General features: G+C 59.6%; 55 protein-coding genes, 4 tRNA genes and 1 rRNA gene (1 of these 60 cut by a window edge). 25 read left to right on the forward strand and 35 right to left on the reverse strand.

All coding sequences use genetic code 11. The features are described 5' to 3' along the window. Positions 1-191: 191 nt before the first annotated feature. The 3 genes from rrf (at position 192) to BM267_RS14020 (ending at position 1,393) form a co-directional block, all read left to right on the forward strand. Positions 192-307, forward strand: a 5S ribosomal RNA gene (gene rrf / locus BM267_RS14010). Positions 308-490: 183 nt separating this feature from the next. Beyond that, positions 491-961 (forward strand): hypothetical protein, encoded by a 471-nt coding sequence (locus BM267_RS14015; protein WP_407920286.1) that lies wholly within the window; start codon positions 491-493, stop codon positions 959-961. Positions 962-1,066: 105 nt separating this feature from the next. Then, complete coding sequence (locus tag BM267_RS14020) at positions 1,067-1,393, forward strand: four-helix bundle copper-binding protein (protein WP_074781228.1); 327 nt, start codon at positions 1,067-1,069, stop codon at positions 1,391-1,393. Between the two features lie 6 nt (positions 1,394-1,399). On the opposite strand, the gene cls is transcribed toward BM267_RS14020, so the two are convergent. From cls to BM267_RS14050, 6 genes are all read right to left on the reverse strand, one after another. Next, positions 1,400-2,848, reverse strand: coding sequence for a cardiolipin synthase (cls, locus tag BM267_RS14025; RefSeq protein ID WP_051610900.1), 1,449 nt, complete (start codon positions 2,846-2,848; stop codon positions 1,400-1,402). Next, the gene (locus tag BM267_RS14030) at positions 2,845-3,177 is read right to left on the reverse strand and encodes a TusE/DsrC/DsvC family sulfur relay protein (RefSeq protein ID WP_036989979.1); all 333 of its coding nucleotides are present in this window, start codon (positions 3,175-3,177) and stop codon (positions 2,845-2,847) included. The genes cls and BM267_RS14030 overlap by 4 nt, the downstream gene beginning before the upstream one ends. Further along, on the reverse strand, positions 3,174-3,473 hold the full coding sequence (tusB, locus tag BM267_RS14035) for a sulfurtransferase complex subunit TusB (RefSeq protein ID WP_036989978.1): 300 nt from the start codon (positions 3,471-3,473) through the stop codon (positions 3,174-3,176). The genes BM267_RS14030 and tusB overlap by 4 nt, the downstream gene beginning before the upstream one ends. A gap of 20 nt (positions 3,474-3,493) precedes the next feature. Further along, on the reverse strand, positions 3,494-3,847 hold the full coding sequence (gene tusC / locus BM267_RS14040) for a sulfurtransferase complex subunit TusC (RefSeq protein WP_074781141.1): 354 nt from the start codon (positions 3,845-3,847) through the stop codon (positions 3,494-3,496). A 1-nt stretch (position 3,848) separates the two neighbouring features. Further along, entirely contained in the window at positions 3,849-4,238 is a 390-nt protein-coding gene (tusD, locus tag BM267_RS14045) for a sulfurtransferase complex subunit TusD (RefSeq protein WP_036990383.1), read from the reverse strand. Positions 4,239-4,310: 72 nt separating this feature from the next. Beyond that, positions 4,311-4,973, reverse strand: a complete 663-nt coding sequence (locus BM267_RS14050; RefSeq protein WP_036989975.1) for a Bax inhibitor-1/YccA family protein — start codon at positions 4,971-4,973, stop codon at positions 4,311-4,313. Positions 4,974-5,133: 160 nt separating this feature from the next. Between BM267_RS14050 and BM267_RS14055 the strand changes: the two genes are divergently transcribed. Beyond that, positions 5,134-5,223 (forward strand) — tRNA-Ser (locus BM267_RS14055). Positions 5,224-5,340: 117 nt separating this feature from the next. On the opposite strand, the gene BM267_RS14060 is transcribed toward BM267_RS14055, so the two are convergent. Genes BM267_RS14060 through BM267_RS16905 form a run of 3 tightly spaced genes read right to left on the reverse strand, consistent with a single transcriptional unit; the run spans position 5,341 to position 7,067 of the window. After that, positions 5,341-5,706, reverse strand: coding sequence for a response regulator (locus tag BM267_RS14060; RefSeq protein WP_074781143.1), 366 nt, complete (start codon positions 5,704-5,706; stop codon positions 5,341-5,343). Between the two features lie 58 nt (positions 5,707-5,764). Continuing rightward, the gene (locus BM267_RS14065; RefSeq protein WP_143063083.1) at positions 5,765-6,331 is read right to left on the reverse strand and encodes a hypothetical protein; all 567 of its coding nucleotides are present in this window, start codon (positions 6,329-6,331) and stop codon (positions 5,765-5,767) included. Next, entirely contained in the window at positions 6,291-7,067 is a 777-nt protein-coding gene (locus BM267_RS16905; protein ID WP_074781147.1) for a methyl-accepting chemotaxis protein, read from the reverse strand. The genes BM267_RS14065 and BM267_RS16905 overlap by 41 nt, the downstream gene beginning before the upstream one ends. A gap of 190 nt (positions 7,068-7,257) precedes the next feature. Between BM267_RS16905 and BM267_RS14075 the strand changes: the two genes are divergently transcribed. From BM267_RS14075 to BM267_RS14100, 6 genes are all read left to right on the forward strand, one after another. Beyond that, positions 7,258-9,324: an ATP-binding protein gene (locus BM267_RS14075; protein ID WP_074781149.1), complete on the forward strand. Its 2,067-nt coding sequence runs from the start codon at positions 7,258-7,260 to the stop codon at positions 9,322-9,324. A 184-nt stretch (positions 9,325-9,508) separates the two neighbouring features. Further along, complete coding sequence (locus tag BM267_RS14080) at positions 9,509-9,700, forward strand: hypothetical protein (RefSeq protein ID WP_074781151.1); 192 nt, start codon at positions 9,509-9,511, stop codon at positions 9,698-9,700. A 106-nt stretch (positions 9,701-9,806) separates the two neighbouring features. Continuing rightward, entirely contained in the window at positions 9,807-10,511 is a 705-nt protein-coding gene (locus BM267_RS14085; RefSeq protein WP_074781152.1) for a PDC sensor domain-containing protein, read from the forward strand. Continuing rightward, a complete protein-coding gene (locus tag BM267_RS14090; RefSeq protein ID WP_143063084.1) occupies positions 10,454-12,796 on the forward strand; it encodes a diguanylate cyclase in 2,343 nt (780 codons plus the stop codon). The genes BM267_RS14085 and BM267_RS14090 overlap by 58 nt, the downstream gene beginning before the upstream one ends. 111 nt (positions 12,797-12,907) lie before the next feature. Further along, the gene (locus tag BM267_RS14095) at positions 12,908-13,174 is read left to right on the forward strand and encodes a DUF4212 domain-containing protein (RefSeq protein WP_036989967.1); all 267 of its coding nucleotides are present in this window, start codon (positions 12,908-12,910) and stop codon (positions 13,172-13,174) included. 18 nt (positions 13,175-13,192) lie between these two features. Then, on the forward strand, positions 13,193-14,962 hold the full coding sequence (locus tag BM267_RS14100; RefSeq protein ID WP_074781156.1) for a sodium:solute symporter family protein: 1,770 nt from the start codon (positions 13,193-13,195) through the stop codon (positions 14,960-14,962). Positions 14,963-15,033: 71 nt separating this feature from the next. Here the strand turns inward: BM267_RS14100 and BM267_RS14105 are convergent, their stop codons facing one another. From BM267_RS14105 to BM267_RS14115, 3 genes are all read right to left on the reverse strand, one after another. Continuing rightward, positions 15,034-16,308, reverse strand: coding sequence for an OmpP1/FadL family transporter (locus BM267_RS14105; protein WP_074781229.1), 1,275 nt, complete (start codon positions 16,306-16,308; stop codon positions 15,034-15,036). A 194-nt stretch (positions 16,309-16,502) separates the two neighbouring features. After that, on the reverse strand, positions 16,503-17,219 hold the full coding sequence (locus BM267_RS14110; protein ID WP_083392531.1) for a 3'-5' exonuclease: 717 nt from the start codon (positions 17,217-17,219) through the stop codon (positions 16,503-16,505). Beyond that, positions 17,216-19,150, reverse strand: coding sequence for a putative nucleotidyltransferase substrate binding domain-containing protein (locus tag BM267_RS14115; RefSeq protein ID WP_074781158.1), 1,935 nt, complete (start codon positions 19,148-19,150; stop codon positions 17,216-17,218). Before BM267_RS14115 ends, BM267_RS14110 begins: the two co-directional genes overlap by 4 nt. A 119-nt stretch (positions 19,151-19,269) precedes the next feature. Between BM267_RS14115 and BM267_RS14120 the strand changes: the two genes are divergently transcribed. From BM267_RS14120 to BM267_RS14145, 6 genes are all read left to right on the forward strand, one after another. After that, positions 19,270-21,195 carry an acetate--CoA ligase gene (locus BM267_RS14120; protein ID WP_074781160.1) on the forward strand — a complete coding sequence of 642 codons (1,926 nt, stop codon included), beginning with the start codon at positions 19,270-19,272 and terminating at the stop codon, positions 21,193-21,195. Positions 21,196-21,279: 84 nt separating this feature from the next. After that, the gene (gene uvrY / locus BM267_RS14125; protein WP_036989962.1) at positions 21,280-21,930 is read left to right on the forward strand and encodes a UvrY/SirA/GacA family response regulator transcription factor; all 651 of its coding nucleotides are present in this window, start codon (positions 21,280-21,282) and stop codon (positions 21,928-21,930) included. Continuing rightward, a complete protein-coding gene (gene uvrC, locus BM267_RS14130; RefSeq protein WP_036989960.1) occupies positions 21,927-23,756 on the forward strand; it encodes an excinuclease ABC subunit UvrC in 1,830 nt (609 codons plus the stop codon). Before uvrY ends, uvrC begins: the two co-directional genes overlap by 4 nt. A 31-nt stretch (positions 23,757-23,787) precedes the next feature. Next, entirely contained in the window at positions 23,788-24,360 is a 573-nt protein-coding gene (gene pgsA / locus BM267_RS14135) for a CDP-diacylglycerol--glycerol-3-phosphate 3-phosphatidyltransferase (protein ID WP_036989959.1), read from the forward strand. A 62-nt stretch (positions 24,361-24,422) separates the two neighbouring features. Beyond that, positions 24,423-24,498: transfer RNA gene (locus tag BM267_RS14140), tRNA-Gly, on the forward strand. Between the two features lie 42 nt (positions 24,499-24,540). Beyond that, positions 24,541-24,614: transfer RNA gene (locus tag BM267_RS14145), tRNA-Cys, on the forward strand. 110 nt (positions 24,615-24,724) lie between these two features. On the opposite strand, the gene BM267_RS14150 is transcribed toward BM267_RS14145, so the two are convergent. The 3 genes from BM267_RS14150 to BM267_RS14160 form a co-directional block, all read right to left on the reverse strand. Then, positions 24,725-25,420 carry an RES family NAD+ phosphorylase gene (locus BM267_RS14150; RefSeq protein WP_074781162.1) on the reverse strand — a complete coding sequence of 232 codons (696 nt, stop codon included), beginning with the start codon at positions 25,418-25,420 and terminating at the stop codon, positions 24,725-24,727. Further along, on the reverse strand, positions 25,414-25,815 hold the full coding sequence (locus BM267_RS14155) for an antitoxin Xre-like helix-turn-helix domain-containing protein (protein ID WP_074781164.1): 402 nt from the start codon (positions 25,813-25,815) through the stop codon (positions 25,414-25,416). Before BM267_RS14155 ends, BM267_RS14150 begins: the two co-directional genes overlap by 7 nt. Positions 25,816-25,905: 90 nt before the next feature. Continuing rightward, the gene (locus BM267_RS14160) at positions 25,906-26,289 is read right to left on the reverse strand and encodes a hypothetical protein (RefSeq protein WP_074781166.1); all 384 of its coding nucleotides are present in this window, start codon (positions 26,287-26,289) and stop codon (positions 25,906-25,908) included. Between the two features lie 648 nt (positions 26,290-26,937). Between BM267_RS14160 and BM267_RS14165 the strand changes: the two genes are divergently transcribed. After that, positions 26,938-27,024 (forward strand) — tRNA-Leu (locus BM267_RS14165). 136 nt (positions 27,025-27,160) lie between these two features. On the opposite strand, the gene BM267_RS14170 is transcribed toward BM267_RS14165, so the two are convergent. After that, entirely contained in the window at positions 27,161-29,062 is a 1,902-nt protein-coding gene (locus BM267_RS14170) for a DUF7844 domain-containing protein (RefSeq protein ID WP_074781231.1), read from the reverse strand. A 103-nt stretch (positions 29,063-29,165) separates the two neighbouring features. Continuing rightward, positions 29,166-29,480, reverse strand: coding sequence for a DUF2388 domain-containing protein (locus tag BM267_RS14175; RefSeq protein ID WP_036989857.1), 315 nt, complete (start codon positions 29,478-29,480; stop codon positions 29,166-29,168). Between BM267_RS14175 and BM267_RS16940 the strand changes: the two genes are divergently transcribed. Then, positions 29,479-29,604, forward strand: coding sequence for a hypothetical protein (locus BM267_RS16940; protein ID WP_268873972.1), 126 nt, complete (start codon positions 29,479-29,481; stop codon positions 29,602-29,604). The genes BM267_RS14175 and BM267_RS16940 overlap by 2 nt on opposite strands. A gap of 26 nt (positions 29,605-29,630) precedes the next feature. Here BM267_RS16940 and nuoN read toward each other — a convergent pair whose 3' ends face one another. From nuoN to BM267_RS14240, 13 genes are read right to left on the reverse strand one after another with little or no spacing between them, the layout of a single operon-like run. After that, a complete protein-coding gene (nuoN, locus tag BM267_RS14180) occupies positions 29,631-31,088 on the reverse strand; it encodes an NADH-quinone oxidoreductase subunit NuoN (protein WP_036989855.1) in 1,458 nt (485 codons plus the stop codon). 22 nt (positions 31,089-31,110) lie between these two features. Then, a complete protein-coding gene (gene nuoM / locus BM267_RS14185) occupies positions 31,111-32,640 on the reverse strand; it encodes an NADH-quinone oxidoreductase subunit M (RefSeq protein WP_074781168.1) in 1,530 nt (509 codons plus the stop codon). A gap of 31 nt (positions 32,641-32,671) precedes the next feature. Continuing rightward, the gene (gene nuoL / locus BM267_RS14190; RefSeq protein ID WP_074781170.1) at positions 32,672-34,525 is read right to left on the reverse strand and encodes an NADH-quinone oxidoreductase subunit L; all 1,854 of its coding nucleotides are present in this window, start codon (positions 34,523-34,525) and stop codon (positions 32,672-32,674) included. After that, on the reverse strand, positions 34,522-34,830 hold the full coding sequence (gene nuoK / locus BM267_RS14195) for an NADH-quinone oxidoreductase subunit NuoK (RefSeq protein ID WP_036989851.1): 309 nt from the start codon (positions 34,828-34,830) through the stop codon (positions 34,522-34,524). The genes nuoL and nuoK overlap by 4 nt, the downstream gene beginning before the upstream one ends. Next, complete coding sequence (nuoJ, locus tag BM267_RS14200) at positions 34,827-35,333, reverse strand: NADH-quinone oxidoreductase subunit J (protein WP_036989850.1); 507 nt, start codon at positions 35,331-35,333, stop codon at positions 34,827-34,829. Before nuoJ ends, nuoK begins: the two co-directional genes overlap by 4 nt. Positions 35,334-35,352: 19 nt before the next feature. After that, the gene (gene nuoI / locus BM267_RS14205) at positions 35,353-35,901 is read right to left on the reverse strand and encodes an NADH-quinone oxidoreductase subunit NuoI (RefSeq protein ID WP_036989849.1); all 549 of its coding nucleotides are present in this window, start codon (positions 35,899-35,901) and stop codon (positions 35,353-35,355) included. Between the two features lie 10 nt (positions 35,902-35,911). After that, positions 35,912-36,901: an NADH-quinone oxidoreductase subunit NuoH gene (gene nuoH, locus BM267_RS14210; protein WP_036989848.1), complete on the reverse strand. Its 990-nt coding sequence runs from the start codon at positions 36,899-36,901 to the stop codon at positions 35,912-35,914. Then, positions 36,898-39,627, reverse strand: coding sequence for an NADH-quinone oxidoreductase subunit NuoG (nuoG, locus tag BM267_RS14215; protein ID WP_074781171.1), 2,730 nt, complete (start codon positions 39,625-39,627; stop codon positions 36,898-36,900). Before nuoG ends, nuoH begins: the two co-directional genes overlap by 4 nt. 57 nt (positions 39,628-39,684) lie before the next feature. After that, the gene (nuoF, locus tag BM267_RS14220; RefSeq protein ID WP_074781173.1) at positions 39,685-41,037 is read right to left on the reverse strand and encodes an NADH-quinone oxidoreductase subunit NuoF; all 1,353 of its coding nucleotides are present in this window, start codon (positions 41,035-41,037) and stop codon (positions 39,685-39,687) included. Continuing rightward, positions 41,034-41,528: an NADH-quinone oxidoreductase subunit NuoE gene (gene nuoE / locus BM267_RS14225; RefSeq protein ID WP_074781175.1), complete on the reverse strand. Its 495-nt coding sequence runs from the start codon at positions 41,526-41,528 to the stop codon at positions 41,034-41,036. Before nuoE ends, nuoF begins: the two co-directional genes overlap by 4 nt. 2 nt (positions 41,529-41,530) lie before the next feature. Continuing rightward, entirely contained in the window at positions 41,531-43,315 is a 1,785-nt protein-coding gene (nuoC, locus tag BM267_RS14230) for an NADH-quinone oxidoreductase subunit C/D (protein ID WP_074781177.1), read from the reverse strand. 55 nt (positions 43,316-43,370) lie between these two features. Beyond that, a complete protein-coding gene (locus tag BM267_RS14235; RefSeq protein WP_036989843.1) occupies positions 43,371-44,048 on the reverse strand; it encodes an NADH-quinone oxidoreductase subunit B in 678 nt (225 codons plus the stop codon). Between the two features lie 10 nt (positions 44,049-44,058). Continuing rightward, positions 44,059-44,469 carry an NADH-quinone oxidoreductase subunit A gene (locus BM267_RS14240; RefSeq protein ID WP_036989842.1) on the reverse strand — a complete coding sequence of 137 codons (411 nt, stop codon included), beginning with the start codon at positions 44,467-44,469 and terminating at the stop codon, positions 44,059-44,061. A 216-nt stretch (positions 44,470-44,685) separates the two neighbouring features. Here BM267_RS14240 and BM267_RS14245 point away from each other — a divergent pair, with 216 nt between their 5' ends. Next, positions 44,686-45,129, forward strand: a complete 444-nt coding sequence (locus BM267_RS14245; protein ID WP_074781178.1) for a hemerythrin domain-containing protein — start codon at positions 44,686-44,688, stop codon at positions 45,127-45,129. Between the two features lie 134 nt (positions 45,130-45,263). Continuing rightward, complete coding sequence (gorA, locus tag BM267_RS14250; protein WP_036989840.1) at positions 45,264-46,628, forward strand: glutathione-disulfide reductase; 1,365 nt, start codon at positions 45,264-45,266, stop codon at positions 46,626-46,628. A gap of 24 nt (positions 46,629-46,652) precedes the next feature. Here gorA and BM267_RS14255 read toward each other — a convergent pair whose 3' ends face one another. Next, complete coding sequence (locus BM267_RS14255; RefSeq protein WP_074781179.1) at positions 46,653-47,138, reverse strand: copper chaperone PCu(A)C; 486 nt, start codon at positions 47,136-47,138, stop codon at positions 46,653-46,655. A 214-nt stretch (positions 47,139-47,352) separates the two neighbouring features. Between BM267_RS14255 and BM267_RS14260 the strand changes: the two genes are divergently transcribed. Further along, complete coding sequence (locus BM267_RS14260) at positions 47,353-47,685, forward strand: PilZ domain-containing protein (protein WP_051610865.1); 333 nt, start codon at positions 47,353-47,355, stop codon at positions 47,683-47,685. Positions 47,686-47,700: 15 nt separating this feature from the next. Here BM267_RS14260 and BM267_RS14265 read toward each other — a convergent pair whose 3' ends face one another. The 4 genes from BM267_RS14265 to BM267_RS14280 all read right to left on the reverse strand — a co-directional run bounded on the left by BM267_RS14265 (position 47,701) and on the right by BM267_RS14280 (position 52,707). After that, positions 47,701-48,801 (reverse strand): DUF1513 domain-containing protein, encoded by a 1,101-nt coding sequence (locus BM267_RS14265; RefSeq protein WP_074781180.1) that lies wholly within the window; start codon positions 48,799-48,801, stop codon positions 47,701-47,703. A 1-nt stretch (position 48,802) separates the two neighbouring features. After that, positions 48,803-49,846, reverse strand: a complete 1,044-nt coding sequence (locus tag BM267_RS14270) for an imelysin family protein (protein WP_074781181.1) — start codon at positions 49,844-49,846, stop codon at positions 48,803-48,805. A 10-nt stretch (positions 49,847-49,856) separates the two neighbouring features. Beyond that, the gene (locus BM267_RS14275) at positions 49,857-51,257 is read right to left on the reverse strand and encodes a di-heme oxidoreductase family protein (RefSeq protein WP_083392532.1); all 1,401 of its coding nucleotides are present in this window, start codon (positions 51,255-51,257) and stop codon (positions 49,857-49,859) included. 85 nt (positions 51,258-51,342) lie between these two features. After that, positions 51,343-52,707: an imelysin family protein gene (locus BM267_RS14280; protein ID WP_074781182.1), complete on the reverse strand. Its 1,365-nt coding sequence runs from the start codon at positions 52,705-52,707 to the stop codon at positions 51,343-51,345. 393 nt (positions 52,708-53,100) lie between these two features. On the opposite strand from BM267_RS14280, the gene BM267_RS14285 reads away from it, so the two are divergent. The 4 genes from BM267_RS14285 to exaC form a co-directional block, all read left to right on the forward strand. Next, a complete protein-coding gene (locus BM267_RS14285; RefSeq protein WP_036989835.1) occupies positions 53,101-53,316 on the forward strand; it encodes a dodecin in 216 nt (71 codons plus the stop codon). Positions 53,317-53,498: 182 nt separating this feature from the next. Next, a complete protein-coding gene (locus BM267_RS14290) occupies positions 53,499-54,959 on the forward strand; it encodes an NAD-dependent succinate-semialdehyde dehydrogenase (protein ID WP_036989834.1) in 1,461 nt (486 codons plus the stop codon). A gap of 2 nt (positions 54,960-54,961) precedes the next feature. Further along, on the forward strand, positions 54,962-55,828 hold the full coding sequence (locus BM267_RS14295) for a D-hexose-6-phosphate mutarotase (protein ID WP_177173411.1): 867 nt from the start codon (positions 54,962-54,964) through the stop codon (positions 55,826-55,828). Between the two features lie 145 nt (positions 55,829-55,973). Next, a protein-coding gene (gene exaC / locus BM267_RS14300) for an acetaldehyde dehydrogenase ExaC (protein WP_074781183.1) crosses the window boundary here: on the forward strand, positions 55,974-56,842 show its 5' portion. Its footprint extends 652 nt past the window's final position; only the first 869 of its 1,521 coding nucleotides appear in the window; the start codon lies at positions 55,974-55,976; its stop codon lies beyond the right edge, outside the window.

The raw sequence follows: 56,842 nt of genomic DNA on the forward strand, positions 1-56,842 counted from the left end.
TGAGCTAACCAGTACTAATTGCCCGTGTGGCTTGACCATATAACGCCCAAACAATTTGGGCCATGGCCTGACACATTGATTGAACGACAAGCTGGAACGGCACGAGATTACAGTGACCTCCTTGTTAAGCGACTATCACTTTTCCCACCCTTTCGTTGTGTGGACTCAACACCCACCCGACAACCGAATTGCTTGACGACCATAGAGCATTGGAACCACCTGATCCCATTCCGAACTCAGCAGTGAAACGATGCATCGCCGATGGTAGTGTGGGGACTCCCCATGTGAGAGTAGGTCATCGTCAAGCTTCAAATAAGAAACCCCGCCAGCTGGCGGGGTTTTTTTTTGGCCCGAAATCGTCATCTTGCCGTTCGCCTTTTGCGTTGAACTTGCTCCCCAGCTTCTATTCAAACCTGAGAGATCGGTTATGGGAGAAAGCTCGATGATTATCACGTCTTGTACTCCGCCACCAATGATGGAAGGGCTGGATATGAAGATGTTTGTCTCGCCGAAGGACCGTCTGGATTTCTACCGCAAAGAGATTCACCATGAGGCGAACAATTTATCTGCTCGGACCAACGCCTATCTGACTGCCCAATCGTTTCTCGTAATTGCTTATGCCTCGTCGATGGCCAATACGAATCCGGAATGGGGGCCGATATTTACTTTGATAATCCCTCCGATGTTAGCGCTCTTTGGTGTGTTGAGCTCAATGAGTGCTTGGCCGGGGATTCAGGCGGCCTGCGATATTATTAACCACTGGCATCGGAAGCAGACGGATCTTTTGAGCTGCCAGCCAGAAATAGGTCCGGCTTATGACGACGCCCCGCTTTTTTCGAGCTGGGAATCTTCCTACCAGGGACAAAGCAAGGCGCTGATATTCTCCAAGCGAACGCCCTGGCTATTCTCGGCTTTTTGGCTGTTCCTAGGCCTCTTCGCACTGATTATTCAACTTCTGTGAATCTTACGTTGCGATTAGCCTGCCTGATTGTCTGAACAAGCTTAGGGCAGGATAGTCTCTATGGAGTGTCCCGACTTAAATTATGTTCACGTGGAGGTTTACCCCATGAATACAGAATTCGAGGCGTGTATCCGAGCTTGCAACAAGTGTGCGGTCGCATGCGAAACCTGTGCGTCAGCCTGCCTTCAGGAAAACAACGTGGCAATGATGGCTGACTGCATACGTCTGGATAGAGATTGCGCCGATGCATGCCGTATGGCGGCGGCGCTCATGGCGCGCGAAAGTGTTTATGCCGGAGCATTCTGCAATCTGTGTGCGAAAATTTGCGATGATTGCGCAAAAGAGTGCGCCAAACATGATGCAGAACACTGCCAGGACTGCGCTGCGCTGTGCCATGAGTGCGCCGAAGAGTGTCGTCGCATGGCTGCATGAGACGTTCTACAGCAAGGGGCTCATAAAGAACATCAGCCGCTCCAGGGCTCTGGGGGCTTTGCCACGCAAGGCCCAGCGCTCGGGCTGCAGACGTTCGCTGGATATCTCATAACGGCGTAGCAGCGCCCCGATGGAAGTACAGCTATCCGGGGTGAAGAGAGCAACGGTCAGTTCGAAGTTGAGCTGAAAGCTGCGGATATCCAGGTTGACGCTGCCGACCAGTGCCAGCTTCTCATCCATCAACATCGCTTTGGTGTGCAATAGCCCGCCGTCAAACAGCAGGATTTGCACGCCAGCTTCGAGCAGGACGTCAAAATAGGAGCGGCTGGCCCAGCCTACCATCAGAGAGTCGTTCTTGCGCGGCAGCAGCAACTTGACTTCCACACCCCGGTTCGCCGCTTGGCACAATGCTTCCAGTACTGCTTCCGACGGCACGAAATAGGGGGTGCTGATGATGATGCTCTTATTGGCGCGGTAGATGCTCGCCAATACTGTCTGGTTGATCAGGTTACCCAAGCCGGGGCCGGAGGGGATGATCGTCAACCACTGGCTTGGCAAGCCAGCCCTGTCGGCGAGGGAGGGGAAACAACGCTCTCCGGTTTCGACTTCCCAGTCCCAGGCGAATACTTTTGCCAATCCCGCAGCCGCCTCGCCATCCAAACGCAGCATCATGTCAATCCATTGGCCTACTTGCGCTTCCTGCTTGAAATGAGCGGGATCGGCCATGTTCATCGATCCGGTGTAGGCAATCAGGTCATCGATCACGATTAACTTACGATGCAGCCGTAAATCTATCCGCTGGGCCAGAGCGCGGAGCAGGCGAACCGGTAATGCTGGAACCACTTTGATGCCCGCCTGCACCATGGCCGTACGCCAGACAGAACGGAAAAAGCCGCGGCTGCCGGCATGATCGATAAGCAGCTTCACCTCGACACCACGCAGGCTGGCGGCGATCAGCTCCCGGGCTACGTCATCGACCAGCCCGCCCGGATGCCAGATATAGGTTTCCAATACAATGCATTGCTGCGCGTTACGAATATCCTGGATCACACGTGCGAATATGTCTTCGGGGGTGTCGAGAATCTCCAGACCTTCGTAACTGAGCGCGCCGATGCCCACCTGCGTCGTCATCAGGCGGTTGATCGCCAAGCTCAGATCCCCGCCGGGGAGGGGAGAGCTACTGTCCTGAAATTGGGTGGTGAGGTTGGTCAGGTAAGGTTCGACCATGGCGGTGGAGCGAGCCGCACGTTGCCGGCCGAGATTGAGCTCACCAATCAGGAGATACAGCGCTGCGCCGAGAAAAGGCAGGATATAGATGACGAGCAGCCAGGCAAGGGTGACGCTGACCGGACGGCGCTGGGCGATGATGCGAATAGTGACGGAGGCAGTGAGCAGCCAGTAGAACCCCGCCAGAGCCCAGCCGAGGATGCTGTGCAGATAGGAGGTGTCGATCAAAGGCAATTATCCGGTTTTGGCAGTCCAGCCAGCTTGCTGGCTAGTCGGGCGGGGCTGCCCGGGAACAGTGATAATAGATAGAGACTGCTTCCCTTGTCCTTGCCCAGCTCCTGAGCAATGTACTTGACCAGCGGGCGCATGGCGGGGGAGAGCTGGTATTGAGCGTAAAACCGACGCAGAGCATGGATCACTTCGAAGTGAGCTGCTGTCATCTCCAGACCTTCCTGCTCCGCCAAGGCTTGGGCAACATCATCGGACCAGTCTGCGAGATCAACCAGGAACCCGTCCTTGTCGAGCGCCACTTCTCGCCCGTCCACCAACAGGCTCACCAACTCACCACCTTGGCATGCTCCGTACACAAAGCCACCATCATCTGATAGTCGATCACCTCGATGCGGCTGGAAATATCATCCAGAGCGACGCCCCGGCCCAGCAGGTCGCTCTCCAATGTATACAGGCTTACGCTTGCGGGTAGGTATTCCAGTGCATTGCGGCCGGACGTGCCAGGTAACAGCGTATAGACCGCATCTTCAATCAACAATAAGCTCTGGTCGGCATTGATCGCCCGCAGACAACTGGCGAACCGGGAATCGGCATGCGGCGAGTGACGGAGTATGTGCAGCATGGGGGCATCCTATGGACAGGTCAGAGCGTCAGGATCTGATCGTAATGTTCAATTAGCGTGGCAATCTCAGCATTGTTCACAACACGCGCTTCCAACAGGCATTGGCTGGCCTGCAGGCCTCGCTCCCCGAGCGAATGCTGACACACCAGGACATCCTCCACGCCAAATAGCGGTAGGGCTTGCAGGTTCGCGGCCAGCGATTTCTGGCCTATCTGGGCGGCGTCTTGGCCCCGCATCAATTGAAAGACCCCATCGTCCATGAACAGAATACCGCAAGGCACATCAAAAGCGGCTGCGGCAAGCGCCACATCCAGGGCCTCACGGGCGGCGTGCCGAGTGGGGGCATGGCGACTGATGATCAACAGGCTTTTCATGTCAGGTTCCAAAGGTCACGGCTCGATCGGCACTCTGCAGAGCATCTACCCATTGCCCAAGCCCTGATAGTTCCCAGGGGGCAGCGGTATTGGCCGCGGGGCGCTCCCAGCGCTGTGCTTCAGCCTTATCGAGCACGCCACGCCTGAGGGCGGCCGCAATGCAGACGACGGCGTCCAATCGATGCTCGGTAATGAATTGACGCCACTCGGCTGTAATATCCTGCTCATCCTGCGGCTGGACGCCAAGCAGCGAGGCGAGATGAACCGCCTCGCGATAGAAGAATAAATGGCTGATCTGGTGTCCGGAAGACAAAACGGCCCGCGCAAATTCGAGTGCGCTTCGAGCCGCCGGGTCTTGCGGGCCAGCTAACAGGGCAATGGCAAATTTCATGAATCCGACCCAGTGAAAACAAAGAAGGCCCGCCAACTGGCGAGCCTCCGGAGTATAACCAAAACCGCTGAATCAGTCGTTGCTGAAAATGCCCAGCAACTGCAGCAGGCTCAGGAACAGATTGTAGATCGATACGAACAGGGTGATGGTCGCCATGATGTAGTTGTCTTCACCACCATGGATGATGGCGCTGGTCTGGTACAGAATGACCGCGGACGAAAACAGCACAAAGCCCGCAGAAATAGCCAGCTGAAGCCCGCTGATCTGAATGAAGAAGCTGGCGACCACAGCGCACAGCAGGACGACGAAGCCGGCCATGATGAAGCCAGACAGGAAGCTGAAGTCCTTGCGGCTCAGGATCGCATACGCGGACAGACCGAAAAACACCAGCGCTGTCATGCCCAGAGCCATGGTGACCAACTGGCCGCCGTTGGGCAACGACAGGTAGGCATTGAGGATAGGGCCGAGGGTATATCCCAGGAAACCGGTAAAGACGAAGGTGCTGATCAAGCCCCAACCGGAATTGCGCAACTTGGCCGTCAGGAACAGCAGGCCATAAAAGCCGACCAGGGTAATAATCAGACCCGGGTGGGGCAGATTGAGACTCATGGAAGTGAAGGCGACCAGAGCACTGAATGCCAGGGTCATGGCGAGCAGCGAGTAGGTGTTGCGGAACAGCTTGCTGACCTCTACCTCACTTACCCCTGTATGTTGCAGTGTGTTGCGCTGTTGCATTTGCATGGTTCATTGGCTCCAGTGGTTGCAGTACGGACATCCTTCTTCGTGATCATACCCGTTCATATCGACCTGGCAACACCGGCAGGTTCTAAAAACGTTACCTGATGCGTCTTTTTCCATTGACTGCCTACGAGTTTCCGGTAGTATTGCCCGCCGTGGAGGGATGGCAGAGCGGTTGAATGCACCGGTCTTGAAAACCGGCGAAGGTGAAAGCCTTCCCAGGGTTCGAATCCCTGTCCCTCCGCCACATTATGCCCTCAAAGCCCCGCACTCCGGGGCTTTGTTGTTTTTGTGATCTTCTGTACCTCTAATCATCACCGCTTGACCGTTTCCCATCTTTTAAGGGGATACCCAGCTCTTGATATCAGGCTGATGCCAGCTTGCGGATTGCGCCAATGGTGCTCGGCCCATTGAAGGGTTTCACGATCCAACCCTTGACGCCAGCAGCCTTGCCACGCTCCTTCATTTTGGGACAGCTTTCGGTAGTCAACATGATGATGGGCGCTGAGCTGCGCAGTTCACTGCGGGATTTTTCGGCCATGGTCAGACCATCCATATTAGGCATGTTGACGTCGCAGATCACCAGGCGGATATCCTGATGGCGCTTCAACTGCTCCAGCCCTTCACGGCCATCCTGAGCAGTGACCACCTGCAAACCGTTTTGTTGGAGGAAGCCCGCAACATCGTTGCGCACGGTGGCTGAATCATCGACAACCAGAACAAGTGACATGACATTCTCCTGTGAATGCGCTGAATGAATCCAGGTACTGCTTTTGGCCGGTGATGGCCTAGAATAATTCGAGTTCGCCCAGTGCCTGGGGCTCGGGCGTGTTCAACTCCAGTGACGACAGGCTCCATGTTTCACCGACCTGCAGCGGCACCATACAGGCATGCAGGACTATGCCATTGGCATCGACACAGCGTACCGCCAGTGCCGGAGCGCCGTCTTCCTGCAAATAGGCCACGCATCCTAACGGCAGGGCACTGGGGGTCGACATACCCAGTTCGGGGATGCTCTGGCTCAGTTGGCGTTTGAAGGTGCCACACAGGTTATTGGCCAATTCTTGAAGGTGGTCATCGTCCATCGAGGTGGTGGCCTCGGTGTTGTCCGCCGATAGACAGATCAGGCTCCGAAAGTTGTAACCGCTCAAGGTCAACATGATCAGTCGGGCGTCCTCACAGTGCTGCTGGGACATCCAGTCGTCGGTGGATACCGGATGCACGCCACTCAGGCTGGTGACGCAGCCCGATACACTGGTGCTGAGCAGGGTGAGTAGCTGTTCGCTGGTCTGTGCGCTGATCATGGGAATGTACTCAAGCGGCCAGGGAAGATGGTTGCTGCCGCGACTGCTCACTCAGGCGCTCCAGGTTCTGTCGAATATCCTGTATTGCGGTATGTATCATGCGGCTGGCCGCCTGGATATCCTGGAAGGTACCGGTGGTGATCACCGCATTTTGCAGCAGGCGCTGGCGATAACCGTCATTCAGCGCCTCAGAGCGATGCGCCAGTATCCGAACCTCATCGGCAACAATTGCAAACCCGCGCCCATTCTCACCGGCCCGTGCTGCCTCAATGCTGGCATTCAGAGCCAGCAGAATGGTCTGTTTGACGATACCGGTGAACTCCTGGCTTTCACTCTGCATGGCCTGGTTGTGTGCCATGAGTTCATCCAGGCGACCATTCCAGCGATCAAAGGCGTGCACAATCTGCCCGAGCCGATCAATATCGTCACCCAGATCAAGCCACTGCCGATTGAGCTGCTGCGCCTGCTGATACTGCTCCTGCACGGCCTGATAGCGACCGTCCTGCAAGCCATGAGCGTTATCTCGTTCCTTACGAAGGGCTGACAGTTGCTGGTCGTGATCGTGCTGTTGAGCATCAATCTGCTGCAACAGTTGCTGCTCCCGGGTCTTCAGGGACTGCAATTGCGCTGTCTGCTCATGATTGCTGGCCGCCAACGTTGTCAGCTCTGTCAGTACGGTGCGTTGCTTATCCGTCAGGACGATCAAACACCGACGCTGCTGGTAGTAATACCAACCCACCCCAGCCAACAACACGGTCTGCAACAGCAGCAGGGTTACGAGAAACACAGCCGGCACCTCATTGAAATGATCAGGAAGTTTGACAGGCCGTCATGCTAAACAGCGGGTGATGTCACTTTGATGACCGCAAGGGCAAATGATGGCTTATGGCCAATAGGGCGAGCTCCATCAGCCTGTCACGTAGCGGAAATGTAGTGGTATTACTATGCCATCAAATACATGACCTGGTAGCCTGGAAATGACGCCCAATACCGCCGCACTGAGCAGTCCCCACAGCCTGGATAGCAAGACGTCGGGCATGACTGAAAACACTACTGAAGAACGCCGCTTCTATACTCCCGAGGATCGACTGCACCAGCTGCGGGATTACGGTACAGCATCGATCCACCGGGCGCTGGAAACCATTCGTCCGGTGTCCATCGAGAGTGACATGCTGCAGGTGCTGGAAGTGTTTCGTGGCCATCAGCAAGAACACTTTTTTCCTGTTCTTGACTTGGCCGGTACCCCGCTGGGGCTGATCCGCGAGCGGAGTCTGAAGAGCTATGTCTATTCCCGTTACGGTATGGCACTACTGTCCAACCGCGGGCAGCCTCGTCAACTGGACAGTTTCCTGACGTCCTGCCCGAGTGCGGAGATCGACGCCACTATCGAGCAGGTACTGCAGGCCGCCCATGCTGTGCCCGGCACAGAAGGGGTGCTGATTACCGCAGGCGGTCGTTATATTGGTTTCATTCGTGCGTCTGCGCTGGTGGAGATGGCCCACGAGCAGCAGATGGAGATCATTCGTCAGCATAATACCGAGCTGGATCAGAAAAACCGCGAGATCCAGGCTGTCTTGCAAAACATGCGACAGGGGATCTGTACCATTCTGCCGGACTTGACCCTGCACACCGACTTCTCCGCGCATCTGTCCAGTATTCTGGAGCAGGAGGAGCTGGCAGGGGCTGCGCTGATGGATACATTATTCAAGCACAGCGAACTCGGCCCGGACGCCCTGCAGCAGATCGAGGCAGCGTTAATGGCTGTGCTCGAACAGGATGCCTTCATGTTCGACTGCAACGCCCATCTGCTGCCGACAGAAGTCACGGTCACGCTTGCCGGTCAGCGCAAGATTCTCGAGCTGCATTGGAACCCGATGCTGAATGAGCAGGACGAAGTCAGCCGGCTGATGCTGGTCGTACGCGACCTCAGCCGCATGCGCGAACTGCAACAGCAGGCCGATCAACAGCAGCATGAATTGCAGATCCTGAGTGAAATCCTCGCTGCTGGTGAATCACGTTTCACCGCTTTCATGGATGCCAGTGAACAGCAACTGGCTGTTTGCCGACAGTTGCTCGACAGCACTCAGGACGTGATTGCTGATGAGGCCCAGACCATCCTGTACCGCCAACTGCACACCATCAAAGGGAATGCCCGGACTCTGGGGCTGATGGCTGTGACCGACAGCCTGCATGATGCCGAGCAGGTTCTACAGGCCAGCCGTGATTCGGGGGCTGACGTGTCAGTCAGCGCACTGCAACAAGCCTTGCATCAGGTCAGCCATGACTTCAGCCAGTACCACTTGCTCTATACCAGCCGCCTGCAAGGATTTGGCCGCGACCGGGATACGCAGATCGTCAGCAATACTCTATGGCAGCAACTGGAACAACTGGCCAGCCAGCGTCGAGACAGCGAGCTACTGGCGCTACTGCAACAGGCCAGCGGCAGCAACCTCAACGCCATGCTGAGCGCGTTGGGGGAGAGCTTGAGCGGAATTGCCAATGAGCTGGACAAGCCTGCGCCGCAGTTGATCATCGGCCCGGCACTGGCTGATTGTCATCTGAGTAACAAACAAGCCCAACGGCTGAGTGACGCAATGGTGCATATACTGCGTAACTGTCTCGATCATGGTATTGAGCCGGCCGCCGAGCGCCTGGCAATGGGCAAGCCTGGCGCTGGTACTGTTCATGTCGATGGGGGCACAGACGGAAAGTACATCACCTTGCGTGTCAGCGACGATGGACGCGGCCTGGCTTTGCAACGCCTACGTAGCAAAGCTATCGGGGCAGGGCTGTTGCGAGACGATGAAGTAGTCAGCGACGACGAGATTGCTGAGCTTATGTTCCACTCCGGCCTGAGCACCGCGGGGCAAGTGTCCATGGTGTCCGGCCGTGGCGTGGGTATGGATGCAGTACGCAGTGGCCTGGCCGAGATCGGAGGTAGTATCGACTTGGTTTGGGCCGGGGCGGGCAACGACGTTGGCTACCGGCCTTTCAGCCTGGTCATTTGTTTGCCTGAAGCGTGCGGGGGTCTCCCCGTCGCGTAGCCCATGGCTTGGCAGCCCTCCGCCACTTTTCCCCTCCCAAAGCTCCGTTGATCGGGGCTTTGTTGTTTTTGATGGTCCCGTTCCGATACTCCTTCAGCCATTTTCCTGCAAACTAATCTGCACTTACCTCATGACGTCCGGTCAAACCCAACGCACTATTTTCAATCATGAGAAGGAGTCCTTTATGCGACTGACGTACTTGTTGGTTCCTGCCTTTGCTTTGATGCTGGCTGGCTGTGGTCCAGATGACAATGATCGTACCAATGAAGAAAATGCCATGCCGCCATCGGCTGAGCCGCAAAGCAATATGGGGCAGCCTGCGGATGACGGGATGAACAGCACAGCACCTGCGACCGGAACAGACACTACTCAATAAAGGGTAGGCATCTCCGGAGCAACCGCTCCGGAGGCTCTGCTGATGCCTGCTGCTTAAGAGCGCGAATAGCACCTATACTGTAAGCTGTTTGCGGCAGGAAGCATAAATGGGCGAAATCGGTAGAGTTGAAAGCGAGCCGGCTATGGCACGACCATCAGGCCCGCTCTGGATTGCAGTCTCGGTTCTGGTGCTCATTCTCATGGCGTACTGTTGGCTGCTGATTGAGAACCAACGATCGCAGCTGGCTTATGCCGAGCAGCAGTTGGAGTTGCGGGCAGAGCAGACCTCCGAAGCACTGGCGATGCAGATCCACGTGTTGATGGCTGGCCTGGACTACCTGGGTGATAGCCTGGTCGCGCAATATCTTGATGGCCTGGATCAGTTTGATGCGGCGGTCAGAACCGCCATCGATACCTATGAAGATGGCACCATCCTTCAGGTATCGGTGGCTGACTCTACCGGAGAGATTATTTACAGCACTCTGGCACCCTCAGGAGGAAACGCACAGACGCCGATCTCGATCGCCAACCGGGAGCATTTTCGCGTACATGCCGAAGGGCGTGCGCCAGCATCGGGGCTGTATATCAGTGATCCGGTGCTTGGGCGTTTATCAGGCAAATGGTCCATTCAGTTCGCACAGCCGTTGCGGAGTGAAGGTGTATTTGCCGGTGTTTTGGTGGTATCGGTATCGCCTACCTTTATTTCTCGCTATTTCCAGAAAGTCTTCCCCATACTGGCAGTGACGTTGCGCTGTTGTTTAATGAGCGCAGCTATTATCTGGCTCGCTCAACCCGGCAGGACGAGATCATAGGGAACCAGGTATCCGGTGCGTTGCAGGCCAGCATGGCCACGGGGGCGGGTGGTGGCAAATACCGCTTGGCTCCCGCCTGGGATGGTATCAATCGTGATTATGCCTGGCGCTGGGTCGATGACTATCCGCTCGCGATCAGCGTCGGCCTGGATCGAGAGACGGCGCTGTCACCGGTTACTGACCGTTTCACCAAGAGCCGGTTCTGGACTGCGGTCAGCACGCTGGCAATTCTCCTGGCGGCGCTATCAATCGCCGTGCTGATGGGGCGACTGCGTTTCGAACAGCGGAATCTGGCTTGGAACGAGGAGCGTTTGAGCCGGTTGTTAGCCCAAGTGCCCGGCGCGGTTTATCAATTCCGTCGATGGCCTGATGGCACGTCCGAGATGGTGTATATCAGCCAGGGTATCGAGACTTTGATTGGACTCTCGCCCGCACAGGTAATCAAGGATCTGCCTGAGATATTCGACATCATCCACCCGGAAGACCGGCCCGAGGCGATTGCTCTTATTGCCGAGTCGGCTGCACAACTGACCCCTTGGGACATCAAGTTCAGACTGTTATTCCCCAATGGCGAAATCCGCTGGGTTGCTGGTTATGCCAACCCGCAGCCGGACGTCGCCGGCAGCGTTCTCTGGCATGGCTATATTCACGATATAAGCCGCCAGCATGCGATCAATGACAGATTGCGCGACAGCACGGCGCGGCTGCGCCTGACCATCGATGCGGTACATGACGGGCTCTGGGAATGGCATCTGGTGGATGACACCCTGTATTTCGATGAGCGTTGCATGCGGATGCTGGGGCATGAGCACGATGACCGCGCAACGACTTTCGCGCATTGGTACGAACAGGTGCACCCTAACGACAGAGCTTCTCTGGATAAGGTGATCAATGAGGTTTCCAGGGGAGAAATGTTCCGTCTGGAGTTGCGTCTTCGTACAGCCACCGGCGATTGGTTGTGGACTGAAATCCGGGGCAGGGCGGTGGAGGACGAGAAAGGCAAGCGGGTACTCGGCACGCAGAGCGATATCAGCCAGCGAGTGACAGAAGCCCAGCTGCGTAACGCCTTGCTGGATAATAACGCCGCGGCCATTTTGCTCGTGGGGCCGGATCACCGGATACGCCTGGCCAACCGCCGGGCGAAGGAGCTATTTGCCGGTGGGCGCCCACTAAAACGTATTCCTTTCCGTCAGCTACAGGGCGGTGAAGAAGGTGCTGACGACTTGTTGGAACAGGTTGAACTGCTGCGTCAGAACAAAGGCGCAGTAGAGGCGGAGCATCCCTTCCCTGATGCCAATGGCCAGCTTCATTGGTTCAGCATCCACGGCACGCTGCTTGATGCTGAGCGGCCCGATGGAGACATTATCTGGACTCTCATCGACATCACCGAGCGTCGACAGATGGAAATCGCGCTTTCCGCCGCTCGCGTCCGCCTGATCGAGGTAATCAAGCATTTCCCCGGCGGCGTATTGCTGGAAAATGCCGATGGCAAAATTCTGGTCGTCAACCAGGCTCTCTGTGATCTGTTTGGTCTGGAGATGCCGCCCGACTCGCTCACCGGTACCGAACGAGGCCGCTTTTACCAGTTGCTCGATCTGCAGTCGGAAGCGGCTCCGCCTGAGGAGAGACGCGAGGGTAATCGACGCATCAGCGAGCTGATCATGGCGGATGGGCGCACACTGCAGATCAATCAGATCCCCATCCGGATCAAGGATACCGATGCCGGAAAACTCTGGATCGTCACAGACATAACCGAGCGGCGGGAGCATGAGCGCAATCTGGAGCGGCTGGCGGCAACCGATCCCTTGACCGGGTTGGCAAACCGGCGAGCGTTTCTGCAAGGTATGGAGCGGGAACTTCGTCGCGCTGGGCAGGGGCTTGCTGATGGCGCGCTGCTGGTTCTGGATCTGGATCATTTCAAGAGTATCAATGATACCTACGGTCACGCGGCAGGGGACAAGGTGCTGATACATCTGGCGCAACTGATGCGCAGTATGCTGCGGCAGAACGATATCGCGGGCCGCCTGGGTGGAGAGGAGTTCGCCGTGTTGTTGCCCGATGCCGGGCATGAGCGTGCCCTGGCTATCGCGGAGCGCCTGCGCCTGGCTATCGAGCGCAGCGCCATTGAGCATGAAGGCAGCATTATTGTTGCCACTGCGAGTATCGGCCTGGCGTCGCTGCAGGGTGAGGTGGATGAGATCTTTACGCTGGCGGATGAAGCGCTGTACCGGGCAAAAAATGAAGGTCGCAATCGCACGGTGTATGCCGCTAACCCGGATGGCTGACCACCCAGCCTCGACGATATTTCTCCTGTTTATACCAAAGTCTTAGTCTCGTTCTGCTCATCCTAATGCTAGTTTTAAGCTGCAATATAAAAACAACAATAGGAGACAGTCATGTCTTTATCCAAAGAAGACGCAGCCCGAGCCTACTGGAAGGAGAACCTGCGGTTGATGATCACCTTGTTGGTCATCTGGTTCGTCGTATCTTTCTGCGCAGGCATTCTGTTCGTAGATGCACTCAATCAAATCCAGTTTTTTGGTTTTCCACTTGGTTTCTGGTTTGCCCAGCAAGGCGCCATCTATGGCTTCCTGGTGCTGATCCTGATCTACGTGTTGAAGATGAACAAACTTGATCGCAAGTACGACCTCCACGAAGAATAACAATCAGGAGCCTTGCATATGGAAACCCAAACGCTGATTTATCTTATGGTGGGGGCGACTTTTTCGCTGTATATAGCCATCGCGATCTGGACCCGCGCTGGCAGTACCAGCGAGTATTACGTCGCCAGCAAAGGCGTTCATCCCATCGCCAACGGCATGGCAACCGGGGCTGACTGGATGTCGGCGGCCTCTTTCATCTCCATGGCGGGTATCATCTCGTTCACCGGTTACGACGGTAGTGTGTATCTGATGGGCTGGACGGGTGGTTACGTGCTGCTGGCGATGTGTCTCGCCCCCTATCTGCGCAAGTTCGGCCGGTATACGGTGCCGGAGTTCGTCGGTACTCGTTATTACTCGCAAACGGCACGGGTGGTAGCGGTGATTTGTGTGATCTTCATCTCCTTCACCTATGTGGCGGGTCAGATGCGCGGGGTAGGTATTGTCTTCTCCCGTTATCTGGAGATCGATATCAACATGGGCGTCATCATCGGCATGGCCATCGTGTTCTTCTACTCCGTGCTGGGCGGGATGAAGGGCATTACCTATACGCAGGTGGCGCAGTACTGCGTGATGATCTTTGCCTATATGGTCCCGGCTATCTACATTTCCATCCTGATCACGGGCAACCCCATTCCGCAGTTCGGTTTTGGTGACACCGTGACCGGCACCGATACCTCGGTGCTGGATCGTCTTAATGGTCTTGGTGCAGAGCTAGGTTTTACTTCTTACACCGACGGCACCAAGTCCACCATCGACGTGTTCGCCATCACCATGGCCTTGATGGTAGGTACAGCGGGTCTGCCCCATGTGATTGTCCGGTTCTTCACCACACCAACGGTTCGTGATGCCCGTAAATCAGCAGGTTACGCTCTGTTGTTCATCGCAATTCTGTACACCACTGCTCCTGCCGTAGCTGCCTTTGCCCGCATCAACCTGCTGACCAACGTGCCTGGCGTGGCTTATGAAGAGGCTCCGCAATGGATCAAGACGTGGGAGAACGCCGGACTGATTGCGTGGCAGGACAAGAACGGTGACGGTGTCATTCAGTACGGTGCAGGTGCTCCTTTTGCTGGCGCTCCGCAGTTTACCAATGAGCGTGGTGCGAACGGGGAGCGGCTGATAAGCAACGCCCCGACCGAAGCGGAAACTGAACTGTATGTGGACCGTGACATCATGGTTCTGGCCAATCCCGAGATTGCCAACCTGCCAGGCTGGGTGGTGGCCCTGATTGCCGCTGGTGGTCTGGCCGCGGCGCTGTCTACTGCGGCAGGTCTATTGCTGGTTATTTCGACTTCCATCTCGCATGACCTGCTCAAGAGTAATTTCAAGAAGGATATCAGCGAGAAGGGCGAGCTATTGGCAGCGCGCGTTGCGGCGGGGGTCGCGGTGATCGTCGCCGGCCTGTTCGGGATTTACCCACCAGCCTTCGTGGCGCAGGTGGTGGCTTTTGCCTTCGGTCTGGCGGCGGCGTCCTTCTTCCCGGTCATTGTGATGGGCATCTTCTCCAAGAGGATGAACAAGGAAGGTGCGATTGCCGGTATGGCGGTGGGTCTGGTCTTTACCTTCAGTTATATCGTGTTCTTCAAATTCATCAGTCCTGAGCTGGATACCGCTGAACACTGGTGGTTCGGTATCTCGCCAGAAGGGATCGGTACCTTGGGAATGATCTTCAACTTCATCGCGTCTGTCGCTGTAGCCTCGGTTACCAAGGCGCCGCCGGAGGAGATTCAGCACCTGATCGAAGATATCCGTGTGCCCCGTGGAGCAGGAGGTGCCATCGCTCACTGATGTAATCTGAGCTGGAAGAAAAAGGCCCCGGTTGGAAGCAACCGGGGCCTTTTCTTTTACCGCCTGAAGGATCAGAAGCGGTGGGTTACCTGCACACCGGCGCCGTGGGCGCTGTTGCGATATTCGGCGGCGTACTGGGTGCCTGTTGCGTGGTTGGTCTGGTTTACCCGTCCTTTGCTTTCGCGCAGGTAGGCGTAAGCGAAGTCCAGGGTCCAGTCTTGGTCGATATTCCAGCCTGCGCCCAGCGATACGATCTTACGGTTGCTCACCGGAATGCGCACGGTGCGATCAGCGTTGCTGGTGGGGGACTCGTCAAGAGTGAAGCCGCTGCGCAGTACCCAAGATGGGTTGAGCTGATAGGCAACACCGATGGCATAGGACCAGGTGTCGTCCCAGTTCAGGTCTTCACTTACTTCGGAAAAGCCCGGTAGAGGCTGCTTGAGCTCCGCTACGATGCTATCCAGCTGGCTCCAGCGGGTCCAGGTGGCACCGGCATACAGAGTCCATTTGTCGTTGGCCTTGTAAGTGACCGACGTGTCAGCCGACTCGGGCGAGGTGAAATCCAGAGTGGCCTTGTGGCTGCCATTGGCCGGCATGGGCGCAACCGGAGGGAAGCCGGTGTTACGGATCCGTCCTTCCAGTTCGTATTCCACCTTGGAGTGATAGGTGAAGCCCCAGGCCAGGCGGTCGGTTATATCTACCAGAATACCCGCATTGAAGCCGTAGCCGATATCATCACCCTTGATGTTTACCTCAGCGGGGGAGCCAAGGACCGCGATGGGGTTGCTGGTCAGCTTGCCGTCGATCTTGTTGATGGTTGGGCCGAAACCGACGGCTACGCGATCATTGATACGGTAGCTGAGTGTCGGCTGCAGTGTCATCACCTGCACTTTGCTGTAGAGACCGAGATCCCGGCCCTGAGAAGTGCTTTCATAATCGCTGATCACACCGAACGGGACATAGAGGCCAAGGCCGAAATGCCACTTGTCGTTGAGGGGGCGAACATAATAGGCGAACGGAACAGCTGCCTCGGGCGCGATATCACCCTTGTTGGTGCCCTGGACAAGATTCGTACCAGTGGCAGGGTTTGGACTGGCAGCGTCGATATCGGTGCTGGCTTTGATTGCCGCAAAACCACCACTGATCTCGGCGCGATCCAGGCGCGACATACCCGCCGGATTACCAAACACGGTACTGGCATCCTGGGCGGAGGAGGAGCGGCCAGCGAAACCGGTACCCATGCCGCTGACGCTTTGCTCGTTGATGGCCAACCCGTTGGCCATCAACTGGCAGGAGGCACTGGCTACGGCTACGGCCAGGGTGGTTTTGAACCAAGCGTGTTTGATCATCGGGTACTCCTGTTGACTTTGTTGGAGGCGCGGAAACTAGCAGGAAAGAAACCGTATCGCTATGGGTTATGTCCTGAATTTCCGATAATTCACGTTAAAAAACGTAAACGGCCATTGAATTGGCTAGAGACTGATCAGTCACGCCGCATCCGTGTGGCTTATGGTGTTGTGCCGCAGACCGAGGGGGTGAATTAGAAGCCGCTGGAGCGCACCAGATTGAGCCGCCGCCAGAGCACCAGTCGATTGTTCAGTTCTGCCAGTGTAGCAGTGCCCTGAGTGGCGGCTCGGTGCAACAAGATCAGCAGGATCTCAGCGCTGATCTGAGCGTCGGCGGCGGCATTGTGGCGCTCGCTGTTGACTAATCGGAAGTGCTGCTGCCAATCGTCCAGCGTCGAGCACTTCCGGGCTGCTTCGGGAAACAACATGGGCGCCAGTTCGGCCACATCCAGAAAGCGATGCTGTAGACGGTAATCCAGGTCCTGGCGCAGGCCGCGGCTGAGCATGCGCTGATCGAAACCCGCATGGAAAGCCACAAAGACGCAGCGGCCTGCGAATTCCAGCAGGCCGAGCAGCGCTTCCTCGGCGGGGCAACCGGCATGGACCTCGCTGGGCGCGATCTCATGCAGCAAGGTAGCCTGGCTGGCGCGATGGGCTGGACGTAGCAGTGTGCATTCGAATTGGTCAGCCATCTGCAAGGTGTTGCCGATAATCGCCACGGCGCCAATGGAAAGGATTTCATCGCGTTGCAGGTCGAGCCCGCTGGTTTCCAGATCCAGTACCACCAGTCGCGCTTGATCAATCGGTGTGCTGTCGATGGGCTGGGGTGCGGGCAAGGCAGACCGGCGAGCCGTCATCGCCGGTGTGAGACCAGTTGAACGACCACGCAAGAGCAGACTGCGCAGCTTCATAGCTGGTATCTCAAGGCCAGGCTGGACTGCAGGCGTTGGGCCTGACGGAAGGATTCGCGGAGGATGCGGCGGTCCAGATGATTCAGGGTGTCGGGTACGAGGCGGTTGCTGAGCGGCTGTCGCTCACGCTCCTGACGCTGGTGCTGCTGCATTCGGATAAGCTGGATGAACTCATAGGCCTCGGTATAGGCATCGGCATCCAGGGCCGCGATCGCCTCTTGCTGCTTGAGCAATTGTAACCGGCGGATTGTACTTGTCTCGCTGATACCCTGGGCCAGGGCCAGCACTCGGGCAGCGTCGACAAAAGGTGTCAACCCTTGGATCTTCAGGTCCAGGGTGTCCTTCTCACGGCCACTGCGGGAGGTGACGAAGTCGCGGAACAGACCGATCGGCGGGCGGTGGGCGAGGGCGTTGCGGGCCATCAGATGCTGGAAAGTGCTATTGCGTGCGACCATGTCCAGTACGCTGCCGAACAGCGCCTGGGCACCCGCCGGCTCGCCCCAGATCACGCGAAAATCAAAGAAGATGGACGACGCCAGCAGGTTCTCCGGCGTGGCCGACTGGATGCAGCGGGTAAAGCGGGCCTGCCATTCGGCACGGGACAGGCAGAGCTCGGGATTACTCGCCATGATGTTGCCCTTGCACAGGGTGAACCCGCATTCGGCCAGCGCCTGGTTGATCTGCTGTGCCAGTGGTAACAGTTGTTGACGGTAGGCCGCGGCCTGGTCGGCATTCTCCGCTTCGAACAGCATGCCGTTGTCCTGGTCGGTCATCAGCGTCTGCTCGCGTCGGGCCTCGCTGCCGAAGCATAACCAGGTGAAGGGAACGCCGGGGTCGCCATGCTGGCGCAGGCACAACTCGATGACCCGGCATACGCTGTGGTCGTTGAGCAGCGTGATAATGTGGGTGACCTGGCCAGCAGATGCGCCATAGGCCAGCATGCTGTCGACCAGATGACGAATGTCCCGGCGCAGCGCTACCAGACTGGCAATGCTTTCGGCCTGGCTGATGGCACGTGCCAGGTGCACCAGGTCTACCCGCTGCAGGGCAAACAGGTCACGCTCGGATACCACGCCCACCAATCGCCCCCGGTCCACCACGCACAAGTGGGCAATATGTTCTCGGGTCATGCTGATGGCGGCATCGAAGGCGCTGGCGGTTGAAGGCAGGTAGCAGGGCGACGGCGTCATTACCTCAACGATGGGGCGCTGCAGATCGGTCTCGCCGTGTGCAACGATACGGCGCAGATCGCGCAGGGTGAAAATACCCTCTGGCGCGGCCTGCGCATCGGTGATGACGATACTGCCCACGCTGGCTTCATGCATCATTCTGACGGCGGTGCCGATTGGCGTGACGGGAGAGCAACTGACCGGCTTGCGGATGGCAATCTGGGCCAGAAGGGTGTCCAGTGAATAATGGGCGCCGAGCGTTTCCGCCGCCTGGCGTTGCACCTGCAGATTGACCTGTTGCAACAGGCTGCTGACGCCGCGCAGGGCAAAATCACGGAACACCGGAGATATGCCGACCAACTCACTGAAATCGACGCGGGGCAATAGCAGGCAGAAGGTATCCTGCCCGGCTATATGCTCGGTACGGGTGGCCCGATCGCCAATGAGAGCGGCCAGGGGAAAGCATTCACCGATACTGATCTCGAAGGTAGTGTCTGGCGTGTCCTGCCCGGCGATCCGCCGTTCGCCGCGCACTTGCCCCTGTTTGACGATATAGAAATGCTGCACCGGCCCGTCGCTGGGGCGGATGATGGCATCCCCTGCGGCATAGAAGCGCAACTGGCAATGCTCCACCAGCCAGGCCAGATGATGGGTCTCCATCTGATCGAATGGCGGGTAGCCGAGCAGGAAGGTCATGATGCCGTGAATATTCTGCTTCACGGCGGTCCTGCCCATCTGATCGAGCGAGTCGTCTCTGCTCATCTGCGCCTCTCTCCGAAAGGGATAGTTCACCTTGGTTGCCGCGTGCAGCCCATCCGACGTAAGTCTAGTTTCGTTTTCAGCAGGATGGTCTAGGTTGATATGACAATAAGGAGACGATCATGTCCGCACCCCCTGATTATGTCCTCGCCCGGCAACGCGCGATCCGTGATCCCGAGCTGTTCTGGGCCGATCATGCCGCCAGGCTGAGATGGCACACCCCTCCAAACATCACCTGCCAGCCAAGCGACGTCAGCCCCGGCCTGGTCGAATGGTTTCCCGATGGCAAGCTGAACACTGCCTGGCTGGCATTGGATGCGCACATCGAAGACGGCCGGGGAGAGCAGGTGGCCATTATTCATGACTCGCCGGTGACCGGTACCAAGACGCATATCAGCTATGCCGAACTGCACCGACAGGTAGCGCTCTGTGCGGGTATGTTGCGCAGCCTGCAGGTGAAACAGGGCGACCGGGTCATCATCTACATGCCCATGGTGCCAGAAGCGGTCATCGCCATGCTGGCCTGTGCGCGTATCGGGGCCGTACATTGCGTGGTCTTCGGCGGGTTCGCGGCCAACGAGCTGGCGGTACGCATCAATGATGCCCAAGCCGACATCATCCTCACGGCCTCCTGCGGTATCGAGGTTGACCGTGTGGTGGAATACAAGCCATTGGTGGACCAGGCGATTGCCCGGGCAAATCATCCGGTCCGCCATTGCGTGGTGCTGCAACGACCCCAGGCGGTTGTCGGGTTGCAACCCGGGCGAGACCTGGATTGGCGTCAGCAGTTGGCAGCGGCAGTCCCGGCTGATGCCGTGCCGGTCGCGGCAACGGACCCGCTGTACATCCTCTATACCTCTGGGACCACCGGCAAGCCCAAGGGCGTGGTGCGCGACCACGGCGGCCATGCCGTGGCGATGCGTTACAGCATGGAGGCGGTCTATGGCATGCAGCCGGGAGAGGTATTCTGGGCGGCATCGGATGTCGGCTGGGTGGTCGGTCATTCCTATATCGTCTACGGGCCGTTGTTGACCGGTTGCACCACCGTCATGTTCGAAGGCAAACCGGTACGCACACCGGATGCGGGCGCGGTGTGGCGCGTGTGTGCCGAGCATGGCGTCAAGGCGCTATTCACTGCGCCCACCGCCTTCCGGGCCATCCGCAAGGAGGACCCCCGTGCCGAGCTGGCCGGTCGGTATGACCTGAGTCAACTGGAGCGGCTGTACCTGGCGGGAGAGCGCCTTGATCCGCCTACCTGGGAATGGTTGCACGAACATATCCGGCGGCCAGTACTGGATCACTGGTGGCAGACGGAAACCGGCTGGGCGGTCGCTGCCAACCCGGCGGGTTACGGTCTTGCCGAAACCCGTCCCGGCTCGGCGACTTTCCCGATGCCCGGTTACCAGTTGGCGATCCTCGATGACCAGGGGCAACCGGTCGCGTCGGGCGAGCAGGGCAACATCGTTATCCGCCTGCCGTTACCTCCGGGCTGCCTCACTTCCATCTGGGGTAGCCCGGAGCGCTTGCAGACCGGATACCTGAGCGAGTTTCCCGGCTACTACCAGACGGGTGATGCCGGCTATATCGATGCCGATGGCTATCTTTTCGTCATGGGCCGTACCGATGACATCGTCAACGTGGCCGGCCACCGGCTGTCCACCGGGGAGATGGAAGAAGTGCTGGGTTCGCATCCAGCGGTGGCCGAATGTGCGGTCATCAGTGTGCCTGATGCAATCAAGGGAGAGTTGCCGGTCGGACTGGTAGTGCTGAAGAACGATGTCACCATCGAGGCAGTCCGATTGAGTGCGGAGCTGGCGGCACTGCTACGCGAGGAGATCGGAGCACTGGCGTGCTATCAGCGCACCCTGGTGGTCAGTCGGCTACCGAAAACCCGCTCGGGCAAGATCCTCCGGCGAGTTCTGCGACAAATGGTGCGGGGCGAGGAATGGACGGCGCCGTCTACCATCGATGACCCCGGCTGCCTGGATGAACTGGCGCTATTGTTGCAGACGCCGGAGGGGGCGGAGGTCGTTGGCGTTTCACAATAATCACCAATTTGCTATCGTGGCGCGGTTGCGGGATATTGCGGCATTTAGAAGCTACACCCGCTGTGCTCATGAAAGGGGTAAACGGTGATCAAGGTATTGGTGGTGGACGATCATGATCTGGTGCGCATGGGAATCACCCGAATGCTCGGTGACGTGCCCGGACTGTCCATTGTGGGAGAGGCGGACAGCGGCGAAACGGCCATCACCCAGGCACGAGCGTTGAAGCCGGATGTCGTTCTGATGGATGTACGCATGCCGGGAATCGGCGGCCTGGAAGCCACCCGCAAGCTGCTGCAGCATGATCGCAGCATCAAGGTTATCGCCGTTACCGCCTGTGACGAAGAGCCTTTCCCGACTCGTCTGATGCAGGCTGGAGCTGCCGGTTACGTCACCAAGGGGGCCGCCCTGGAAGAGATGGTCAACGCCATTCGCAAGGTGGTGGCCGGCCAACGCCATATCAGTCCCGATATTGCCCAGCTGCTGCTGGCGCGGATGTACGAACCGGGCAATGTGGGGCCCTTCGATGCGCTGTCGGAGCGGGAGATGCAGATTGCGCTGATGATTGTCGGCTGTGAAAAGGTGCAAGGCATTTCCGACAAGCTTCACCTCAGTCCCAAGACCGTGAACACCTACCGTTACCGTATATTCGAAAAGCTCGGCATCACCAGTGATGTGGAGCTGACGTTGCTGGCAGTGCGTCATGGCATGATCGACGCCACATTCAGCCAGGCATGAAGCCGGAAGGATTCGATGCCGCGGCCTTCCTGTCAGCGGTAACCGGCAAGCCGGGGGTCTACCGGATGTTCGATGCCGACGGCGAGTTGCTGTACGTTGGCAAGGCGAACAACCTGAAGAAACGCCTGTCCAGTTACTTCCGCCAGACCGGGCTGAGCCCCAAGACCGCGGCGCTGGTAGCGCGTATCCGGCACATCGACACCACCGTCACGGCCAACGAAACCGAGGCGCTGTTGCTTGAGCAGAGCCTGATCAAGGTTTCGCGCCCGCCGTACAACATTCTGTTACGCGACGATAAATCCTACCCCTATGTCTATCTTTCCAGTCTGGACGCCTATCCACGGCTCGGACTGCATCGGGGGACCAAAAAGGCCAAGGGACGCTATTTTGGCCCCTATCCCAGCGCGGGTGCGATCCGCGAGAGCCTGAGCCTGCTGCAGAAGACCTTCAAAGTGCGTCAGTGCGAGGAAAGCTATTTCCGCAACCGTACCCGGCCCTGTCTGCAATACCAGATCAAGCGCTGCAAGGCGCCCTGTGTTGGCTTCGTCAGCGAGGAGGAGTACGCCGAGGACGTGCGGCATTCGGTCATGTTTCTGGAAGGGCGCAGCAATGCTCTGACGGATGAATTGACCCAGGCCATGGAGAGCGCTGCACAGAATCTCGACTTCGAGCGGGCCGCCGAGCTGCGTGATCAGATCGGCCAACTGCGGCGGGTGCAGGATCAGCAGAACATCGATACCGAATATGGCAACGTGGACGTCATTGCCGCCGCCGTGACGCCGGGCGGCGCCTGTGTTCACGTCATCATGGTCAGGCAGGGCAGGGTATTGGGCAGTCGCAACCACTTCCCGCGGGTGCCAATCGAACAGACCCCCGGTGAAGTTCTCGCGGCTTTCCTGCCGCAATACTATCTGGGCACCGGCGAAAGGGAGCTGCCGAAGGAAATCATCCTCAACGCAGTCCCTGAGGATCTGCCCGTTATCGCCGATGCGCTGGCGCAGGCACGGGGCCGGGCGGTCAACTTCACTCACCGGGTGCGGGGCACGCGCAGCCGCTGGCAGAGCATGGCGGTTACCAATGCCGAACAGGCGCTGACCTCCATGCTCGGCAACCGGCAGAATGTACAGGCGCGTTTCGAGGCGCTGCAGGAAGCGCTCGGGCTGGATGAGATTCCCACCCGCCTGGAGTGCTACGACATCAGCCACACCAGTGGCGAATCGACCGTGGCGTCCTGCGTCGTATTCGGTCCCGAAGGGCCTTTGAAAAGCGACTATCGGCGCTACAACATCGAGGGCGTAACCGCAGGTGATGACTATGCAGCCATGCAGCAGGCATTGATGCGGCGGTTCGCCAAATTGCGCGATGGTGAAGGCAAGATGCCGGATATTCTCCTGGTTGACGGTGGCAAGGGTCAGATGAACATGGCTCGCGAAGTGCTCCAGGAGTTGGCCATTCATGACTTGACCCTGCTTGGCGTGGCCAAGGGCGTTACCCGCAAGGCCGGCATGGAGACTCTGTACCTGAACGACCCGCACAATGAACTGGTGCTGCCCGGCCACTCACCGGCGCTGCACCTGATTCAGCATATTCGCGACGAGGCGCACCGCTTCGCCATTACCGGCCACCGCCAGCGCCGCGGCAAGACCCGAAACACCTCCACCCTCGAAGGAATCGCCGGGGTGGGTCCGAAACGACGCAGAGAGCTGCTGAAACACTTCGGCGGCTTGCAGGAGCTGACTCGCGCCAGCGCCGTGGAGATCGCCAAGGCGCCCGGCATCAGCAAAAAACTGGCAGAACAGATATATACTGCCCTGCATAGCGACTAGAATGCTGTCCAAACCCGTTCGCAGAGACGTTATGAACATTCCGAATATTCTTACCTTGATGCGGGTTGGCCTGATCCCCGTATTTATCCTGCTGTATTACCTGCCGTTCCACTGGAGTTATCTGGCTGCCGCAGTGATTTTCACTCTGGCCAGTATTACCGACTGGCTGGATGGCTATCTGGCGCGCAAATGGGAGCAGAGTACCCCTTTCGGTGCTTTTCTCGACCCGGTGGCAGACAAACTCATGGTTGCCGTGGCACTGGTATTGCTGGTGCAGAGTCACAGCAATTTCTGGGTAACGGCGCCGGCGGTGGTCATCATCGGCCGTGAGATCGTCATCTCCGCCTTGCGTGAGTGGATGGCCGAGCTTGGCGCACGGTCGCAGGTAGCCGTCTCCAACCTGGGTAAATACAAGACCACCGCCCAGATGATCGCCCTGGTTGTGCTGCTGGCCAACCCGGCCTTGCCAATGACTGCCTGGGTCGTTCTCGGGTATGTGCTGCTGATGATTTCTGCCGCGCTGACGCTGTGGTCCATGGTGGCCTATCTGCGCGCGGCCTGGCCGCACCTGCGCCCCGATGCTGGCGAAAAAAACGACAGATAAACTTTTTTGAATCAATGACTTGACAGGGCGTCGGAGAAAGATAGAATAGGCGCCGTTCCAGAGCGGGAATAGCTCAGTTGGTAGAGCACGACCTTGCCAAGGTCGGGGTCGCGAGTTCGAGTCTCGTTTCCCGCTCCATATTCAGTTGTGTTGCAGTAGCAGCACAGCAGCCCCCTTCGAGGCCGGGTGGCAGAGTGGTCATGCAGCGGATTGCAAATCCGTGAACGCCGGTTCGATTCCGACCTCGGCCTCCAGTATTAAAGCCCCGCAGATTCTACGTCTGCGGGGCTTTTTGCTTTCTGTCTTTCTGCGAACCGTTTCCGCAGCATTCTCAAAAATACCGCGATGCGAGTCCGCTCCGCCTTTAGACCGAGGCGATCTTGTTCACGCTGGAAATCGCCTTGCCGTCCCAAATCATTTCGTAGTGGGTGGCTTGCACGATGGAGTGCACCGGTCTCGGAGTCAGCAGTCCCCAGCAAGTATTGCCCGGGCTGCGGACTGAGTGATATTTCAGGCCCGGTATCCCCGCGTGCTTCAGGCTGGCGCCAGCGACATGCGCGGCCGCATAGCTGTCGGGGTCGTAGATCGGATGGTCAGGCGTGATACCGGTCAGGTCGCGCAAACCGGTCTGGTCGAATTGGCAGCACAGCCCGCGCAGCAGGATGCGGTCGAAGGCGAGGCCTTTCACGCCGCTCCAATAGCTCTGCTGGTGATATTGCACCTCCGCCAGGGCCGTAGTGATCGAGTCCCCCAGATAGAGGACGCCGAAGCTACCATCACTGAAGCGCGAGCCGGCAGGATTGATATGAGTGAAGGGCGCTACCGCATAGGAACAGCCGGGGATGCCGAAGGGGATATCGGTGCGGCGCATGAACTCAAGTCGCCCGGCCTCGTTCAACAAGCGCGGGTTGGTTCGCGCCTGGAGCTCATGCAGCGCCTCGAATTCTTCAGGATCAGCTACATCGTCGAACAGGGCGATGGGTGGATACTTGGAGTTGACCAGGCGGTAGCCGGTTGCGGTGCCAGGAGCGACCTCGGGCAGGTCGACCCAGTTCACCACATTGCCCCCCGCAGCCCGTCGATTCGGCGAAACGTTTCGTAAAGTGATGCAAAGCTGCCGTCAGCCATGACACTCAGCGGCTGGCGGCCGTTGAAAAAGGCATTGTCGTTGGGCAGCTTGAGGAAGCCATACACGTTGTCGGGGTTGTCGAAGATCAGCCGCAACGTCCCATGGATATTGAGCACATAACTGATTCGGTCGAGCTGATCATTATCCAGGGCAATGGTCCCGTTACCGGCTTTGGCCCGGGCCAGGGTGCTGCCGGAAACACGCAGAATCCGCGACATCTGCTCCCGTGAAGCACCCCAGCGCTCCATGATCGTTACCGCTGTGCGCAAGCCCACGGTGCTCTGGTGTTTCTCGGCGCTGATTTTCTGAATATCTGCTAATGACATTTTATCTACCCGCTTGCTATCCAGTGGTTGTCTGGAGAATGCAATTATAGAATAGCATGTCTGCAGATGTTGCGACAGGCTCAATGGTGATCAGCGCGCAACCCTGCCGTATTCATCCTCAAGCAGTTTTGTAATCAGCTCGGAGGTAGTAACTCCTCTGGAGGCAGCAACGGTATGCAGCATCTCACGTGCCAGTGCGGTTACCTCGGTTCGTACCATTCGCGTAGAAGGTGCCCCCTTGCGAGTCGGAAGGGCTGCTTCCCGTGCTCGCCTGGCGGAAAGCGCTTTTTGCAAGCGTGTACGGGATTCCGAATCCAATTGCTGGTCAACCAATTGCTGCACCTGCTCCGCAGTATCCAGCAGCTCAATCAGCTGATAACGCAGAGACAACCGACCACCCTGTATCTGGCCCAATAGCCACTGCCGAGTCCAATGGACTTCCTTGCGACTTCTCAATTGAAATTGCTTCTTCATCGTCTCTCGCCTTGTTCTACGTTGTGGAATTCTACGGAGTAGAATTCAGAAGTGTAACCCGTGAACAGCGATTTTGCTGAAGGGGCGAACAAGGGGGCGTCTGATCAATAGGTGTTAAGCGCTGGCCGTATCAAGCTTTCCAGGCGCTATTGCGGCGGGACGAAAATGGCGTGAGTCATCTCGGGAAGGGACAGCATTTCTGTCAAAGCGGCTCACTTCGATCAGGTATATCCGGCTCATCTGGCCCCGGCACTGTTCCTGGCGGCTGCGCCCTGGGCTTCGGCACCATATCAGGAGCCTCCTCCGGAGCTTGCTGCGGCACATCATCCGGTCCCGGCGGCTCTGTCGGGGCGCGTTCTGGAGGCGTACCCGGGTTCGGCCCCTGGCCTGGACGCTGCCCTGGTACCGGCTGCTGTTCTTGCGGAAGATCAAGCGGATCAATACTCATGACTAACCTCCTGAGGACCTTGAATGGCTCTCTTGATTGGAGGTGGCATTGAGCTGATGGTTCAGCTTGTCGGTCGGCCCCGAGTCTCGAAGAAAGTCCTTGTTACGGCGATATGATCTGTGTAACATTCTGAATCTCTTGGAGTTATGGCTGGATCAAGATCCATCTTGCAGGTCATGTTCAAACCCAAGTGCCAGCCAGCCCGGATGGCGAAACTGGTAGACGCAAGGGACTTAAAATCCCTCGATGGCAACATCGTGCCGGTTCGATTCCGGCTCCGGGCACCAATAACCATGGGTTACAGGCATAGGCCTCGTTATCTCGTTGGTCCGCAACATAGCAACTGCTGCGCAATTTCTCCTGATAGCTCAATCACTCAGCGCGCCTGGTATTACTGGGTGGGTGCATTGTCGCTGAGTGTAATCACGGCAACTGAATCCCACCGGACTCCTCATGCAATCGTCGCAATTGCTGCGCCAGCAGGCTGATATTGCCGTTCGTGGCGTCCAGCTGCTGACGTTGTTGTGGATTGATCAGCGATAGCAGGCGCTGCTCGACGTCATCGGCTGTGGTCAACAGTGCCTGTTGTCTGGCACCAGCAAGTTCGATGAAGCGTTGGGATTCCTGCGGTTGCGGCAAGCCGTAGCCTTCGTCCAATAATTCCCCAGGACGGCTCAGAAAGCTGCTGGCGCTCAGCAGTCCTTGCACCAACTGGGCGGTTTCGGTGAGTGCTGGTGGGGCATCCGAAGACAGGAATCGTTGCTTGAGATCCTGCTGAATCAACAGCATCTGGCGGCGCCGAATAGCTTCTTCCAGTACCAGCAGGGCGGCGGTGGAGCGGGTGTCCGCTGCGGCGAACCAGGCCTGCCGCTGATCTGCGGGGTTGGCCAGCCAGTCTTCAATACGCTCGATAGGTATCCGCAATCGACTGCGAATGACCTCAAACATCTGCTGGTAACGCTCCCGATAGGAATCGAAATAGTAACCCTGGCGCAGCGCCGCCTGACGGTCCTGCAATGGCCGCAGATCCGCCAGCCCACGAGCGTTGAGCACTTCCAGCAAGCCAGCGGGTGTCAGGCTGTCAATATCCTGCAATTGGGGTAGCGCACTGCCGCTGCGCAACAATTTCAGGGTTTCGACAGCGCAGTTGTTGCTGATGAAATAATAGGTGCCGTCATAACTCCAGTGCAGGGTCGCGGCCTGCAGGGCGAGCTGGCGGCGCGCCTGTTCATCCATTCGCAGCGGTATCGAACTGAGGCCGCGCAGTTCCAGTCGGGTATATTCATCGACCACCTTCTGCAGCGGCAGCATGAACAGCCGCGAAGGGTAGTTGCCGATCAGTCCGTCCCAGCTGGACAATTGCAGGTCATCGACAAAGGCGCGGAAGGACAGCACCAGGTGGTGATCCAGATCGAGCAAACAATCCGGGCCGGGCGGGCGGCCTGGCGCGCAGACCACCAGCCGCAGCATGCTGTGCCCCCAGCGGCTGGCCCATTGCTCGTTGGGCTCGGCCAGCAGATAGTGGACCGCATAGATGCGTTCGGGGTCCAGCGAGCCCAGGGCCGGACGCTGTGCGTCCAGTCCGGCATACAGGTAGGGGACTTCGCCGGGGCAATCTGCCGCTGGCGGTGCCCAGTCGAAGTGATCTCTGAAATACGCATGCAGAGCCGGGCGCCGGCAAGCGTATTGCGGATCGAGCAGGAAGTATTCGAGATTGACCGCCAGGTATTCTGCCGGGCTGTGCAGCTCATAATTGTCCGGGCTGCGGTAGGACTGGTGATTATCAGATTCTCGTATACCTCGGCGACCCGCCTGTTGCGCCCAGCCGGCCAGATCGAGAAAGCGCGGGTCGTCGCTCAGGGTAAAGCGGCGTTCGGTCTGGCCGCGACATTCCGCAGGCAAGCCGGCCTTGCCCTGGGCTTGGTAACGGTTGCGGCAGTGGCGCAGCAGAGAACGCTGTTCCGCTTGCCAGGAGCGACCGCGATCATACAGGTGAGCAATCTCGTGAATCAGCGTGGCGAGCAGTTCCTGGCGCAAGGTGCCGTGCTGGCGCCCGTCGGGGAAACGGTCCTCGTGCCCGGCGCTGAGGTCCGTCAGCCAATGCCGGTTCAGCTCCAGCGTGCCGCCAGGCGTGGCGCGCCCGAATACCGATTCCTGCAGGTCACGCCAGCGCACCGGCACGGTCCGGTCCAGTTGCTCAACCAGCGAGGGGGGGAGCGCCGCGGTGGCCTCCGCGAGCAGCGTCTGGCTGACCTGCACTTGGGCCGGGGTGAGCTGGCTCTGGTCCAGGTCCAGCTGCAACCCCGCCGTGGCGATAGGGCTCATCAGCAAGGCGCCGACCAACAGCAGCTGACCTGCGATGGAGTACGCCTTACCCAAGCTGGCTAACCGCTGCCGTTATCGAGCGGGCATTGATCTCAGGCATGCATCACAGCGCGAGAATCGCCTCGGCCAGTTGCAGGTCAGTCGCTTCCAGATCGGGGTGGGACTGGCGGATATGCAGTAGAGCGGCCTCCAGACGTGCACTGCGCAGCTGGCCATCGCTACCGACGAAGCTGGCTGCGTCCTCACGGGCTTCCAGTACCACCTTGTTGTTGCCGGTAGTGGCATCGCTGGTCGCGTCAATGGTATTGACCAGGGAGCCGGCGATGGCGTCTGTGGTGCCGATGAAGCTGCTGCCGTGAGCAGCACCAGCGAGAGCCAGGAGGCCGGTGGTAGCGATGACCAGAGAAAGACGTTGCATGTCGATTATCCTTTTCAGTACTTCGGAAGTAGAGCGTCGTATCACTGCCGAGGCAGCGGATGAAGCAAGTATTGACCGTGCTGCGGATAAAATCGATCCGAAGGATCAACAAAAGTTCCGTTGATCCGGGACTTTGTCCCGGTCGACCTATCAAAGTCCCGCTAGTGTGGCCTGTTCAACCAGCCCCAGCAATGGTTGCGGATACACGCCGAGAATGAACACCAGCAAGGCAATCAGCAGCAGCATGATACCGCCGGCCTGCTGGCCCCAGTTCAGTGGTGCGTCGTGGCGTCGAATGCCTGGCTCCACCAGATACAGGGTGACCATGACCCGCAGATAATAGTAAAGACCGATGGCGCTACCGATGACCAGCGCGCCGAGCAGCCACCAGAGGCTCGATTGGACCCCGGCCGCAATGATATAGAACTTGCCAATGAAGCCGGCGGTGAGCGGAATCCCTGCCAGCGACAGCATCATCACGGTCAATACCGCGGTCAGGTACGGGCGGCGCCAGAACAGGCCGCGGTACTCGTACAAGGCATCGGCGTCGCGCCCCTTGAACGGCGTGGACATCAGCGTGACCACACCGAAAGCGCCCAGGGTGGTCAGTACATAGGTGGCCAGGTATACGCCGATCGCCTCGGTCGCGAGGCCGTCGCTGGCGATCAGGGCGATCACCAGATAGCCGAAGTGGGCAATGGATGAGTAACCCAGCAGACGCTTGAGATTGCTCTGCATCAGTGCCAGCAGGTTGCCAAACAGGATCGAGGCGATGGCAATCACGGTCAGCAGTTCATTCAGCCAGCCCCCGCTGGTTGCCGGCGACACCTGATACAGGCGCAGCAAGACGGCGAATACGGCGACCTTCGCAGCGGTGGCGAGAAACGCCGAAACCGGCGCGGGAGCGCCCTCGTAGACATCCGGGGTCCATAGGTGGAAGGGTACCAGCGACAGCTTGAAGGCCAGCCCGATGAGCATCATGGCGAAACCGATCTGCAGGATCGGTGTCACGGCCACAGCGCCGAGAGCAGGGAAGGCCAGACTGCCGGATTCAGCGTACGCGAGCGCCATGCCGAACAGCAGGAAGGCCGAACCGGCCGCTGACAGCACCATGTATTTGATACCCGCTTCCAGCGAGCGCTTGTTGAAGAACGCGTAGGCGACCATGCCGTAGACCGGCACTGACAGCAGTTCCAGGCCGATAAACAGCGTGGCCAGATGCGAGGCGCCGACCATAACCAGTCCGCCGGTCGCGGACAACAGCATCAACAGGTACATTTCCTCCCGGTTGCCGGGAAAGCCCTCGCCGGTATTGGTCTTGCCCAAATAGGCATGGACCAGGGTGGCGCAGGCCAGGGTAGCAATCAGAATGATGCCCATATACAGCAGCGCAAAGCGATCCACCTGCATCAGCGCGGTGACTTCCAGGGGCACGACCTGCAACGCCGGGATCAGTGACAGCAGCGCCAGGTTGAGGCCCAGCGCAGTCAGTACGAAGATCAGATCGTGCTTGCGGCGCCAGGCGATGGCGAGCGTGACCACGATGGCCGTGGCGCCGACGATCAGCAGCGGCAGCAGGGCGATGAAGTGGGACTGGGTAAATTGCATGGCGTCATTTTCCATCAAACGGCTACCGGGTCGGAACAAGGTTGGAGAGGGCGTCGCTGAGCCAGTGTTGTACTCCGCTCATGCTCGCTGCAGAGGTATCCAGCACCGGCTGGGGGTATAACCCGAGCCCGACCAGCAATACGACCAGTGACAGCACCATGACCAGTTCGCGCCGATCGAGCCCGCGCAAGGCTTCGCCGGAACGCTCGGCACCGAAGTAGGCGCGGTGAATCATGATCAGCGAATAGGCCGAGGCCAGTACCAGGCCGAAGGTGGCGATCACCACCACCCAGGGGTTGTTGGCGAAGCTGCCGAACAGGATCAGGAACTCGCCGACGAAGTTACCGGTCCCCGGCATACCCAGCGAGGCGATGGCGAAGAACATGCTCAGCGCCGGCAAATAGGGTAGGCGGGCCCATAATCCGCCCATCTCGCGCATATCCCGGGTATGGATACGCTCATACAACTGGCCACAGAGGATGAACAGCGCCGCCGCCGACAGGCCGTGCGCAACCATCTGCACCACCGCACCCTGCAACGCCAGTTGGGTGCTGGCATAGATGCCGATCAGCACGAAACCCATGTGTGAGATGCTGGAATAGGCCACCAGCCGTTTGATGTCGGTCTGGGCAAAGGACAGTATCGCTCCGTAGAAAATACCGATCAGGCCCAGGGTCATGGCGATCGGCGCGAACTCGACCGAGGCGTTGGGGAACAGCGGCAGGGCGAAGCGCAGCATGCCGTAGGCGGCGGTCTTCAGCAGGATGCCCGCCAGGTCCACGGAGCCGGCGGTCGGCGCCTGGGCATGGGCGTCAGGCAGCCAGGAGTGCAGCGGTACGATAGGGAACTTCACCGCAAAGGCGATGAAGAAGCCGAGCATCAGGATATATTCCACCCCCGGCGGCATATCGAGACCGAGCAGCTGGTCATAGGCGAAGGTCAGTACACCAGTCTGGCTGAAATTGAACAGTACCAGACCCAGGATCGCAACCAGCATGATCAGGCCGCTGGCCTGGGTGAAGATGAAGAACTTGGTCGCCGCGTTGATCCGCGTCTTCTTGCCTTCGCCGCTATGCCCCCAGAGCGCGATGAGAAAATACATCGGCACCAGCATCATTTCCCAGAAAAAGAAGAACAGGAACAGATCCATGGCCAGGAACACGCCGGCCACGCCACCGAGAATCCACATCAGGTTGAGGTGGAAGAAGCCGATGCGATGCTGGATCTCGTTCCATGAGCAGAGCACCGACAGCACACCCAGGATACCGGTGAGGATCAGCATCAGTAGCGACAGGCCATCCAGCGCCAGGTGCAGGTTGATGCCGAAGCGCTCGATCCAGACGTGCTTGAACTCCAGCGTCCAGACCGGCGCGCCATCGGTTACACCAGCCAGGGAGTAGTCTGCGCTGGCCCAGAGCCACAGGCTCAGGGCCAGCACCAGCCCCATGGTCAGCAGCGCCAGCCAGCGGGGCAGGGCGCTGCTGAAACGTTCGGCCTGCCAGCACAGCAGGCCGCCAATGAAGGGAATCAGGACCAGCCAAGGCAGAATCATGACGGGATCATTTCCTTGCGTGAATTCATAATCAGGCCACCGACAGCAGCAGAATGCCGATCACCAATACGGCACCACCGGCAATGGAGGCGGCATACCAGCGAATCTGGCCATTCTCGCTGCGGCTGAGCAGCGTATGACTGCCCCGCGCCAGCAACGGCACGATGCCGATGGTGCGGTCCAGTGGGTCGCGGCGCAGAATCCGGGTCAGCCACAGATAGGGCTGGACGAACAGCTTGTCGTACAACCAGTCGAAGCCCCAGGCGGCGAACCACCAGGCAGTCAGGAAACGGCCCGGTGCACTGTTGCGTATGGCCTCGACTACACGGCGAGGCCCCAGATACAGCCAGGCCGCCAACAGGATGCCCGCCACGGCGATAGCGCCGGAAGCAATTTCAAGACCGATCCGGCCCTCACCACCGGCATGCCCGGCGCTCTGCGGCAATACACCGGCCAACGGGGGCGTGATCAGCGCGCCGACAAAGGTCGAGAGGATGGTCAGCACGATCAACGGCAGGTTATGCGCCAGCCCCTTGCCCGCATGGGCCTGGGTTTGTTCCTCACCGTGGAACACCACGAAGATCAGCCGGAAGGTATAGATGGAGGTCAGGAAGGCACCCAGCAGGCCGGCGTACAGCAGGGCACTGTTGCCGCTGGCGAAGGCTTCCCAGAGGATCTCATCCTTGGAGTAGAAACCGGCGGTCAGCAGCGGCAGCGCCGCCAGCGCCGCGCCGCCGACGATAAAGCTGGCGTAGGCAATCGGCAGCTTCTTCCATAGCCCGCCCATCCGGAAGATGTTCTGCTCATGGTGGCAGGCATGGATAACCGAACCGGAGGCGAGGAACAGCAGCGCCTTGAAGAACGCATGGGTCATCAGGTGGAAAATCGCCGCCTCCCAGGCGCCGACACCCAGTGCCAGAAACATGTAGCCGAGCTGGCTCATGGTGGAATAAGCGAGGATGCGCTTGATGTCGGTCTGTACCAGCGCGGCGAAGCCTGCCAGCAACAGCGTTGCCCCACCGACGATGCCGACCAGTTGGAGGATATCCGGGGTCAGCAGGAACAGCCCGTGGGTGCGGGCGATCAGGTAGACGCCTGCAGTCACCATGGTTGCCGCGTGGATCAGCGCCGACACTGGAGTCGGGCCGGCCATGGCATCGGCCAACCAGGTCTGTAGCGGCAACTGGGCAGATTTGCCCACCGCACCGCCGAGCAGCGACAAGGTCGCCAGGGTGATCCAGAAGTCGCCCTCGGCGTACCGCTGCGGTGCCTGCATCAACAGCTCCTGGATATTCAGCGTACCCAGTTGCATGAACAGAATGAATAGACCGAAAGCCATCAGCACGTCACCGACCCGGGTGACCAGAAAGGCCTTGAGCGCGGCATTACCGTTCTTGCGTTCGGTGTAATAGAAGCCGATCAGCAGGTAACTGCAGACCCCCACGCCTTCCCAGCCCAGGTACAGGAACAGCAGATCATCGGCCAGGATCAGACACAACATGCTGGCAATAAACAGATTGGTGTAGGCGAAGAAGCGCGAATAACCCGCCTCGCCGCGCATGTACCAACTGGCGAACAGGTGGATCAGAAAGCCCACGCCAGTGACCACGCCCAGCATGGTCAGCGACAGCCCGTCCAGATACAGCGTCAGGCTGGGAGTGAAGTCGCCTACCGCCATCCATTGCCAGAGTATCTGGATATAGGCGCCGTCCTGCAGCGCGCCAGTGCTGAACAGCCAGGTGATCCAGGCGCTGACCAGTGCCGACAACCCCACCGAGCCGACGCCAACCAGCGCCGAGGTACGCTCCGACCAGCGCCCGCGGGAGAACGCCAGCAGCAGGAAGCCCAGCAGTGGAAACAACAGGGTAAGAAATAGAAGGTTCATCCGCGCATCTCACTGGCAGCGTCGATATCCAGGGTCCTGAAGCGGCGATACAGCTGCAGCAATATGGCCAGGCCGATACTGGCCTCGGCGGCGGCAAGGGTGATCACCATGATGAACATCACCTGTCCGTCGGGCTGCTCCCAGCGGGCGCCAGCCACGACGAAGGCCAGCGCGGCCGCGTTCATCATGATCTCCAGGCTCATCAGCACATATAGAATGTTGCGGCGGATCATCAAGCCGGTCAGGCCAAGACTGAACAGCACAGCGGCCAATGCCAGGCCGTGCTCCATGGGGATACCGTTCATGCCACCTCCCTCGCTTCATGGCGGCCAATATGGAAGGCGGTGACCATTGCGCCCAATAGCATCATTGCTGCCAGTTCAACAGCCAGGATGTAGGGGCCGAACAGGGCGATGCCGACCGCTTTGGCATCCACGCTGGCGCCGCTGATGGTCCCGGAGGATGGCTCGCTGAACAACACGTACAGCAGTTGGGCCAGCAACAGGCCGGACAGGATTCCAGGACCGATCCAGCCCCGCGGGCTGAGCCATTGGCGCTCCTGGTTGCGGCTGTCGCTTCCCAGGTTGAGCATCATCACCACGAACACGAACAGCACCATGATAGCGCCGGCATAGACGATGATTTCGAGTACCCCGGCAAAGGGTGCACCAAGGGAGAAGAAGCACATTGCCACGGCCAGCAACGAGGTGACCAGATACAGCAGCGCGTGTACCGCGCGGGTATTGGTGATCACCATCAGCGTGGCCGCCACGGCCACTCCGGCGGAGAAATAAAAGGCGAATTCCATCAGGTATTCCTCACACAGATCATGGCAATAGCCCCTTGACGTTGACCGGCTCGGCCTCGTTCTGCGCGGCGCCCTTGGGCTTGCCGGCGATTGACAGGCCGGCCACGCGATAGAAGTTGTAGTCCGGGTTCTTGCCGGTGCCGGCAATCATCAGGTCTTCCTTTTCGTACACCAGATCCTGGCGTTTGTACTCGGCCAGCTCGAAGTCGGGGGTCAGCTGAATGGCGGTGGTCGGGCAGGCTTCCTCGCACAGGCCGCAGAAGATGCAGCGCGAGAAGTTGATGCGGAAGAACTCCGGATACCAGCGACCATCCTCGGTCTCGGCCTTCTGCAGGGAGATACAACCCACCGGGCAGGCGGCGGCGCACAGATTGCAGGCCACACAGCGCTCCTCACCGTCGGGATCGCGGGTCAGCACGATGCGGCCGCGGTAGCGCGGCGGCAGATATACCGGCTCTTCGGGGTACTGCAGGGTGTCCCGCTTGCGGAATGCATGACTGAAGATCATCACCAGGCTGCGCAGCTGGGTGTAGGTGCCATGCACTACATGAATAATCGATTTGATCATGGCTGTCTCCTCAGGCTGCTGCCAGCACAATTGCGCCGGTCACCAGCAGGTTGATCAAGGTCAATGGCAGGCAGACCTTCCAGCCGAACGCCATCATCTGGTCGTAGCGCGGCCTGGGCAGCGAGGCGCGCAGCAGGATGAAGATCATGATGAAGAAGGCGGTCTTCAAGGCGAACCACAGGAATGGCAGCTGCGGCAGCAGATCGAAGGGGCCATGCCAGCCGCCGAAGAACAGTGTCGTCAGCAGCGCGGATACCAGCACGATGCCGATGTATTCGCCAACGAAGAACATGCCCCATTTCATCCCCGCATATTCCACGTGGTAACCATCGGCCAGCTCCTGTTCCGCTTCTGGCTGGTCGAACGGGTGGCGGTGGGTGACCGCCACCCCAGCGATGAAGAAGGTCAGGAAGCCGAAGATCTGCGGAATGATGAACCACAGGTTGTCGGCCTGGTAGGCAACGATATCGCGCATATTGAACGAGCCGGTCTGCGCCACCACGCCCATCAGCGACAGGCCCAGGAACACCTCGTAGGATAGGGTCTGGGCTGCAGCGCGCAGCCCCCCAAGCAGGGCGAATTTATTGTTGCTGGCCCAGCCGGCGAACAGCACCGCATAGACCGTCAACCCGGCCATGGCGAAGAACCACAGCAGGCCGATATTCAGGTCCGCCACCCCCCAGGTTGGCGTGATAGGCACCACGATAAAGGCCACCAGCAGCGAGCTCATCGCCACCACCGGGGCCAGGGTGAAGATCAGCCGGTCGGCGAACGGTGGGGTCCAGTCCTCCTTGAAGAACATCTTCAGCATGTCCGCGACAATCTGGAACATGCCGAAGGGGCCGACCCGGTTGGGACCATAACGGTCCTGCCACACGGCCAGCAGACGTCGTTCGACAAAGCTCAGCAGGGCGCCGGCAATGACCACGGCCAGCAGAATGACGATGGCCTTGATCACATTGATCAGTACGGCGATCACCTCGGGAGTAAACCAGCTCATTGTGCGGCCTCCCTCAGATCAGTCACCACGCTGCTGGCCGTCAGGGGCGGGATGCCCGGCAGGCCTGCCGGCAGACCAACCACGCCCAGCGGCAGACCGCTGCTGATGCGTACCGGCAACTGCAGTCGCTGGTTACCCAATACCAGGCTCAATACCGTTCCCCCGGTAACGCCCAGACGAGCGGCCTCGGTCTCGGCCAGGGCGATGTACGGCGGCGGCATGCGCTGCTGGATCGGCTCGGCCCGGCTGCTGTTCTCGTCGCTGCCGAACAGGTGATGCAGGGGGACGACCTGCCAGGCCCCCACTGCTGGCGCGAAGGCACTGGGTGGCTGGGTCCAGGTGAGGTCTGTACGGGTATCATCCAGCAGGCGCACACCGGGGTCGCCACTGCGCAGGTGACCACCCACTTCATCCTGGAACTTGTTCCACGCCTGCGGCGAGTTCCAGCCGGGTGACCAGGCAAAGGGGATTTGCTGGCGCTGCTCGCTGCTGCCGGCGTAGCCTTCCATGGAGAAGGCGAAGGGACTGTCCGGGTCCTGCGGCTGACGCGGTTCATGCACACTGATATGGGCGCGCATCGCCGTGCGGCCGCTGTAGCGATGGGGCGCACGCGCCAGTTTCTGGCCCTTGATACGAAAGCTGGCATCCGGCGCCGCGTCGGTAATGGCAGCCAGACGTGGGTGTGCCGCAGCGCAGGCCTCGGTCACCTGATCCAGAGTGGTCCAGTCCACGGGCTTGCCCAGCAGGGTCCTGCGCAGGGCGTGCAACCAGCGCCAGCCTTCACGGACCAGCACCTCGGAGTTGTAGTAGCTCGGATCGAACACCTGAAAGAAACGTTGGGCACGGCCTTCCTGGCTGACCAGCGTTCCGTCGCCTTCGGCAAAGCTGGCGGCCGGCAGCAGCAGGTGCGCCTGACCGCTGGTCGGCGTCTGCTGATGATCGACGACGATCACCACATTGGCTGCGGCCAGTGCCGCATCGACGCTGGGCTTGTCGGCCCGGCGGTACAGATCGTTCTCCAGCACTACCAGGGCCTCGTACTGGCCGGTGCTCAGGGCGGCGAGGGCGGCTTCGACCGACTTGTCAGCCGGGTCGTCGGCCAGCAGGATCGACATGCCCATGCTGTTGGCTTCCGGCACGACCAGGCTGATGGATGCGTTCTTCTCGCGGTTCTTCAGTGCCTGGGCAATATTGGCTGCCGCATCGATGATCGCGCGACTGCCCAGCGAGGCGCCGGAAACCAGCAATGGGCGCTTGGCCGCGAGCAGTGCCCCGGCGATACGTTGTGCCAATTCCAGGGCATCGGCTTCCAGGCCGGGTGCTGCCGGCGCACCGGGGTCAATGGCATGGGCCACGGCAAAGCCGAGACGGGCCAGGTCATCCGGTGCAGCCTGTACCGACTCGGCGGCGATATCATCCAGCCGGGTGCTGTCCACACTGGCGATGAATACCGGATTCAGGGCACCCTGGGCGATATTCTGCACCGCCGCCTGGTGCCAGCTCTGGATGCCGGCAGCTGCGGCCATCTCGGTTGCCTTGCCCTTGGCGGCTTGGCGCAGGGCGAGGGCGATGCGCGCGGCGGTCTGGGTCAGGTCTTCGCCGAGTACAAAAACAGCATCGTGGCTCTCCATGTCGCGGATCGTCGCCGCCGGCAGCGGGCCACGCTGCAGGAGATTGCGGATGGCATGGATATTGTCCAGCTCATGGCGGGCGATACCGGAGAAGAAATCGTCGGCGCCGACCAGCTCGCGCAGGGCGAAGTTGCTTTCCAGGCTGGCGCGGGGCGAGCCGATGCCGATGATACGGCGGCGATTGAGCAGACCAGCGGCCTGATCCAGCGCGGCGTCGATACCCATGCTCAGCCTGGAGCGCTGGACGATCGGCTGGCGCGGACGGTCCTTGCGGTTGACGTAGCCATAGCCGAAGCGGCCGCGGTCACACAGGAAGTAGTGATTCACCGAGCCGTTGAAGCGGTTCTCGATGCGGCGAATCTCGCCATAACGCTCACCGGGGCTGATATTGCAGCCGGAGGCACAGCCATGGCAGATGCTCGGGGCGAACTGCATGTCCCACTTGCGGTTGTAGCGCTCGGAGTGGGTCTTGTCGGTGAATACGCCGGTGGGGCAGACCTCGGTCAGGTTGCCCGAGAACTCACTCTCCAGCGTACCGTCCTCGACCCGGCCGAAGTACACCTGGTCATTGGCGCCGAATACACCCAGGTCGGTGCCGCCGGCATAGTCCTGGTAATAGCGCACGCAGCGATAACAGGCGATACAACGGTTCATCTCGTGAGCGATGAACGGCCCCAGCTCCTGATTCTGATGGGTCCGTTTGCTGAAGCGGTAGCGCCGCTGATTGTGGCCGGTCATCACCGTCATGTCCTGCAGGTGACAGTGACCACCTTCCTCGCACACCGGGCAATCATGCGGGTGGTTGATCATCAGCCACTCGATGACGCTGGCGCGGAAGGCCTTGGCTTCCTCGTCGTCGATCGAGATCCAGCTGTTGTCCGTTGCGGGAGTCATGCAAGACATGACCAGCCGGCCGCGGGTGTCGTCCTCGTCGCTGTACTGCTTGACCGCGCACTGGCGGCAGGCGCCCACGCTACCCAGCGCCGGGTGCCAGCAGAAATAGGGGACATCAAGGCCGAGGGACAGGCAGGCCTGCAGCAGGTTGTCCGCCCCATCGACTTCGTAGTCTTTACCATCTACATGAATAGTGGCCATGGTTGTACTGTCTTCTTACCCGTTATACGGGTGCTGCTAATGGAATTCCGTTGCTCGTCACGCCTGCACGAACTCGGCGCCGGGCTTGCCGACCGCTGCCGCGGGGCTGATACCGGCCTCGAATTCACTGCGGAAATACTTGATTGCGCTGCCCAGCGGCTCGACTGCCCCCGGCGCGTGGGCGCAGAAGGTCTTGCCCGGCCCGAGAAAATCCACCAGGCGTGCCAGTACCTCAAGATCCTCGGGGCGGCCCTCGCCGCGTTCCAGCGCGCGCAGGGTCTTCACGCTCCAGGGCAGGCCGTCACGGCAAGGCGTACACCAGCCGCAGGACTCGCGGGCGAAGAACTCCTCCATGTTGCGCAGCAGCGACACCATGCTGATGGTGTGATCAACCGCGAGCGCCAGCCCGGTGCCCATGCGTGTGCCGACCTTGCCGATACCGCCGGAATACATCTGCGCCTCCAGGTGTTCCGGTAACAGGAAACCGGTGCCGGCACCGCCGGGCTGCCAGCACTTTAGGGTGAAGCCGTCGCGCATGCCGCCGGCATACTCTTCGAACAGTTCGCGGGCGGTGATACCGAAGGGCAGTTCCCAGATACCGGGATTCTTCACCTTGCCGGAGAAGCCCATCAACTTGGTGCCGTGGTCGCCGCTGTCCGGGCGCGCCAGTCCGGTGTACCACTGCACGCCGTTACCGACGATGGCCGGCACGTTGCAGAGGGTTTCCACGTTGTTAACGCAGGTCGGCTTGCCCCAGACGCCGACGGCGGCAGGGAAGGGCGGCTTGGCGCGGGGATTGGCGCGGCGGCCTTCAAGGGAGTTGATCAGTGCGGTTTCTTCACCGCAGATATAACGCCCGGCGCCGGTGTGCACGAATAGCTCGAAGTCGAAACCCGAGCCGAGGATATTGCTGCCCAGCAGACCGGCGGCCTTGGCTTCATCAATGGCACGATTCAGATGACGCGCCGCATCGACGTATTCGCCACGCAGGAAGATATAGCCACGGTACGCCTTGAGCGCTCGCGCCGAGATCAACATGCCTTCGATCAGCAGGTGTGGCAGCTGCTCCATCAGCAGGCGGTCCTTCCAGGTATTGGGCTCCATCTCATCGGCGTTGCACAGCAGATAGCGAATGTTCAGCGATTCGTCTGCCGGCATCAGGCTCCACTTGACCCCGGTGGGGAAGCCGGCGCCGCCGCGGCCCTTGAGCCCGGAGGTCTTCACCGTGTTGACGATATCGGCCTGGGCCATGTCCAGCAGCGCTTTGCGGGCCGCGGTATAGCCGTTTTTCTGTTGGTACTCTTCCAGCCAGACCGGCTGACCGTCATCGCGCAGGCGCCAGGTCAGTGGATGGGTTTCTTCGGTCCGGGCAATACGGTTGGCAGGGCCGAAGGAAGCGAAGGTTTTCATGGGTAGGCCTCCAGCAGTGCGGCCACGCTGTCGGCGGTGACGTCGCCGAAAGTATCGTCATCGATCATCAGTGCCGGCGCCTTGTCGCAATTGCCCAGACAGCACACCGGCAGCAGGGTAAAACGATCGTCGCTGGTGGTTTGCCCCGGGCCGATGCCGAGCTGGCTCTTGATGCTGCCAAGAATGCTTTCATGCCCACCGATATAGCAGGTCATGCTGTCGCACACGCGGATGATGTGACGCCCCACCGGCTGGCGGAAGATCTGGCTGTAGAAGGTGGCGACACCCTCCACATCGCTGGCCGGAATGCCAAGCACTTCGCCAATCGCATCGGCGGCACCGTCCGGCACCCAGCCACGCGCCTGTTGCACGATCTTCAGCGCCTCGATGGAAGCCGCGCGCGGGTCTTCGTAATGATGCATCTCATGTTCGATGGCCGCGCGTTCGGCGTCACTGAGAACGAAACGGTCTGTCTTAATCAACGTAGTCATAATCAGCGGTCCACGTCAGCCATAACGAAGTCAATACTGCCCAGATAGGCGATCAGGTCCGACACCATGCTGCCGCGGATCACTGACGGGATCTGCTGCAGGTGCGGGAAACTCGGCGTGCGGATACGTGTGCGGTAGCTCATGGTGCTGCCGTCACTGGTCAGGTAGTAACTGTTGATGCCCTTGGTCGCCTCGATCATCTGGAACGACTCGTTGGGCGGCATCACTGGCCCCCAGGAGACCTGCAGAAAGTGAGTGATCAGGGTTTCGATATGCTCCAGTGTGCGTTCCTTCGGCGGCGGCGTGGTCAGCGGGTGATCCGCCTTGTACGGCCCCTCGGGCATATTGTTCAGGCACTGTTCAATAATCCGCAGGCTCTGGCGCATCTCGCCCATCTTGACCATGCAGCGGTCGTAGGCGTCGCCGTTGACGGCCAGCGGCACTTCAAACTCGAAGTTCTCATAGCCGGAGTAGGGCCGTACCTTGCGGATATCGAAGTCGCAACCCGTGGCACGCAGGCCGGCACCGGTAACGCCCCATTCCAGGGCCTCCTTGGTGTTGTAATCGGCCACGCCCTTGGTTCGGCCGATCAGGATGCTGTTCTTCAGCGCCGCTTTTTCGTATTCATTGAGACGCTTGGGCATCCAGTCGAGGAATTCACGGACCAGTCGGTCCCAACCGTTCGGCAGGTCATGGGCGACGCCCCCGATGCGGTACCAGGCCGGGTGCATGCGAAACCCCGTGATCGCCTCGATCACCTTGTAGGCGCGCTGACGGTCGGTGAAGGTGAAGAACACCGGGGTCATGGCGCCGACGTCCTGGATATAGGTGCCCAGGTACAGCAGATGATTCTGGATGCGGAAGAACTCGGCCAGCATGATGCGGATCACATCGACCCGGTGCGGCACGGTGATGCCGGCGAGCTTTTCCACCGCCAATACGTAGGGCAGGTTGTTCATGACCCCGCCGAGGTAGTCGATGCGATCGGTATAGGGGATGAAGCTGTGCCAGCTCTGGCGCTCGGCCATTTTTTCGGCGCCGCGGTGGTGATAGCCGATGTCCGGTACGCAATCGATGATCTCTTCGCCGTCCAGCTGCAGGATGATGCGAAAAGCGCCGTGGGCCGAGGGGTGGTTGGGGCCGAGGTTGAGGAACATGAAATCCTCATGCTCGCCGCCCCGTTTTATGCCCCAATCTTCCGGATTGAAGCGCAGGGCTTCCTGCTCGGCGTCCTGCCTGGCGGCGGTCAGGCTGAAGGGATCGAACTCGGTGGCCCGCGCCGGATAGTCCTTGCGTAGCGGGTGGCCTTCCCAGGTCGGAGGCATCAGCAGGCGGGTCAGTCGCGGATGGCCTTCGAAATGAATGCCGTACATGTCCCAGACTTCGCGCTCATACCAGTCGGCGTTCGGCCAGATGGACGCGGCGGTGGGGACATTGAGATCGTTTTCCTTGAGTGCGACCTTGATCATCACGTCACTGTTACGTTCCAGTGACATGAGATGGTAGAACACGCTGAAATCCGCGTCGGGGAGCCCTTGCCGATGGGTGCGCAGGCGCTCGTCCATGCCATGCAGGTCATACAGCATGACGTAGGGTTGCGGCAGTTGCCGCAAAAATTGCAACACCGCGATCAGTTGCTCGCGGCCAACCCAGACCACCGGCATACCGGTGCGGGTCGGTTGGATGGTGAAAGCGGCGGCCCCGAAGTGCGACGTCAGCTCGGCAACGACCCGCTGGTCGTCAGCCTGGTATGGGGGTATATACAGCGCCTGATCTGCAGTCTTCATATGAATCGCTATCGGTCAACGGTGAATACGGCGGCGGTGTTGGCGTGGCGCCGGTTCACACGTCGTCAGGAGTACGCAGGTTGGTGACCTGAATGCGGCGGTCACGATTCTGCTCGCGTTGCGAAGGCATATCCGCTCGGTAGACACCCTGGTCGCCAACGACCCAGGACAGCGGGCGGCGCTCCTTGCCGATGGAGTCCTGCAGCAGCATCAAGCCCTGCAGAAAGGCTTCTGGGCGGGGCGGGCAGCCGGGAATGTAGACGTCCACGGGCAGGAACTTGTCCACGCCCTGGACGACGGAGTAGATGTCATACATGCCGCCGGAATTGGCGCAGGCGCCCATGGAAATGACCCACTTGGGCTCCAGCATCTGTTCGTACAGACGTTGAATGACCGGCGCCATCTTGATGAAGCAGGTGCCGGCAATAACCATGAAGTCCGCCTGGCGGGGCGAGGCGCGAATGACTTCCGCCCCAAAGCGCGCGATATCGTGCGGGGCGGTGAAGGCGGTGGTCATCTCCACATAGCAGCAGGAGAGACCGAAGTTGTATGGCCAGAGAGAATTCTTGCGTCCCCAGTTCACCGCGCCGTTGAGAACATCTTCCAGTTTGCCCATGAAGATGTTGCGGTGAACCTGATCTTTCAGCAGCCTATCGTCGACGGTCTCCCTGGTACCGATGGGATACTCGTCATTGACGGCATCCGGATCGATCCGAACAAGTTCATATTGCATGTTAAAAGCCTCATTTCAGCTTCGCTTGCCTCCTGCGGCGGCCGGCTGGTGACCAATCAAGGGCACCGATAGCCGCCTCGTAGACAAGACCCGCAACTAGAATTGAAATAAAGATAGAGGCTCCGATGAAACCGGCCCAGCCGCTTTCGCGCACCGAAACGGCCCATGCAAACAGGAATAGGGCTTCAACATCGAAGATCACGAAGAGCATCGCGACCAGATAGAATTTTGCGGAGAATCGCAGGCGGGTATCGCCAGTGGAAACGATACCGGACTCGAAGGGTTCGTTCTTGCTGCGGCCCCAAGCTCTGCTGCCGAGGATGCTCGATAGCAGCAACATGAAAGCGCACAGACCCAGAACGCCCAGCAGAAAAGCAGCCAATGCCCAGTTGTGGGGCTGTGTTGATACAGCATCAGGCATGCCGGACTCCTTGGAGAATCGGCTTGATTATTGGTTCTTATACGCGAATCAGATGTTTCTTCGCGTCAGGCTGCAGCTAGTGTAGGCCCGCTGGGCGGGTTATGAAAGGGCTGGGTCGGCCTGTAACAATTTTTTACACAGACGGGCCAATTAGCCTGCCTGAACTTCGATCGGTGCGCTTAGTCCAAAAAACTACCTAGGTTGACGGAGCGGCATATGACCATTTTCGAAGCATTGCGGATGAGCCATGACAAGCAGCGCAAGTATGTCGATGCGGTGTTGCGGACCAGCGGTGACACCCAGGAGCGGGTCGAAGCGTACCAGCAGCTGAAGGAAGAACTGTATGCCCATGAGACGGCAGAAGAGCGCCACTTCTATATCCCGCTGATGGCCCATGAGAACGGTGTCGACCTGAGCCGTCACGCCATTGCTGAACACCACGAAATGGACGAACTGGTGGAAAAGCTCGACGAGATCGAGATGTCCAGTTCCGCCTGGCTGAACACTGCTCGGGCGTTGGGTGACAAGGTGCTGCATCATCTTGAAGAGGAAGAGCAGAAGTTCTTCCAGATGGCCGGGAAACTGCTTGCCGAACAACAGAAAAGCGAGCTGGCCGAGCAATACAATGACGAATACGACGAACTGCTGGCACAGGGCTGATCAGCCCGTTACCCGCAGCGTCGCGAGGCCCGTTGCCGGGGCATGAAATTGAAAATGCCTATCCGGCCGTTTTACACCCGAAGGGAGCCAATCGGGTATGCTGTGACGCTCGTATCAGTTGCAGGACAGCAAGCATGTCGGATTATGATTTTGACCTTTTCGTTATCGGTGCCGGATCGGGTGGTGTGCGCGCCAGCCGGATGGCTGCCAGTTTCGGCGCGCGGGTGGCGGTAGCCGAGGAACTGTATCTCGGCGGAACCTGTGTGAACGTTGGCTGTGTGCCGAAAAAACTGTTTGCCTATGCTGCCCACTTTGCCGAAGACTTCGCCGATGCCCGCGGTTACGGCTGGGATCTGGCCGATGCCAGCTTCACCTGGCAACGCTTGCTGGATAACAAAAATGCCGAAATCACCCGGCTCAATGGCATCTATCACAACCTGCTTACCGCCGCCGGGGTAACCATGGTGCATGGTCGGGCACGGCTGCTTGACTCCCACACCGTTGCGGTGGGCGACAAGACCTTCACTGCCGAGCGCATTCTCATTGCAACCGGCGGCTGGCCATTCATTCCTGAATTCCCCGGCCGAGAGCATGTGATCAGTTCCAACGAGGTGTTCTACCTCGATCAATTGCCCAAGCGCTGCCTGGTTGTTGGCGGCGGCTATATCGCTATCGAATTCGCCAGCATTTTCCATGGTCTGGGCTGCGATACCAGTCTCGCCTACCGGGGCGAGCAGTTCCTGCGCGGCTTCGACCAGGGGCTGCGTGATCACATGGTAGTGACAATGCAGAACAAGGGGCTCGATCTGCGCTTCAATGCCGACGTGGCCCGAATCGACAAGCAGGCCGACGGCAGCCTCCATGTCGAGTTCAAGGATGGCGAAAGCCTGGATACCGACCTGGTGCTCTATGCAACCGGGCGCCGCCCGAAGCTGGATGGGCTGGGTCTGGAAAATACCGAGGTAGCCCTGGACGACAAGGGCTTCATCAAGGTCGACGGCGATTATCAGACTACCGACTCCGCGATCTTCGCCATTGGCGACGTGACCAATACCCTTCAATTGACGCCGGTGGCCCTGGCCGAAGGGATGGCCTTGGCGCGGCGGCTATATCGGCCGGAGGAGTACCGCCCCGTGGATTATGCGGATATCGCTACAGCGGTGTTCTGCATTCCCAACATCGCCACCCTGGGCTTGACCGAGGAACAGGCGCGCGCCAATGGGCATAAGCTGGATATCTACGAAAGCCGCTTCCGGCCGATGCGCAACACCCTGGCGGGCAATGACGAGCAGAGCTTCATGAAGCTGCTGGTGGACCAGAGCACCGACCGGGTGCTGGGCATTCATATGGTAGGCCCGGATGCCGGCGAGCTTATCCAGGGGCTGGCGGTGGCGCTGAAGGCCGGGGCGACCAAGGCGGTGTTCGATGCCACCCTGGGCATTCACCCCACGGCTGCGGAGGAATTTGTCACCATGCGCACGCCGACTCGCTGCGACTGAGCCGGCGAGCTGCTGTCGTGACGCTCAATGATGGCTATGGGCGTCATGATCGGCAGGCGCAGCAGGGGCCGGCTCTCCGGTCACCTTGACTTCGACTTCCACCTCGCCCGCGTGTTCGAAGTTCAGCGTCAGCGGATAGCTGCCACCCTCGACCAGCGGCTGCTGCAGATCGAACAGCATGAAATGATTGCCGCCCGGCTTGAACTCCACCTGCGTGCCGGGAGCAATGGCCACGCTGTCGATCTGCTGCATCTTCATCAATCCGTCCTGGTGGACGTGCTCATGCAATTCGACCCGCCCCGCAATGGGCGAGGTGGCTCCCGTCAGTCGGTCGGCCTGGTCTCCCTTGTTCTCCAATACCAGATAGGCGGCGCCAGTGGGCGCTACCGGCGGCAGTGCCCGTGACCAAGGATGGATGATATGAATGTCACCTGCGGTGAAGTCATGCGCCAACGCCTGGACACTGAGTAACGTTGCGCCAAGCAGTACGCTGAACTGGGTGAGTCGCATGGGTTATCCTCGTTATGGGTGGCCAATGGGCCGGTATGTGGGAGCCGTTTACGTCCGGTCATTATGGGTGCCGCTCCGGAGCAGGGGCAAGGCGACGCTGATATGTCAAACGCATCACAAAACGCTTCAATGTTTACGTAAATACATGGAATATGGCTTTTAGCTATCACCTAATTGATCGACACTTAGGGTCATATACCGGACAGAGTATGTCATGAACGAAAGACGAAAACTGGAGCGCCACCACGTGAGCAACAGCCTGGAAGTATACGACCTGGATAGCGGGGAATTACTTGGGCGTGTTGTGGATCTCCACACCGAAGGGTTGATGCTGCTGAGCGAACGACCGATCGAATTGAACCGAAGCTGGGCGCTGCAAGTGAATCTGCCGATGAACCTCAATGGCGTCAGCGAATTCATGCTGGACGCGGAAAGTCGCTGGGATCGCAAGAGCCTCGCCAGCGGCCAGTATTGGACCGGTTTGCAATTCACCCATCTGCCCGAGGATTCCCGCCGCTGTATAGAGCGCATGGTTTCCAGCCGCTGAGCCGCGCCTCCCTGTTCAGGCGCGGGTCAGATGGTTATCCCAGCGCAGGGTGTGGTGGGTGATCAGCTCAGGCTCTGTCGCCGAGGTCCGGACCCGGTATAGCCCGCCATGACCGGATGACACCACAAAGCTGCCATCACGCTCCGCCAGCACACCCCCAGGATCAGGTACCGAGACCACTCCCATGGGCTGCCCTGAACGATAATCCAACAGCATGACGCAATTCCCACGAGGCGCCGTAATGGCTGCGACGGTGGAGTGGGGGTTGATCGCAACGCTGGCCGTGTAGTTGCCCAGCATCGCCTGTTCATGCTCCGCCAGCGCAATCTCGCTGAAGTCCCCGGTGTTGGTGTCCAGCCGGGCGATCAATGGCGGGGTTTGCCATTTCTCTCCTTCAAACTGGTATCCGGCGATGACGATGCCGTCGCGGCTGATATCCAGATGATGGCAGCTGAGCTGGTGATGGGAGGGCTCGCAATGTTGCAGTACCTCACCGCTATGGCGATCCATCACGATCAGGGCCGGCTGCATGGACTGCAGATTGAGCTTGATACGGCCATAGTCCGGGTGCGTCTTGATTCCCCCCAGCGCGACCACCAACCTTTGCCCGTCGGGATGCAGACGCAGCTCATGAGGGTCCATGCCGCCTACAGGCAGATCCTGCATATGCCGGTAACCATCATCTGCTGCGTAAACCCGAATCTGCCCGGCACCGCTGGGATAATGATTGGCCGTAGCGTAGAAGCGGCTGCCGTCCTCGCTGAATACACCGTGGCCGTAGAAATGGAAGCCATCTCCAGCCTCAACCAATGCATCAAGAGTGCCTTCCAGGATATTGATTACATACAGATTTTTCCCAGGTCTGCGAGACATGATTACCGCTTGGCCCGCGTTCGGATGCAGGCAGCCGCTGTGACAGCGCTCAGCTACCGGAAGGCGGAACAGCTCCCGCCCGTTGCTGTTGGCGGCGACGATAAAATGCTCGCCAAGGGCCGTGTCGACCGAGCTGAGAAAACGCAGATCCGGTAATTCGCGGCTGCTGGCAGCAAAGCTATGGGCGCTGCAGAAGGCGGCGATGCCCAGCAGGCTGAACTGGATGAAATCGCGCCGCTGCATGTCAGTCCCCATCGCTCGAATTGAAGCCGCGGATAATCCCCAGCTGACTGGCGATATTGCCGGACAGCAGCTGGTTCAGCTTGTCGATTTCAATGAAGATCAATTGCAACGTGCGATAGCCGTCATCGTTGGCCAGCAACGTCTGCATATCCGCCGGCTGCTGCTCCAGCCGGGCGATGGTCGCCGTCAATTGTTGATCCAGGCGTTCGACCAGCTCGCTCCCCTCGGCATCAACCATCAACTCGCGCAATCCCGGCAGGAAGTACTGCTGCAGGCCGACCAGGCTGGCGCGGATACCGGCCAACGAATGTTCGCTGCGCCAGGCATCGGCAATGTAGGGATTGCGCCGCGGCTTGCCTTCCAGCCCCATGGGCGCAGCCAGGCGCTTGTTACGCAGGATGTCGAGCCCGTGCATGGCGGCCAGCACCGTGGTGTTCTGGAACTGCTCGGTGCCCAAGTAGTGCGGGCGGAACGCCTGCCATTGTTCCTGCAAGTGCGCGGCGTTGTGCTGCAGCAGGCTACTGATGGCGGTCACCAGTTCGCAGGCGCGTTTTTCCGGCAGCGGCTGGGTCCTGGCGGCCTGCGGGTCGAAGAGTAAGTATTCGAGGGCGGGGAAGCCCTTCACCGCTACGCTGTCGGCTCGCAGTTGGTCAATGCCGATCGCTTGCTCGCCGCCCAGCCATAGATTCACCTTGCGCGCGACGGTGTTCTTGGCGTCCGGCCAGAACTGGAATTGCCAGCTGAGATTGTCCTGCTCGATCGGCCCAAAATCGACGAAGCGCACCGCCTGCCAGCTGTCGAAGGCGCTGAACCAGGCGGACTCAAGGGCTTCACGCTGCTCTGCCGAGGGCGTTGCGCAGTAGGTTGTTGCCGCCTGGTCGAGGTTGGCGGTGCTGGTGGCAAGGGCGGCATAGCCTTCGGTAAGGGCGCCGTGCCAGGCTTCGCGGGGCGCTTGCGCCCAGGCGCTGGTGCAGAAGGACGCAGCGAGCAGGGCGGTTGAACCCCATTTCAAGGTGCGTAGACTCAGATTGGATAATGAGGGCATGTGAGATCCGTTACAGGGAGTTCAAGAAGGTAAGCAGCGACTGGCGCAGTTCCGCCGGCAATGTCCGGTAGCGCTCTGTCGTTGCCTGGGCTTCGCCGCCATGCCAGAGAATGGCTTCCTCCAGCGTGCGGGCGCGGCCGTCATGCAGAAAGCCGGCCCGGGGATTGATCTGCTGGGTCAGCCCCAGGCCCCAGAGCGGCGGCGTGCGCCACTCGTTGCCGTCGGCCAGGAATTCGGCGCGGCCGTCGGCCAGGCCTTCGCCCATGTCATGCAGCAGCAGATCGGTATAGGGCCAGATTACCTGATCGCTCAGTTCCGGTCGGTCAGCCAGTGTGCCGGTGGTATGCCGCGGCGTGTGGCAAGCGGCGCAACCTATTTCATTGAACAGCTTCGCACCGGACTGCACTGCTGGGTTGTCCATATCACGGCGGGCCGGTACTGCCAGGCTCATGGCATAGAAGTTGACGAAGGCGGCAATCTTGTCGCTGACCTCGGGCGTACCGCCGTCAGCAAAGCGGTCGCATTCTTGCGCGGCGGTGCAGTCCGTGTCCGGAACGATGTTGGAACTCAGCCCCATATCGCCGGCGAAGGCGGCCATGCTCTGCTGCATGACGCTGACTTCAGCTGCTTTCAGACCGAAGCGCCCCAGCGCGGTGCGTTGGCCTATACGGTCCCACACCTGATTGGCTCGCCCGGAAATACCGTCGCCATCCAGATCGTCCGGGTCTGCGGCCGCCAATATGGCTTCCTCGGGGATGGTTTCGAGCAAACCGAGACCAATCATTGGCGGAGCAACACGGGGCGAAATCAGCAGATCCTCGGGCAGGGCGCCATAGTTTGGGCCATCAATCCGGTACTGCGGGCGCCGTAATTCCACCTTGCTGCCATCGGCCAGGGTTTCCTCGAACAGCTGCCATTCGATATTCAGCCGCGCCTCCGGTTTCATCCCCGGGATGGCGGCCGTCTGTAACTGGCTGCCATAGACTGGAGCGGGTACGAAACCATGTTGCTGCAGCAGTTGCGGATCCGTATCCGGGCCGGCCGGCACTGACAGCCGCAGAAATAGCGAAACGGCTGTTTCCCCCGGTGCCGGCGGGTGACCACGACCGTCTTTGATATGACATCCCTGGCAGGAGTTGGTGTTGAACAGCGGGCCCAGGCCGTCACGGGCGTCGGTGCTCGAAGGCGCAATCACCCAGGGGTTGCGAAAGAAGCTGTTGCCCACGCTGAAATCCAGACGGCGGGATATCGGCAGATTGCCCAGGGGCAGGGAATAGGCGTTGTGGTCGCTCTGGGTAACGGTACCGGCACCGCCGGAGTTGGGGGTGTCCTGCACCGGATAGTCGGCGCCCAGGCTGGGGGTGGCGAACAGGCATAACGCCAGAGCAGGAGTGAAAAGCAAGAATTTCATGGGCGTGAATCTGTATGGCCTGGATGAAGACATGGACGCCCGAGCCCCCGGAACTGGCCGGGGGCTCGGGCGCCATCATCACGGATCAGAAGGAATGGCCGGCGTCATCGGGTTGCAGAGAGTCTACGCCCACGACCGCAGCGACCTGCTCAATGGACCCGGTCTGCTGGGCCAAAGCGGCGATGGCATCGTTGATAATAGTCGCGCCGGTCTCGTTACCGGGGGCGATCATCATGTCGAACGTCATGGCTGATTCACCTTCGGCGGCTTCCTTCATGACGGTCAGCGCTTCCATGGTGGAACCCAGATCATCCCGCAGACGCTGGTCCAGCTCGGGGTTCTTTTCCGCTACCAGTGCCGAGAGGGAAGGGCCACTGGTTACCGAGCCGTCCAATGCCTGGTAGCTGCCCAGGTAGATGTTCTGAATACCTTTGCCGTTGTAGTAATGCGAGTTATGCGTGTTGTCGCTGAAACAATCATGCTCGTCTTCATAGGAGTTGGCCTCCAGCGCGACCTTCATTCGCTCGCCGGCCAGTTCGCCCAGTGATAGCGAACCCATGCCGAACAGCATTTTCTGAAACACGTCCTGGGTCGGCAGCGCCAGCAGTTCGGCGCGGTAGTTGCCGGCTTCGTCGGCGGACCACTGTCCGACCATCCACTGCAGATCATTGACCAACAGCTCGGATGCGGCGCTCAGATAAGCCGCCCGGCGGTCGCAGTTACCATTGGTGCAGGCTTCTCCCTGAACGAAATCCGTTACCGGGCGTTGGCCGGCACCGGCCTCGAAACCATTCAGGTCCTGCCCCCAGAGCAGAAACTCGATGGCATGGTAGCCCGTGGCGACGTTCGCTTCCGAGCCGCCGATTTCGTTCAGGTCAGCCAGCAGCTGGGAGCTGAGTTCGCTGGCATCCAGCGTCTCACCGCCAATGGTCAGGGTCTGGTTGGCGATCAGATTGGCGGTCGCGCCTTCATTGCCCAGTTCGTGCTGATAGTCGTCGGCAGCAACGTAATCGATCAGTCCTTCATCCAGCGGCCAGGCGTTCAGCTGGCCCTCCCAATCATCCACCACGGCATTGCCGAACCGGAATGCCTCGGACTGCTGATAGGGGATACGCGCCTGCAGCCAAGCCTGGCGGGCAGCCTCGAGATTCGCCTCGTTTGGCTCTGCCAGCAAGGTAGCGATGGCCTTGTCGAGAGCTTGGGCAGCGGTCAGCGCATCGAGGTACACCGCGTGGGCCAGGTCGGCATAATGGCTGGCTACATCAGCTTCGCTGATCGCCGTGGCAGCTGGTGTGGCGTTGGTGTTGTCAGCGGGCTGGGACTGCGCCGCATCGGACGTCGTCGCGGCCGGAGATTGCGCCACCGGGTCCTGGTTGTTGTCGCAGGCGCTGAGCAGCACCGCAGCGGATATCGTCAAAGCCAACGTGGTGTAGCGAAAGGTGCGTGCCATGGTTGAGTCCCGTTTCCCGGTGATAATGATTTGCGTTGCGATTATAGACTTGTATCTTCATATTGCAATGCGGCGCAGGAGAAAACCCAAAGAATAATAGGAATTATTCTCATTGACAGCTTGTATCATCGCGATAATACTCGGTCTATCGATTTATTCCGGAGGCTGTTCCATGAGCAAAGTGACTTTGATGGCTGGATCATCCCGATCCCTGTGCCAAGCCTGGCATGCACTGCAGGAACTCGAGCGCAGCCGCACTGAGAAATGCCGTGCGCCTGGTTGCCCAGCCAAAACCGATAGCCGGCGCAAAGCGCGACGGAGCGTCAGCGGGGATCTTTGAACCAACCTGTCAATCCTTTGCCATACTCAGGACAGGCAAAAGAGGAGGTTGATATGTCAGATCATCGCACCTACAAGAAGCTCGAACTGGTCGGTTCGTCGACCAACAGCATTGAAGACGCCATCAGTAACGCAATCGCCGAATGCAGCAAGAGCGTGAAGAACGTCGAATGGTTTGAGGTGATGGAAACCCGCGGGCACATTGTCGATGGCAAGGTGGCGCACTTCCAGGTCACTGTGAAAATCGGTTTTCGCGTCGAAGGCAGTTGATTTCGATGTTCTATGGAGGGGGGCTGGGCGCCGGCTCCCTTGCCGCTCTGGTCCGCTTATTTCCTCTCCCGTTTGCGTCCCCGCATGGCTGTGTCTAACCTCTGAATATGGCCTGCAAAGCCCTGCGTGACGGTGCTATCTAACCGTCTATCAAGGCCCATTCCCCTTGTTCAGGAGGACATATGACGATTTCTCGGCTGAAATGCCCCCGGCTGTTTCGTCAGCAGTGTTATGTTGATGGCCGCTGGCTTGATGCCGCCAGCGGTCAGACGCTGCAAGTGGACAACCCTGCCAATGGCGATCTGGTTGGCCGGGTGCCGGTCATGTCGGCGGAGGAGATAGGTACGGCGATTGACGCGGCGTCAGCAGCGCTGCGCCAGTGGCGCACTCGTACCGCCCAGGAACGGGCCGATTGCCTGCTGGACTGGCATGACCTGATGCTCGAACACAAGGAAGATCTGGCAACGCTGATGACCCTCGAGCAGGGCAAGCCGCTGGTGGAATCCCGTGGCGAAATCGAATATGCCGCCTCCTTCATCCGCTGGTTTGCCGAGGAGGCCCGGCGGATGTACGGGGAGACCATTCCCGGGGCGCGGATCGGTCAGCATATCCTGGTCACTCGGCAGCCGGTCGGAGTATGTGCAGCGATCACGCCCTGGAATTTCCCCGCAGCGATGATTACCCGCAAGGCCGGCGCGGCACTTGCCGCAGGTTGCACCATCATCGTCAAACCGGCCAGCGCAACGCCATTCTCCGCTCTGGCCCTGGCAGCACTGGCGGACGAGGCGGGCATTCCCCACGGCGTATTCAACGTGGTGACCGGCAAAGCCAGTGAAATCAGTGAAGCCCTTACCCACAGCCCCAAGGTCCGCAAACTCAGCTTTACCGGCTCGACGGATGTTGGCCGCCGGCTGATGGCGCAATGCGCCGAGCATATTCAGAAGATCTCCCTGGAGTTGGGTGGCAACGCACCTTTCATCGTCTTCGACGATGCGGATATCAGCCGGGCGGTAGAAGGCGCGATGGTCTGCAAGTTCCGCAACACCGGGCAGACCTGCGTTTGCGCCAACCGGTTTCTGGTGCAGTCGGGCGTGCATGATGAATTCGTCGCCGCGCTGGCTGAAGCCATGGGCAAGCTGCGGGTGGGAGATGGCTTCGAGCCGGGCGTCACGCAATCGGCGTTGATCAATGGCGATGCGGTAGAGAAGGTGGTGGAGCATTTCGAGGATGCCCTGGCCAAGGGAGCCAAACGGGTCTGCGGGCCGGCGCCGGACACCGATCGAGGCAACTATGTGCAGCCGGTGTTGCTGACTGATATCAACACCGAAATGACGTTGTGCCACGAGGAAACCTTCGGCCCGCTGGCGGCGGTGTTGCGTTTTGACACCGAGGAAGAAGCGATCGAGCTGGCCAATGCCACTCCCTTTGGCTTGGCGGCCTATTTCTATAGCCGTGATATCCACCGCATATGGCGGGTGGCAGATGCGCTGGAGGCAGGCATCATCGGTATCAACGAGGGGCTGATTTCCAATCCCATGGCGCCATTCGGTGGCGTCAAGGAGTCCGGTCTGGGGCGCGAAGGCTCCCGCCATGGCCTGGATGAATATACCGAGCTGAAATATCTCTGCATGGGAGCGGAATAGGCGTGATCGATACTCTGCCAACCGGCGTCATCCGGACCCGCAATGCGCTTGGACGTCGTTTCATTGAGGTTGACCACCCAGCGGTGCATGCCCGGATCGCGGAACAGGGGGCACAGATCATCGCTTGCGCACCCACCGGTCAACAACCCTTGTTATGGATGAGTCCGGTGGACCCGGCCAAGCCCGACACCGCATTGCGCGGCGGTATTCCGCTGTGCTGGCCATGGTTTGCCGATGAGCGCCCGGGGCCGGCACACGGCATCGCCCGTACCAGCCATTGGCAATTGCGCCTGGCCGAAGCCGACTCGCAGCAGGTGCGCCTCGTGCTGGAACTGCCCGAGCAGGAGATAGCCCGGCAATTGCCCGGTGAGCATTGGGCCGTCCAGGTCGAGATGGTGCTTGGTAGCAGTTTGAGTGTGACGCTCACCACAACGAACATCGGCCCCCGGCCCCAGCCTCTGAGCCAGGCGCTGCACAGCTATCTACCCGTGGACGATATCGATAGCGCCCAGATCCTGGGATTGGAGGGTGCCAGTTACATCGACAAGTTGCAGGCGGGCGCGCAATGTCGCCAGCAGGGACCCGTTCGGTTCAGTGGCGAAGTGGACCGGGTGTACTTTGACACCACAGCGGACGTGCAATTGCTTGATGGCTCGGGCGAGCCGTTGTGGGTGCAGCGCCGCAATAGCCAATCAGTGGTGGTATGGAACCCATGGCAAGCCAAGGGCGCACGCCTGTCCCAGTTCCCCGCGGATGGCTATCGCGGCATGGTATGCATCGAAGCCGCCAATGCCGGACCGGATGCACGCCTTGTCGAAGCGGGGCAGACCCATTGGCTGCAGACCATCATCAGCCGTCACCCGCCCTAAGTGTTGATCCGCTAACCGCAGCATCTACTACTAAATGACGACACCAGACCTGCCAAGGAGGCATTCACGCTACACGCCTGGAGTCACTAGTATCGAAGCATGACCTGCGCCTTGGGGCCAGGCTGCGCATAGAGGACTAAGAACAATGATTTACGCCAATCCTGGAGCTGCCGGCTCCCTCATCACCTTCAAGAACCGCTATGGCAACTTCATCAACGGTGAATTCGTTGCCCCGGTCAAAGGCCAGTACTTCAGCAACACCACGCCGGTTACCGGTGAAGCCATCTGCGAGATCCCCCGCTCCACGACCGAAGATATCGAGCTGGCGCTGGACGCAGCTCACGCGGCGAAGGCGGCATGGGGGAAAACCGCTGTGCAGGAGCGCTCGCATCTATTGTTGAAGATTGCCGATCGTATCGAGCAGAACCTGGAGCTGCTTGCGGTAGCCGAGACCTGGGACAACGGCAAGGCCGTGCGTGAAACGCTGAATGCCGACATCCCGCTGGCGGCCGATCACTTCCGCTACTTTGCCGGCTGTATCCGCGCCCAGGAAGGCAGTGCCGCGGAAATCAACGAAACCACCGTGGCCTATCACTTCCATGAGCCGCTGGGTGTAGTAGGGCAGATCATTCCCTGGAACTTCCCGATCCTGATGGCCGCCTGGAAGCTGGCGCCGGCGCTGGCAGCGGGTAACTGCATCGTGCTCAAGCCGGCTGAGCAGACGCCGGTCAGCATCCTGGTGCTGGCCGAGCTGATCGCCGACCTGCTGCCGCCGGGTGTACTCAATATCGTCAATGGTTATGGCCGGGAAGCTGGTGAAGCGTTGGCCACCAGCAAGCGCATCGCCAAGATTGCCTTCACCGGCTCCACCCCGGTGGGCCGGCATATCATGCGCTGTGCAGCGGAGAACATCATCCCGTCCACAACCGAACTGGGTGGCAAGTCTCCCAATATCTACTTCGCCGACATCATGAAGGCGGAAGAGAGCTTTATCGACAAGGCGGCCGAAGGTCT

Source organism: Halopseudomonas bauzanensis (genome assembly GCF_900114735.1).
Lineage (GTDB): Bacteria > Pseudomonadota > Gammaproteobacteria > Pseudomonadales > Pseudomonadaceae > Halopseudomonas > Halopseudomonas bauzanensis.

Coding starts and splice junctions, on each gene's coding strand:
- nuoF (WP_074781173.1), bottom strand. CDS start 41,037: ATGAAAACCTTCGCTTCCTTCGGCCCTGCCAACCGTATTGCCCGGACC.
- BM267_RS14160 (WP_074781166.1), bottom strand. CDS start 26,289: ATGAAGAAGCAATTTCAATTGAGAAGTCGCAAGGAAGTCCATTGGACT.
- BM267_RS14245 (WP_074781178.1), top strand. CDS start 44,686: ATGACCATTTTCGAAGCATTGCGGATGAGCCATGACAAGCAGCGCAAG.
- nuoG (WP_074781171.1), bottom strand. CDS start 39,627: ATGGCCACTATTCATGTAGATGGTAAAGACTACGAAGTCGATGGGGCG.
- BM267_RS14240 (WP_036989842.1), bottom strand. CDS start 44,469: ATGCCTGATGCTGTATCAACACAGCCCCACAACTGGGCATTGGCTGCT.
- BM267_RS14275 (WP_083392532.1), bottom strand. CDS start 51,257: ATGAAATTCTTGCTTTTCACTCCTGCTCTGGCGTTATGCCTGTTCGCC.
- BM267_RS14265 (WP_074781180.1), bottom strand. CDS start 48,801: ATGCAGCGGCGCGATTTCATCCAGTTCAGCCTGCTGGGCATCGCCGCC.
- nuoK (WP_036989851.1), bottom strand. CDS start 34,830: ATGAACGGTATCCCCATGGAGCACGGCCTGGCATTGGCCGCTGTGCTG.
- BM267_RS14095 (WP_036989967.1), top strand. CDS start 12,908: ATGTCTTTATCCAAAGAAGACGCAGCCCGAGCCTACTGGAAGGAGAAC.
- BM267_RS14255 (WP_074781179.1), bottom strand. CDS start 47,138: ATGCGACTCACCCAGTTCAGCGTACTGCTTGGCGCAACGTTACTCAGT.
- BM267_RS14290 (WP_036989834.1), top strand. CDS start 53,499: ATGACGATTTCTCGGCTGAAATGCCCCCGGCTGTTTCGTCAGCAGTGT.
- BM267_RS14085 (WP_074781152.1), top strand. CDS start 9,807: ATGGGCGAAATCGGTAGAGTTGAAAGCGAGCCGGCTATGGCACGACCA.
- nuoN (WP_036989855.1), bottom strand. CDS start 31,088: ATGCAATTTACCCAGTCCCACTTCATCGCCCTGCTGCCGCTGCTGATC.
- BM267_RS14235 (WP_036989843.1), bottom strand. CDS start 44,048: ATGCAATATGAACTTGTTCGGATCGATCCGGATGCCGTCAATGACGAG.
- tusB (WP_036989978.1), bottom strand. CDS start 3,473: ATGCTGCACATACTCCGTCACTCGCCGCATGCCGATTCCCGGTTCGCC.
- nuoE (WP_074781175.1), bottom strand. CDS start 41,528: ATGACTACGTTGATTAAGACAGACCGTTTCGTTCTCAGTGACGCCGAA.
- BM267_RS14285 (WP_036989835.1), top strand. CDS start 53,101: ATGTCAGATCATCGCACCTACAAGAAGCTCGAACTGGTCGGTTCGTCG.
- nuoI (WP_036989849.1), bottom strand. CDS start 35,901: ATGATCAAATCGATTATTCATGTAGTGCATGGCACCTACACCCAGCTG.
- nuoL (WP_074781170.1), bottom strand. CDS start 34,525: ATGAACCTTCTATTTCTTACCCTGTTGTTTCCACTGCTGGGCTTCCTG.
- BM267_RS14020 (WP_074781228.1), top strand. CDS start 1,067: ATGAATACAGAATTCGAGGCGTGTATCCGAGCTTGCAACAAGTGTGCG.
- BM267_RS14260 (WP_051610865.1), top strand. CDS start 47,353: ATGAACGAAAGACGAAAACTGGAGCGCCACCACGTGAGCAACAGCCTG.
- nuoM (WP_074781168.1), bottom strand. CDS start 32,640: ATGATTCTGCCTTGGCTGGTCCTGATTCCCTTCATTGGCGGCCTGCTG.
- BM267_RS14280 (WP_074781182.1), bottom strand. CDS start 52,707: ATGGCACGCACCTTTCGCTACACCACGTTGGCTTTGACGATATCCGCT.
- nuoJ (WP_036989850.1), bottom strand. CDS start 35,333: ATGGAATTCGCCTTTTATTTCTCCGCCGGAGTGGCCGTGGCGGCCACG.
- tusC (WP_074781141.1), bottom strand. CDS start 3,847: ATGAAAAGCCTGTTGATCATCAGTCGCCATGCCCCCACTCGGCACGCC.
- BM267_RS14170 (WP_074781231.1), bottom strand. CDS start 29,062: ATGAGCCCTATCGCCACGGCGGGGTTGCAGCTGGACCTGGACCAGAGC.
- BM267_RS14015 (WP_407920286.1), top strand. CDS start 491: ATGAAGATGTTTGTCTCGCCGAAGGACCGTCTGGATTTCTACCGCAAA.
- BM267_RS14120 (WP_074781160.1), top strand. CDS start 19,270: ATGTCCGCACCCCCTGATTATGTCCTCGCCCGGCAACGCGCGATCCGT.
- BM267_RS14050 (WP_036989975.1), bottom strand. CDS start 4,973: ATGCAACAGCGCAACACACTGCAACATACAGGGGTAAGTGAGGTAGAG.
- uvrC (WP_036989960.1), top strand. CDS start 21,927: ATGAAGCCGGAAGGATTCGATGCCGCGGCCTTCCTGTCAGCGGTAACC.
- BM267_RS14155 (WP_074781164.1), bottom strand. CDS start 25,815: ATGTCATTAGCAGATATTCAGAAAATCAGCGCCGAGAAACACCAGAGC.
- BM267_RS16940 (WP_268873972.1), top strand. CDS start 29,479: ATGTCGATTATCCTTTTCAGTACTTCGGAAGTAGAGCGTCGTATCACT.
- gorA (WP_036989840.1), top strand. CDS start 45,264: ATGTCGGATTATGATTTTGACCTTTTCGTTATCGGTGCCGGATCGGGT.
- BM267_RS14110 (WP_083392531.1), bottom strand. CDS start 17,219: ATGAAGCTGCGCAGTCTGCTCTTGCGTGGTCGTTCAACTGGTCTCACA.
- BM267_RS14100 (WP_074781156.1), top strand. CDS start 13,193: ATGGAAACCCAAACGCTGATTTATCTTATGGTGGGGGCGACTTTTTCG.
- BM267_RS14075 (WP_074781149.1), top strand. CDS start 7,258: ATGACGCCCAATACCGCCGCACTGAGCAGTCCCCACAGCCTGGATAGC.
- BM267_RS14060 (WP_074781143.1), bottom strand. CDS start 5,706: ATGTCACTTGTTCTGGTTGTCGATGATTCAGCCACCGTGCGCAACGAT.
- BM267_RS14175 (WP_036989857.1), bottom strand. CDS start 29,480: ATGCAACGTCTTTCTCTGGTCATCGCTACCACCGGCCTCCTGGCTCTC.
- BM267_RS14080 (WP_074781151.1), top strand. CDS start 9,509: ATGCGACTGACGTACTTGTTGGTTCCTGCCTTTGCTTTGATGCTGGCT.
- nuoH (WP_036989848.1), bottom strand. CDS start 36,901: ATGAGCTGGTTTACTCCCGAGGTGATCGCCGTACTGATCAATGTGATC.
- BM267_RS14115 (WP_074781158.1), bottom strand. CDS start 19,150: ATGAGCAGAGACGACTCGCTCGATCAGATGGGCAGGACCGCCGTGAAG.
- pgsA (WP_036989959.1), top strand. CDS start 23,788: ATGAACATTCCGAATATTCTTACCTTGATGCGGGTTGGCCTGATCCCC.
- tusD (WP_036990383.1), bottom strand. CDS start 4,238: ATGAAATTTGCCATTGCCCTGTTAGCTGGCCCGCAAGACCCGGCGGCT.
- nuoC (WP_074781177.1), bottom strand. CDS start 43,315: ATGAAGACTGCAGATCAGGCGCTGTATATACCCCCATACCAGGCTGAC.
- BM267_RS14270 (WP_074781181.1), bottom strand. CDS start 49,846: ATGCCCTCATTATCCAATCTGAGTCTACGCACCTTGAAATGGGGTTCA.